Origin of the sequence: Stenotrophomonas indicatrix, assembly GCF_050573115.1 — a bacterium.
GTDB classification, from domain to species: Bacteria; Pseudomonadota; Gammaproteobacteria; order Xanthomonadales; family Xanthomonadaceae; genus Stenotrophomonas; species Stenotrophomonas lactitubi_A.
The window spans coordinates 55,812-111,386 of sequence record NZ_JBNYZT010000006.1 but is presented as its reverse complement, the minus strand read 5'-3'; the positions used below and the strand labels follow the sequence as shown (position 1 = coordinate 111,386).

Genomic DNA, 55,575 nt, shown 5'->3' with positions numbered 1-55,575 from the left:
ATCTGATGGCTGAGCGCACTGACCGTCAGGTTCATCGACGCGGCGGCGCGGGACAGGTTGCCCAGGCGTGCGGCAGCGACGAAGCCCTGCAGGGCATGCAGCGGTGGGCGGGACATAAGCCTTGAATTCCTCTCAAGTCGACCTTGCGGAAATGTCGCTTTTTGCGCCCCCATGCTGCCCGTATCGTGCATTCCACTCAAGTGGAGGCGCGATCATGAACATCTTCAGCGGTCTGTTGTTCCTGCAGGGTCACGTGACCAACGTTGCCTTGGCCCAGCGTCTGGCCAGCCCCGTTCCCGAAGCGCCAGATGCACGCCGGCCGCTGCAGCCGGCCCCCACGCCGGCCACCTCGGCCAGTGTCACCACCCGCGCTGCAGGTGCTCAGGCAACCACGGCTCCGGATCGATAACGAGCGCGCGATATGCATCGATGGCTTCGCGCAGTGCGGCCACACCGACCGGCGTGCGCAGGCTTTCCTCTTCCGGCACCTGCGCTGCGGCCCAGTCATGCAGCCGGTCCAGACGCTGGACCATCGCCGCCCGCAGCCACGGCCGCAGCGGATACGTGTGATAGCCCTGCTGCGCCAGCGCGCGCACAGCCTCGGCCAATGCGGCGTTGGCCCCGCGCACCCATTCGGTGCGCCCACCGGCCTTGTCCTGCACCGTCATCGGTGCCGGCGCACGATGCAGCTTGAAGGGCCGGCGCAACTGCAGTTCCAGGTCACGCGCATCCCGTTCTGATTCCGCCTCGACCAGCGCGCCAGCTTCCAGATCGAAGAACTCGAACCAGCGTCGATGCAGCGCGCTGATCCGTCCCAGCGGATCACGCGAGAATCCAATCTTCGCGTAGTCCTCCCAAGCACAGGGAAAGACGTAGGCGAACACGCGGCCATCAATGCGGATGTCGGAATCCATTGCTGCAGGATGACGATGCCCGCATGTGCGGCACGTGCAGGCGCAGAGCCGGCATCTGCGAGGAGCCGGTCAGCGCCGATGCAGCGCTTCCTGTATGGCGGCGGCCACATCGGTGTTGTCGATGTAGCTGCCATCGTTCAAGCGCACATGCGTGCGGTAGCCTTCGTCGATGCCGCGAACGCGTTTGCCCAGCAGCTCGGCACCGTTGCCTTTGGCCCACAGTGGCACCAGCCCGTTTGAATGGTTGCCGGTGGGGCGGAAGCTCATGCCCGGCATGCGCCCACGGCCATGGTTGCGCACCGGCTCGAAGGCTACCTGCTGCGCATCCGGGCCCATTGGCATGCTGTTGTCGTGGTCGGTGGTGACAATCAGCAGGTTGCGCTCCCAGCCACCGTGCTCCTCGATCCACGCGATGACCGCCGACACGGCATCGTTGAACTCGACGGTCTCTTCGATCAGACGGCCAAACTGCGGCTGCCCGGTGCAGGCGCCGTAGTGCCATTCACTGCCGCAGGCGCTGGTGTGCGCTGCCCAGTCGGTGGCACCGCCTTCGACCATCAGGAACAGGCCCTTGCTGGAGCGCTGCTGCAGGAACTGCAGCGCGCCACGGGTCATCGTCGCCAGGTCCGGCACGCTGTCGATCTTCTTCACTCCCGATGGTGTGCTCGCGTCTTCGCCCAGTACCTGCAGTTGGCGTGCCTGCTGCAGGGTATTGGCCACGCGCGGCACGCCGATCAGCGGCTGGTCGGAGGGCATCAGGCCCTGCGCCAGGGCGACGAACTCGGCCTTGCTGCGGATCAACCGCCACGGGCCCGATGGATTTCCGGCAATGGCCGTGCCCGCCTCAAGCTGCTGCCAATCCTGCTGCGACACCCACTCCCAGGGGTTCCCGCAGCCCTCGGTCACCAGGCTCTGCGGCCCGTCGACGCAGGCGTGTCCATTGACGCTGTAGCCGGGGCCGCCGGCACCCATCACCAGATCCATGTGGCCCTGGGCCAACATCTGGTGGGCGATCTGGTGATAGCTGTTGCGTGATTCGGCCTGCGCAGCGAAGGCAGCCGGCGTGGCGTGCGCGAACGGCACCGAGGTCACCACGCCGGTGGCCATGCCCAGGCGTCTGGCACGCAGCGTGTTGAACTCCACCGGTACACCGTCGTTGTCGACGTTGATGGCGTTGTTGTAGGTCTTCACTCCCGAGGACAGCGCTGTGCCGGCCGCCGCACTGTCGGTGGCCACCGCAGCCAGGTACTGATAGCCAGCGAAGGGCAGATCCGCCGCAGGCACGGGCGTGGCGTCCCATGCCTTCTGCGCGTCGTAGCCGAGGGTCTGCGCTGCATCGTACGTAGGCTGGCTGCTGGCGTTGAGCGGGAACGTTGTCACCGCCAGCCGTTGCGGGAAGTCGGCATAGGGGGTGCCCTCGCGGCTGCCGTATTGCCAGTAGGCGGCGGCGTCCCAGGTGCCCCAGCCGGCGCCATCGTTGATCATCACGATGACGTTGTGCGGCCGTCCCTGCGCCGGTTCCGGCTTTTCGACGCGCACGTCGTGGTGGCAACCGGTGATGGCAACCAGCGCTGTCAGGATGGCCGGCCGCAGCCAGCCTCCCAGGTTCGTTTTTTTCATCAGCAGCCCCAGCAGAAAGCGAAGTGATCCAACCCCATTTGCGACGTTATATCATTTCAATATTTCAGAAACAGTCATCCAGCGCGGGCGTGCGCCGTTACGCTGTCGCCATATGCAGTCCATGACTTCTTCCCGTTCCCCTGTTTCATCGATCACGATCGATGCCCTCTCCCTCGATATCCTCCAGCAGCAGCACGCGGAGCTGCGACGACCGCCGGCCTCGCTGACCAAGCTGATGACGGCCTACACCGCGTACGACCTGCTCGCGCAGTCGGGCGGTTCGTGGTCGGACACCATCGCCATCGATCCGCGCGACGTACACGACGTGGCCGACGATGAAACGCGGATGGGCCTGGTGCCCGGCGAAAGCATCGCTCTCGGCAGACTGCTGGAGGGCCTGATGGTGGTTTCCGGCAACGACGCCGCGCTCGCCCTGGCCCGTCACCTGGCCGGATCGCAGGCGGCGTTCGCGCAGCACATGAACGACCACGCGCGGGCGTTGGGCCTGCACGATACGCACTTCATCTCCGCGTCCGGCATCACCACCCCGGGCCATCTGTCGACCGCGCGCGACATGGCGATGCTGGCCGCCCACCTGCTTGCCCGCTACCCCGACCTGCTGGCAATCACCGCACAGCGCAGCTTCGTGCACCGCACCCTGCAGAAGGCGAACCAGAACGCCCTGCTCGGCGAAGACGGCGTGGATGGTTTGAAGACCGGCTACACCCAGGCTGCAGGCTTCTGCCTGGCGGCCACCGCCCGTCGCAGGTGTGCTCGGCAGGCTCTGCCAGTGCGTCTGATCAACGTGGTGCTGGGTGCAGATTCGCGGGCGTCGCGCGATGACCAGGTCCGCGCACAGCTTGATGCGGGATTTGCCATCGCCGCGGCGGCCGAGGCCCATCCCGTGTGACGGGCAGACCGAGCAGACATCACAGGCAATGCACTCTATAGTCCAGCGCCCGAAAGAGTACCCATCGATGGATCGACGCATCTTGTGCTGGATGCTTGCGCTGTTCTGCACGTTCTCCGCGGCACTCACCCATGCCGGTGAACTCACTCCTGCCGAGAGCGACGCGCTGCAGAAGGATGTGCGATCGCTGCTGTCCACGTTCGCCCGCGGCGATACCGATGCCATGATCGCGCGCACTCATCCCAGCGTGAAGCGGTTTGCCGGCGGCGATGCGGCCTATGCGAAGGCCGCACGCGATGCGATGAAGACACTCGACGACATGGGCGTGAAGGTCATCAGCGATGATGTCGGTGAACCGACCCGCACCTATGCTGCCGGCGACGAAGAAGTCTGCTTCGTGCCACGGACCACGGTGTTCACCGTCGACGCGCAGACGGTGAGAAGCCTCGCCTTCATGGTCGCCATCCGGCCGGTGGGCGGTACGCAGTGGCGCTACATCGATGGTGCCGCGATGCAGGCGATGCCGGAGCTGCTGCGGCAGCTGTTGCCGGACCTGCAGCCTGACGTGCCACTGCCCCCGGTCAGCGTCGAGCAACTCCAGGTCGCTCCGCGCACATGATTCAGGTGCTGCGCTTGACGATGGCGACGATCACGCGCTCCAGCTCGGCCTCGGCGGCCGCATGTTCCACCGCATCGGCCGCAACCGCTTCAGACAGGGTTTCGGCCGCACCAAGGATGGCCCAGAGGCCGCTGGCCGGTACGGCATCTCCCGCTGCGAACGGTCCCAACCACTGCGCGCACTTGTCGATGAAATCCTGCTGATAGCAACGGCGTACCGCCCGCAGTTCCGGTGATCCCGCCAGCGCGGCGAGAATGTCCTGGATCTCGCTGCCCTGCGACAGCACGCAATCGATGTAGCCCGACGCGATCGCATGCGCACGATCCTTCAGGCGTGCCTTCGCGCTGCCGATACGCTCATCGAAGACCACGGTCTGCCTCTGGTCGTAGTCGGCATACAGCGCGGCCAGCAAACCATTGCGGGTTTCGAAGTGGTCGTAGGCCAGCGGCTTGGCGACCCCAGCAGCCTCCGCCAAGCGTCCCAGCGTCAGCGCATCGGTCCCTTCTTCGCCGACCAGCGCCCATGCCACGTCCAACAGCTGGCGGGCACGCTGTTCGCGGGTCAAGCGGCGGCGGGGCTCGGGCACGGCAGGGCTGGAAGACAAGGGTGATCGTCAGGACGCAGGGGTTCCGATCTTACGTCCGATGTCCATCGCCGTCTGCAGATGCGTTTCGGCCATGCCGCTGTCGGCATCCAGCAGCAGCGTGGATGACAGCACCGGCGCTCCGCAGTAATCGAAGATGCCCTGGTCGATCTGGGTCTTCATCGCCTCGCCATAGCCACGCCGATCGATCATCTGCTGGCCAGCGCCGCCCAGCCCCACCAGATGCACCTGCAGCCGCTGCAGCTTCTTTTCCACCTTGCCATCGGCACCCTCGTCATAGGCCCAGCCCTGGCTGAAGACGCGATCGATCCAGCCCTTCAGCAGCGCCGGGAACGACCACCAGTAGAGCGGATAGACCAGCACGAGCGTGTCGGCCGCATCCAGCCGTGCGTGCTCGGCGGCCACATCGGCCGGCAGCATCGTGGTCCTGCGGAAGAAGGCGTGGTCCTGCGCGTTGAAGCGTGGATCGAAACCTTCCGCCATCAGGTCCACGGTGGTGACCGTGTTGCCGGCATCGGCGTTGACGATGGCCTCGCCGATACGCGCCGCTACGGCATGGGTAAGCGAGGCCGGTTCGGGGTGGGCCACGACGATCTGGGTATGCATGACGGCAGCTCTCGGATTCATTAGTTACCAATAGTAACTATTGGCTGCGCGTGCATCAGCATCACCGATGGGACGCTGTCGCGCGGCTCATGTGAGGCCCCTGCATGCATGGCAACCCATGCCCTCCATGCTGCGTTCACCGTACCTGCTCCGGACTGCAACGGACGCCCACGTAAGGTCACCGCTCTCCCCCAGCAAAGGTGTCGACGCATGGCCATCAAGACCGCAGAAGACCTGTTCATCCACGAACTGTCCGATATCTACAGCGCGGAGAAACAGCTGACCAAGGCTCTGCCGCGGCTGGCTCGCGCAGCCGAAAATTCCGAACTGGCCACCGCCTTCGAGACCCACCTGGAAGAAACCCAGGTCCAGATCGAACGCATCGACCGGGTTGTCGAGCTGCTGGGCATCCGCCTCAAGCGCATCAAGTGCGCGGCAATGGAAGGCCTGGTAGAGGAAGGAAAGGAAGTGATCGATACCATCGACGAAGGTCCGGTGCGCGACGCCGCCTTGATCGGTGGTGCACAGAAGGTCGAGCACTACGAGATCGCTTCCTACGGCACCATCGCCGCCCTGGCCAAGCAGCTGGGCTACAAAGAGGCGCTGCCGCTGCTGCTGGAAACGCTGGAAGAGGAAAAGGCCACCGACGAGAAACTGACCCTGCTGGCCAAGAGTGGTGGCAACGAGCGGGCCGCACAGGCCGCCTGATTCCCTGGCAGACGCATAGCCGATGCCGCCAGGGAGGGCGGCCACGGCCAACAGCAGATCACGCAGATCACAGTTGCGCCTTCGCGCCGAAAGCACACCAGGCAGCCATGGCCTTGATGCCGGAAAGCAGAAACTTTACGCACCACCGCAGCATTCGCACGACAACACACCATGCAAAGCAGCAATGAACGACCCACGCCGCTACCGCGCCTGCTCCTTGTGGAAGACCAGCTCGATCTGGCTGATCTGATGGAACAGGCCCTGACCGACGAAGGCAATGAGATCGCCCACGCCAACAGTGTTTTCGAGGCATTGGGCATGCTCGACAGCGGCCACTTCGATGGCGCCGTGCTGGACGTGGAACTTCGCGACGGCGTGGTATTTCCCGTTGCCGATCGGCTGCTCGAGCTCGGCATCCCCTACCTTTTCGCTTCGGCGGTATACGACCAGCTGGTGCCGGTCAGGCACCAGCGTGCGCCGTTCCTGGCCAAGCCGTTCCATGTGCAGGGACTGCAGCGCGCGGTACGCGAAGCGCTCGGCAGAATGCCCCCCTCGCCGGCACCGCCCCACTAGCCCGCACGCGCTTACGGCTTGAACAGCCCGTTGAGCTCGGCAGCTGACGGGGTGCCCGGCAGTGCGTCGAATGATCCGCTGCCGAGCATCTGCTCCGATGCCCTGAGGAAGCCTGCCCACGCACTGCGGGCCAGCGCACCGCCGACACTGACCCGGCGCACGCCAAGGCCAGCCGCCTGCTGCAGCGTCATCTGCCCGGGCGAACCGATCAGCAGGTTGACCGGCTTGCCACCGGCGGCATCCACCACGGCGCGGATCTGCTCTGCGCTGCGGATGCCAGGCGCATACAGGCAATCCGCACCCGCCTGCGCATAGGCGCGGATGCGGGCCAATGTATCGTCCAGATCGGGGCGCCCGACAAAGAAGTTTTCCGCGCGCCCCACCAGCATCACGTCGTGCCCGCTTTCGTCGATGGCACGGCGCGCTGCACTGAGGCGGGCCACGCTGTCTTCGATGCTGCGCAGCGGATGTTCCGTATCGCCGGTGGAATCCTCGATCGACAGGCCGGCTATACCGGTGTCGATCGCCATTGACACGCTCTCGTGCACCGCCTCCGGGCCGCTGCCGAAACCATCTTCGAAGTCGGCGTTCACCGGCAGATCGGTCGCCGCCACCATCGTCCGCAGATGGACGAGGATCTCATTGCGGCCCATCGCCCCGTCAGGCTGCCCGTGGGCCCAGGCATGGCCGGAGCTGGTGGTGGCCAGTGCCTGCGCACCCAGCCGAGCCAGTGCCACGGCACTGCCCACGTCCCATGGATTGGGCAGCAGGAAGCAACCGGATGCATGAAGTGCCCTGAAGGCAGCCCGGCGGTTCTGGATTGCGTCGGCACCCATCACGGACTCCTGGTTCATACGCCTTCCCAAGCTGCCAACAGGGCAACGGTCACTTGGCAGCGCGCTTCACGGCGCCGCCGCCCGGTGCCGCTTTCGTCTGCAACTGCAGCCCCTGCAACACCGCCTTGTCCAGCTTCGCCGCCACGCCAACACTGCGCCCGGCCAGGTTGGCCACCTGGTACTGCACCGCCACGCCCAGCACCTGGGTCGCCTCGGACAACGTCAATCCATAGGCCTGGCGCAGCCACTGCAGCATGCCCGAGGTGGCGATGCGCAGCGCATCGTCGCTGGAGCCGCCCTGGCCCAGGGTCATGATCTGCGTTGCCGATTCCACCCGCGGCGTTGCGATCGCGTGCTGCTTCAGCAGCTCGACCTTCACCTCCACATCGAGCGACGTCTCCAGCGCCCACTGCGTGGTTTCGCCATCGCCCTGGAGCGCGTGGCCATCACCCAGGTACATCAGTGCGCCAGGCTGCTGCACGGGCAGGTAGACCGTATTGCCTTCGACCACGGCGTTGAAATCCATGTTGCCGCCGAAATCGGCGGTATCGCCGGTGGAGAAGGGTGGATAGCCGAAGCCGGGCGCCAGCGCCAGGCCGCCGAGCATCGGCTTCACCGGCACTTCGAAATGCCGCAGGCCGCCACTTGCTCCCTGCGGACGGGCGACGCCCCTGCTACGGTCCAGTTGCCAGCGCACGGGCTTGCCCAGCCCGCTGGCTTCGGCGGCCACCCGCGATGTCTTCAAGCGCCCCACCAGGCCATCCAGGCTGTCGGCATGGTCGCGGTTGAGCTTCAGCGAGGTCAGCGTGATCGCCAGCGTATCGCCCGGTTCGGCACCAACCACGAAGAACGGCCCGACCTGCGGATTGCCGAACAGCGCGCGGGTGACGCCCTTCTCGTCGACGCCGCCGGAGTCCAGCGTGCGGGTCTGTACCGAGTCGCCTGGCCAGATCACCAGCACCGGCGCGCGATCGGCACTGAACGTATTGGAATAGTCGGTCGGCGTGAACACATGGCGCTGCGCGGCGGTCGAGGCCCGCGCCGGTACTTTCCAGGCACTGAAGGCGTGGACGGCGCGCGCGTCGCGGTTGTTGGTGTCCGGCTGATCGCTCTGTCCCTGCATCCGCGCGCCGTCAATGCGCCCATCGAACTGGTAGCGCTGGCCCTGGTTGTCGGTGGCGGTGAACACCATCTGTCCGGCGCTCAGGGTGCCGGTGACCGGGTCGGCATCCAGCCGACCGGCGATTCGCCCGCCCTGCACGTCCAGATGCAGGGTCTGGTAGTTCCTGTTGCCCCACAGGTCGGTGGCAACGATCCATTGTTCGGCAGCCAGCGCATTCAAAGGCAGCATTGCCAGCAGAAGTGCGGGCAATCGCAGGGAGATAGGCAAGGCGGGCATCCATGAACGCCGACATGGCGGGTAAGCGCAGTGTAGGAATGCCATGGCAACCTCCGCAGTGTCGAACGTAATGCGGCCCGGCAGCATCGTCCCAGCATGGGGGATGGTCGGCACGCGCAATTTCCACTATCTATAGAAAGCCTTCCCGCGCCCGTCCACCACGCAACCACGCGGACGAAGGCATTTTCAAACAATTGTTTTAAACGCCACTAATTTCGCCGAACTGGACAGCATCCTCAGCTTCCGCCAGACTGCCGCCCTTTCCCGTCAATCGGATCCCATGGCGAAGCTGCTGGTCCTGCATGGCCCCAACCTCAACCTGCTCGGCACCCGCGAGCCGGAGGTCTACGGCCACACCACGCTGGCGGACATCGACCAGGCGCTGGTGGCCCAGGCCGCTGCCGCAGGTCATGCGCTGGAGAGCCTGCAGTCCAACGCCGAGCACGTGCTGGTGGATCGTGTGCAGGCCGCACGCAACGACGGAACCACCTTCATCCTGATCAACCCGGCCGCCTTCACGCATACCTCGGTTGCCCTGCGCGATGCGCTGGCGGCGGTGGCGGTGCCGTTCATCGAGATCCACCTGTCCAACCCGCATACCCGCGAGCCCTTCCGCCAGCACAGCTATTTCAGCGACAAGGCGGTTGGCGTGGTGTGTGGCTTCGGAGCCGACAGCTACCGCTATGCGATGGACGCGGCATTGGCACGCGTGCAGGATGCCGCCGCGTCATGAGCCTGTCGCGCGTCCTCGCCAGCGTTGTGCTGTGGGCCGGCCTGTGCGGCGTTGCCGCCGCGTCCGACCGTGAGGCCGAAGGCATCGACTGCGCGCATCCGACCACCACGATGGAGAGCGACCTGTGCGCCTCGGACGTGGCAGCGGCCGCCGACGTCGAACTGAACACCGTCTACGCACAGGCCCGCAGGCAGCTGCGCACGCCGGCCAACGGCGGCAGCTGCAGCTACTGCGGCAACGCCGAACAGGAGCTGGTGCTGGCCCAGCGCGCGTGGATGCAGCTGCGCGACCACGACTGCCAGGCGGTGTACGCCCTCAATTCCGACGGCACCGCGCGCAATGGCGCACAGATGCGCTGCCTGATCACCCTCGCGCGCGACCGTACGCGGCAGCTGCGCGACTTCTACGAACTGCTTTGACCCGAGCGCAACGCGCTTCCCACCACACTGACATCAAAGAGCAAAGAGGCCACCATGGATCTCCGCAAAATCAAGAAGCTGATCGACCTGCTGGAAGAGTCGAACCTGGCTGAAATCGAAATCAAGGAAGGCGAAGAGTCGGTGCGCCTGTCGCGCGCTCCGGTGTCCGGCTACGGCATGATGCAGGCCCCGCCGCAGATGATGATGGCCGCCCCGGTCGCGGCCCAGCCGGCCACCCCGGCGATGCCGATGCAGTCGCCGACCGAAGCCTCCACCGGTGGCACTGCCAAGCCGGGCAACGCGCTGCCGGAAGGCCACGTGCTGCGCTCGCCGATGGTCGGCACCTTCTACGCCTCGTCCTCACCGGACAAGCCGGCGTTCGTCAGCATCGGCCAGCAGGTCAAGGCCGGCGAGACCCTGGCCATCATCGAAGCGATGAAGATGTTCAACCCGATCGAAGCCGATGCGTCGGGCACCATCGTCGCCATCCTCGGCGAGAACGGCCAGCCGGTGGAATTCGACCAGCCGCTGTTCGTGATCGGCTAAGGGGCGGCTGCCATGCTCGACAAAGTCGTCATCGCCAACCGAGGGGAAATCGCGCTGCGCATCCTGCGCGCGTGCAACACCCTGGGCATCCGCACGGTGGCCGTGCACTCCACGGTCGACCGCAACCTCAAGCACGTGGCCATGGCCGATGAATCGGTCTGCATCGGTCCGGCATCGTCGGCGGAAAGCTACCTCAACATCCCGGCGCTGATCGCTGCGGCCGAGGTCACCGACGCCCAGGCCATCCACCCGGGGTATGGCTTCCTGTCCGAGAACGCCAACTTCGCCGAGCGCGTGGAAGAGTCCGGCTTCATCTTCATCGGCCCGAAGGCAGACACCATCCGCCTGATGGGCGACAAGGTCGAAGCGATCCGCGCCATGAAGTCCGCCGGCGTGCCGTGCGTGCCCGGCTCGGGCGGCCCGCTGGGCGAAGACATCGTCGCCAACACCAAGATCGCCCGTGAGATCGGCTACCCGGTCATCATCAAGGCAGCTGGTGGCGGCGGTGGCCGCGGCATGCGCGTGGTGCACGCCGAAGCCTCGCTGAAGACCTCCATCGAGACCACCAAGAGCGAGGCCAAGGCCGCGTTCGGCAATGGCGAGGTCTACATGGAGAAGTTCCTGGAGAATCCGCGCCACGTGGAGATCCAGGTACTGGCCGACGGCCAGGGCAATGCCATCCACCTCGGCGAGCGCGACTGTTCGATGCAGCGTCGTCACCAGAAGGTGGTCGAGGAAGCGCCGGCACCGGGCATCACCACCGAGCAGCGCGAGCAGATCGGCAAGGTGTGCGTGGAAGCCTGCATCCGTATCGGTTACCGCGGCGCCGGCACCTTCGAGTTCCTGTACGAAGACGGCCGTTTCTACTTCATCGAAATGAACACCCGCATCCAGGTGGAGCATCCGGTCACCGAAATGGTCACCGGCATCGACCTGGTCGCCGAACAACTGAAGATCGCTGCCGGCCAGAAGCTGTCGATCAAGCAGAGCGATGTGGTGCTGACCGGTCATGCGATCGAGTGCCGCATCAACGCTGAAGACGCGGAAACCTTCGTGCCGAGCCCGGGCACCATCACCGGCTTCCACGCACCGGGCGGTCCCGGCGTGCGCGTCGATACCCACATCTACAGTGGCTACCGCGTGCCGTCGAACTACGACTCGATGATCGGCAAGCTGATCGTGCACGGTCCGGACCGCGAGACCGCCATTGCCCGCATGCGGGTGGCGCTGAGCGAGATGGTGGTCGATGGCATCAAGACCAACATCGCCCTGCAGCAACGCATCATGCGTGACAAGGGCTTCCAGGCCGGTGGCCAGAACATCCACTATCTGGAAAAGCGCCTTGCCGAGCGCAAGAGCAAGCCGATCGCGTTGACCTGATCGGCTGCGGTTGTTGCTGCACATGAAAAGGGCGGGGATTTCCCCGCCCTTTTCTGTTTTCTGTTTTCTGTAGAGCCGAGCCATGCTCGGCTGCTTCCCGGCAAGCCAGGCATGGCCCGGCCCTGCAGGATCCGCCTCAGTGCTTGTCGGCGACTTCGGCCGGAATCTGCGAGTTCGCCAACGGACGCACGCCGTTCGGTGAGGTCGGATCGACAATCACCATGGTCTCGCTGGAGCCATCCGGCCAGACCACCTGGAAGGTGCTGCCGGCCGGCAACGACGAGAACGGCACGCCACTCTGCGCGCGGTAAACGGCGGCAACCTGGCTGGCACCGGCACGGCGTACGTCTTCCTGTGCCTTCACCGAGGTCAGTTCCACCTTCGACAGACGCCGGTAGCGGTCCTCGTAGGTGTCGATCATCAGCAGGCCTACCGCACCGGCCGAGTACGCCACGAACAACACCACCCAGAACCAGAACTTGGCCCCATGCAGGAGTCGACGGTAGTTCATCGCCCGTCCCTCGTGCCAATCAATCGCTTGATCCATTCCTTCATTTTCCCCGCACCTTGCCGCGAAACCGCGGCGTCATACACAAAATCACGGAAGTCCTGCGTTCCATCCGGCGAACAGATCCCTCCATTCGCACAAAAACTGTTGACCAGCACGCTGTCGGCTCCACAGGGAAGACCGAGTTCGCAGGCCGCAACCCGCCATGCCAGTTCACTGAGCTGTTCGCCGGCGACCATGCCGGTGAGGGCCTTGTCGCCCGCCGCGCGCAGCCCCATGCCCGGCGCGATCGCCATATAGGCTTCCGGATCGCGCGAGGTACGTACGCGCTCGACCAGATCACGACGGTACTGCTCGTTGTCGTGCAGCGGCTCACCTTCTGCAAACAGCGCCGCTTCAGCAGCGAGGTTGCCCTGCTGGGCCGCACGACGACGTTCGCCGAGCACCAGTGCCGGCCCCAGCTTGTCACCGGGCACGAAGCCGCCGCAGCGCTGCGCCACCCGCTCGCGCGCCTCCACCATCTCCGGTGCAGCACTCAGGCCGAGGCCGGCCAGCACGTTGTTGTCCAGGCGATAGCCACCGGGATCAACCGCGTACTGCGCGCAATAGTCGTAGACCCGGCTGAGCATCCAGCGCGCCTCGTGGTTGCCCTGGTCGGCCTGCACACGCAGGCGCTGCGCGTAGGCGTACAGATCGGTGGCACCTTCGATGTCGGCGCGGATATCCAGCGGCAGGCCCGAAGGCAGCGCGGTACCACGTTCGAACGCAGCGAGTCGGCGTGCCAGCGCTTCCGGCATGACCGGTGCCAGCGCCCCCTGCGCATCGCCGGCCTGGACAGCCATCGGCACATCGACGCGCGCGTCCATGTCCCGGCTGTGGCCATTGGCCCGATAACCGGCCACGCCCAGCACGGCCACGGCCGGCAGGACGAGCAACCAGGTTTTCAGGGTCGGGGCGAAGGCCATCGGCAACGGGCGGTGGTACGGCGCACAGGAAAGCGCCGAGTTTAGCAAGGCCCGTGAGGCCTGTCTGAATCGGCTTCGTTCATCTCAGGCGATACGGAGACGCCCTGATGGTCTAGCATGGCCCCCTTTCCCGCGATTGCCCTCACCGCCATGCCGTTCCTGGAACTGACCCTGCGTTGCACCGAAGCCACCCAGCCCCGCTACGAGAATGCGCTGGAGGACGTTGGCGCGCTGGCGGTGACCCTGCTTGATGCCGAAGCCGACACCAGCAACGAGCAGGCCATCCTGGAGCCCGGCGTGGGCGAGACCCCGCTGTGGGACACCCTGGTGCTCAGCGCGCTGTTCCCGGCCGACAGCAACGCCCTGCTGCTGCTGGCCGCGCTGGAAGCCTTCGACCCGGAGCTGGACTGGAGCAACGGCAGCTTCCGCGCCGTGGAAGACCAGGACTGGGAGCGCGCGTGGCTGGACCAGTTCCAGCCGATGGACTTCGGCAGCCGCACCTGGATCGTGCCGTGGAATCATGAGCTGCCGGAGGCCGCGCAGGCTGCCGACGCCGCCATCGTGCGCCTCGACCCGGGCCTGGCCTTCGGCTCGGGCACCCACCCGACCACCGCGCTGTGCCTGCGCTGGCTGGACCAGTTGGCCGTTGATGGCCAGCTGCAGGGCCAGCGCGTACTCGATTTCGGCTGTGGCTCGGGCATCCTCGCCTTGGCCGCGCTGAAGCTCGGTGCCGCCCAGGCCATCGGCGTGGACAACGACCCGCAGGCGCTGATCGCCACCGCCGACAATGCCGAACGCAACGGCGAACAGGCCCGCATGCAGGTGTACCTGCCGCAGGACGAACCGGTTGCCACCTACCCGATCGTGGTCGCCAACATCCTGGCCTCCGCGTTGGATGCACTGGCCGAACTGCTGGCCGCCCGTGTCGCCGCCGGTGGTCGCATTGCCCTGTCGGGCATCTTGCATGGCCAGGAAGACGAACTGCTGCAGCGCTATGCGGCGTGGTTCGACGACCTGCAGGCCGCCCAGGACGGCGACTGGATGCGTATCACCGGCGTGCGCCGCGCCTGATCGTGGTTGAATGACCGCTGGATCCGAGCCCGCGCCCTGAGCATGTCCGAGCCGAACCCACCGCGCCGTCCCCTGGCCACGTTCCTGCGCACCGCGCAGGAGCGCGATGCCACGCCTGAAACCAGCGAACCGCGCGAACCGGTACCGACCGATGCAGCACCGGTGATCGACGACAACGACCCGGCAACGGATGTCGTAGCCGAAACGGAATCACCGGCCGCCGATGATCCACTCATCGAACCGGCCCTCGTTGCCACACCCGGCACCGTTGCCAGCACCGCCGATGCGCCCAGCTTCCTTGGCGTGCGACCGCGGGCGTTGCCAACCCCTCGCTGGCATTGGCTGCTGGTGGCCGCGCTGGCGCTGCTGCTGTTGCTGCAGAGCGTGCTTGCCGATCGTGCACGACTGGCCGCCGATGCCGGCACCCGGCCGTGGATCAGCGCGCTGTGCAACGTGCTGCGCTGCACGCTGCCCGCCTGGCGCGAGCCCGCTGCATTGACCATGACCAGCCGTGAAATCCGTCCGCTGCCGGCCCAGGCCGGCGTCCTGCAGATCCAGGCGAGCATCCGTAACGACGCGCGCTGGCCACAGGCATGGCCGGATCTGCGCTTGTCGCTGTCCGACGCCGATGGCCGCGTGATCGGCACCGGCGTGTTCGCACCGGCGCAGTACCTGGGAGAAAACCCGGGTGCGGCCCCGCTGGAACCGGGTCAAAGCGCGCGTATCGCCTTCCGGGTGCAGGAGCCTGCCGCATCCACGGTCGCATTCACCTTCGAGTTCCTTTGACCTGGGCCGGACCGTCCGGCCGTGGCAGGTCGGGCACGCTCGCGCTAGACTGACCGCCATCACCTCATCCGGTCCGGCGCCCCGCGTGCATGGACCAACCAGATCGGGAACCCCCTTGAACGCTGTCCTTTCTCGTCCTGACAACAGTCGTGGCGCTGCCCGGCCACCGCTGCGCGAACATGTGGCCCAGTCCGTGCGCCGTTACCTGCGCGACCTCGATGGCTGCGATGCGGACGATGTCTACGAGATCGTGCTGCGCGAGATGGAGATTCCACTGTTCGTGGAAGTGCTCAACCATTGCGAAGGCAACCAGAGCCGTGCGGCCGCGATGCTGGGCATCCACCGCGCCACCCTGCGCAAGAAGCTGAAGGAATACGGCATCAGCGCGTAAGCCGCAGCATGGGTAGTGCCGGCCGCTGGCCGGCCACCCCATGAACGATGACAACGCGTTGCAGGTGCCGGCCAGCGGCCGGCACTACCATTGCATCGGCCGGTCACCCGCCGCCGCCAGCCTTCCAGTAGTAACGCACCACATGGAAGAACACCGGCGCGGCGAAGCACACTGAATCCAGCCGATCGAGCATGCCGCCATGGCCCTCGATCATGTTGCCCCAGTCCTTGATGCCGCGGTCGCGCTTGATCGCCGACATCACCAGGCCGCCCCAGAACCCCATCAGGTTGATCAGCAGCGACAGGCCGAACGCCTGCAGCGGCGTGAACGGGGTGATCCACCAGAGTGCGGCACCCAGCGCACTGGCACAGAGCACGCCGCCGACGAAGCCTTCCACCGTCTTCGACGGCGACAGCTTCGGCGCGATCAGGTGCTTGCCCAGCAGCTTGCCCCAGATGTACTGCAGCACGTCCGACGACTGCACCACGATCACCAGGAAGGCGAACAGCAGCACGTTGCGCGCCGGATCGTAGCCCGGCACGCGCAGGTTCAGCAGCAGCGGCACATGCGAAATGCAGAACACGCAGATCATCAGGCCCCACTGCACCTTCGACGTGCGCTCCAGGTAGTGGGTGGTATCGCCGCCGATGGTGGCCAGGATCGGCAGGAACAGGAACGCATATACCGGAATCAACAGCGTGTACATGCCGTACCAGTCGATCCACACCAGGTAGTACTGCCATGGCAGCACGATGTAGAAGGCGGCCAGCAACGCGTAGTAGTCCCCTGACCGAGTTGGTGCCAGGGTGATGAATTCGCGCAGTGCGAACAGCGAGATGATCGCGAACAGTACGATCACGCCGGCGCGTCCAAAGAACAGCGCCAGGCCCACCACGATCGCCATCACCCACCACGCGCGGATGCGCGAGACCAGGTTGGCAATCACCGCGCTGGGCTTGCCGCGCTGGCGCCAGCGCAGGGTTTCTGACACCAGCGTGGCCAGCACCAGCACCGCACCCACACCGGCGAACAGCAAGCCAGTCTGCTGGCCTACGCTGCGCGCGGCCAGATCACCAGACAAATCGATCATGAAGCTCATGCGCGGCCTCCGTTCGGGGCCAGGGCCAGCAGCGCCTGGCGGCTGCGCGCCAGGAACGCCGACTTGTCCTCATCGGCCTGCAAGCGCAGCGGCGTACCGAACGTCGCCGTGCACAGCAGCGGCAGCGGCAGGAAACGCCCCTTCGGCATCACCCGCTTGAGGTTGTCGATCCACACCGGCACGAACTCCAGCTCCGGGCGTTGCCGGGCGAGGTGGTAGATGCCGCTCTTGAACGGCAGCAGCGGCTCATCGCCGATGTTGCGCGTGCCCTCCGGAAACAGGATCAACGAACAGCCCTCATCCACCGCATCACGCAGCACCTGCAGCGGATCCTGATGGCGGTTGCCCGCCTCGCGTTCCACCAGCACGCCATTGAACACCGCGTCGATCAGATAGCGACGCAGACCATCGCGCTGCCAGTACTCGGCGGCAGCGACCGGCCGCACCTGGCGCCGCAGTGCCGGCGGCATCGACGACCAGATCAGCACGAAATCACCATGACTGGCATGGTTGCCGTAGTAGACGCGGTGCTCGCTGGACGGCGCGCAGCCGACCCACAGCGCGCGTGCGCCGGTCACTACATGGATGGCCGCACTGCAGGCGCGGGCGATCAGTTCAGCGAACATCGGCACCTCCCATCAGGTCTGCGGCCACAGCACGGCCAGCAGCAGGGCAGCGAACTGCAGCAGCGTGGCGGCGTACTGGCGTATCAGCAGGCGACGCATGCCGTTCCAGCGTCCGTCCCAGCCACGCGTCGGCGCCTGTGCGTCCCGCCTGCGCAGACCGGCCGTATGCAATGCCTGGTCCACCCGTTGAGCCGCGTCTTCGCCCTGCAGGCCCTCCTGCTGCAGCAAGCGCAACAGGCTGGCATCCAACTGCACCCGCACCGCGTAATACGCCTGCAGAACGCCTGCAACCAGGCTCAACAGCAACAGGCCCGCGGCGAACATCGCCAGGCCCGGCTCGATGCCAAGCAGCAACAGGGCCACCAGCAGCAGTCCCAGCGACAACGCGGCAGGCAAACGTCCCTGTCGCAGCAGCAGATGCATCATCGGCAAATCAGGCACAGCGCTCATGCAATGGTCTCCTGCGCGGCAGCGGCCGCGATTGCCTGTTGATGAACGTCATGCAGCACGATGCTCGGCCGCGCGGCACGCACGATCGCCACCGCTTCGGCTACATCGCGCGCACGGCCGGTGCGCAGCAACCAGGTCGCCACACTGGCCGCGCTGCGCGAATAGCCCAGCGCACAGCACACCAGCACGGGGCCATGGTCGCGCAGGCGTTCGATGGCGTCCGCCGCTGCACGCAGCTGCGCCGCCGACGGCACCACCAGGTCCAGCATCGGCACGCTGGCATACGCTGCCCCTGGCGCACGACAGGAAAGCTCGGCGCAGGTGTCGACCACGCCCACCAGCGGCGCCGGCAGTGCGGCAGCCGGCAGACGACCCAGCCAGACCGCATCGATGATCGGCACGGGCTGCGGCGCGCGCCGCGTCCACAACCGCGAGTTGATCCACGCCGCACCCAGGTACGGTGCCAGCAACCAGCGCGCGGCCATCGTCAAACGGCCATCGGCGCGCTTCTGGAACACCGCCGTGCCCAGCCCGGCATAGGCCAGCGACACCAGCAGCAACGACACCACAGGCCACAGCAGCCACAGCGCGGTGCCACGCAGCATCACCACCGGCACCAGCAGCAGGCCGGCAACCAACACATACAACGCGGCCAGCCGCCATCGTTTCGGGTCACCGGCAGCCTGCCAGGCGCGCAACGGCGGCGTGCCCTGCTCCGGCCACAGCCACACGCACAACCAGCCGGCCAGCAGCCCGGTGGGAATGTCGATGAAGTGATGCTGGAAGGTGGTCAGCACCGAAATGCCGATCAGCAGCGCCCACACATGCAGCACCAGCCGCCAGACACCGTGCAGGTACTGCGCGAACTTCGCCCACAGCACGATCAGCAGCACGATGTGCAGCGAAGGCGCCTGGTTGAACGGCTTGTCGAAGCCCAGCAGCACATCGAACAACCAGCCGAACACACCGCCGATTTCCGGCCGTTCGAAGCTGAAGCGCAATGGCCACAGCAGGAAGCACGCCACCGCGATTGCCTGCGCACTGAGCAGACGCAGCGCGTGCCGGTCCAGCTCCAGCCGGCGCCGGCACAGGAAGAACGAGATCGCATAGAACAGGTCGATCGACCAGTACGGCACGATCGTCCACGGCACGAACGGAATCCGTGTTTCCCACGCGAATGACATCACCGGCAGCTCGGCGTGGCGGCCCGCCATCCAGTTGGCGAAGCCATAACTGGCGAAGAAGAACGGCCCCAGCAGGGCCAGCCACAGCAGGGCGCGCCGCCACGGGCGCGCCTCGCTGGGTGATGCGGTTGCCACCAGCGTCGCCATCACGCGATCCGGCGTGCCAGCGATACGGTGAAGATGCCGAAGTCATCGATACGCTGGGCGACCTTCTGGAAGCCGGCCAGGCGCACCAGTTCGTCCATCTCGTGCTGGGTACGGCGGCGCATCACCCACGCCGCGCCATCACGATGGCTGGTCAACGCACGCGCGATGAACTCCAGCTGCGGATGCCACGGCTGCCCGGTATAGGCCAGGTAACCGCCTACCGGCACCGTCGCGGCGATGCCCTGCAGTGAACGCAGCACGGCATCGTTGTCCGGGAACAGTTCGTACAGGCCGGATACCACTGCCAGCGTCGGCGCCGGGTCCACCGCCGCCAGCTGCGCCGGATCGAACGCATCGCCCTGTTCGAAGCGGGCGATATCGGCCGCGCCAAGGCGCTCGATCAGGGCCTTGCCCTGGGTCACGTTCAGATCGCTGAAATCGCGCAGCACGATGCGGTCGGCACGCTGCTCGCCCTGGCCGAGCGCTTCCAGCACGTAACGGCCATGTCCGGCAGCCACGTCCAGCACGCGCACCGGCGCGCCCTGCCCGCGCAGTCGCTGGGCGGCATCGCGCAGCAGTTCCTGCAGATGCTTGCCGCGCACGCGGATGCCGCGCCAACCGATCGCATCCAGATAGTTGCGGTCGACCATCCGGCCAAGCGGTCCCTTGCCCCGCGCCTCATCACGGTAGATGTAATCCAGCGTGCTGCCCGAATCGAAACCGGTCTGCAGGCCCAACGCGATGCCCTCGGACAGCGTGCCACCGAAGCGCAGTCCACCGCGCACCACGCGCCAGCGCAGGTCGGCCAGGCTGTTGCGCTCCGGCGGCCACGACAGGATCTCCGATTCTTCGAAGGTCGGGCCGTGCCGATGCGCGTCGCGCCGCGACAGTTCCTGCAGCGGTTCGGCAAAGCGCGCCTGGATGAAGCTGCGGATGCGTGCCAGTGCCGGTGCACGGTCGCGCTCGCCCAGGGTGTCGTGGAAGAAGCCCGGCAGATGCACGCGCTCCTTGATCGGGCTGGACAGGCGTTCGTAGAAACGGTCCTGCGGGCCGCGATGCACCACGAAGTCCGAACCGGACACCAGCAACTGCACCGGCACGCTGATCGCCTGCGCGTCGGCCACGATGCGGTCGGCGGCTTCGTACAGGCCCAGCAGCACGCGCACCGAGATCGGCCGGGTGATCAGCGAATCGGTGCGGTAGCTTTCCACCCGTGCCGGGTCGTGGGTCAGCCACTGCGGCTTGACGTAGCTGTTGACGAAGAAGTTGCCGCGCAGCTTCTGCATCAGCGCCAGCCCAGCGCGTGCGAACGGCACGTACAGCTTCACCTTGAAGGCCGGCGAAGCCATCACCAGCGCGCGCAACCGCGGCGCATAGTCATGCACCCAGGTGGCGGCAACCACCGCGCCTACGCTTTGTGCGATGACCACGATGTCCTCCACCGCGATGCCATGCTCGGCACCGATGTGGGCGATGAAACTGTCCAGGTCGCGTACCAGCGCCGGGAAGCCCGGTGCGTCGCCGCGCGTGCCGGGCGAGCGGCCATTGCCGCGCGCATCCCATGCAAAGAAAGCCGTGTCGGGCAGGTCCAGTTCGTCGACCAGATGGGTGACCCGGCCAGAGTGTTCATGGCCGCGATGCAGCAGCACGATGGCCTTGGCCGACGTGGTTGCCGTAGTGCTCGGCCAGTACCGGTAGAACAGCGGTACCTGGTCGAAGCTGTGGAATTCCCGTTCCTGCGCCTGACGCATGCAATCTCCGTATTGGAATGGCGTGAAGTCTTGTTGTGTTTACCGCTGCGGTGTCGCCGCGGCTTCCTTCAATCCCTGGCGTACGCGGCGGGCCATCGTCAGCACGCACAGCAGTGCAGCCAGTGCCGCGACTGCGCTGACCACTGTTGCACCGCCCCAGCCAAACGCCAGCAGCAGGCCCAGCACGCCAATCACGAACGCGCGGTCGCTCTTGCCCATCGGGCCGTCATAGCGGCGGCTCGCTCCGACCATCAAACCCAGTACGCCGGCGTACTCGCTCAGCGCGGCGGCCCAGGCCAGCAGCCACAGTGCCTCCGCGCGCACGCCCGGTACGCTGAGCAGGCTCAGGTACAGCGCCGCGTCGGCGCTCACATCGCACAACTCATTCAGATAGGCGCCCAGCCGCGATTGCTGGCCGAACTCGCGGGCCAGCATGCCGTCGACGGCGTTGAGGGCCATGCGCAGCAGCATCCACAGCGGCAGGGCCAGATACAGCAGCGGCTGGGTGGGAGCGCAGCACCACACCGCGGCGGCCACCAGCAGCGAGACCACAGCCGCCGCCACGGTCACCGTGTTGGCGGTGACGCCCATGCGGTACAGGCCGTGTACGGCCGGACGCAGCAGGTCCTGGAAACGTCCTTTCAATGCATAGATCGACACGATCTGAACCCGCTAATCCTTGGCAGTGCGGGCACAGCCTACCCTATCGACAGCCGGTTCCGACAAGGTCTGCCGCGTCCAATCCGGCGGGGCGGGCACGGCGGCAATCCCTGTCGGGCGTCGAATTTGCCCTCCGCGAGCCCCGCCACCGGCCCCCACCGCCTACAATATCGGCCCCGCTCCGCTGCCGATTGCCCTGTCCCCATGACTGCTGATCTGTTGCCCGTCCGTCGGGCCCTCCTCTCCGTTTCCGACAAGACCGGCTTGGTCGAGCTGGCCACCGCGCTGGCTGCACGCGGCGTGGAGCTGCTGTCCACTGGCGGTACCGCCAAGGCGATCCGCGATGCGGGCCTGGCCGTGAAGGACGTTGCCGAGGTCACCGGCTTCCCGGAAATGATGGATGGCCGGGTCAAGACCCTGCATCCGATGGTGCATGGCGGCCTGCTCGGCCGCTCCGGCCTGGATGATGCGGTGATGGCCGAGCACGGCATCGGCGCCATCGACCTGCTGGTGCTGAACCTGTACCCGTTCGAATCGGTCACCGCCAAGGCCGACTGCTCGCTGGCCGATGCAGTGGAGAACATCGACATCGGCGGCCCGGCGATGCTGCGCTCGGCGGCGAAGAACTTCGCCCGCGTGGCGGTCGCTACCGACCCGTCGCAGTACGCCGAACTGCTGGCCTCGCTGGACGCCAACGACGGCCAGCTGTCGGCCGGCACCCGCTTCGCGTTCTCGGTCGCCGCGTTCAACCGCGTGGCCCAGTACGACGCGGCGATCAGCAACTACCTGTCCGCAGTGACCGCCACCGACGCGGCCGTGCCGGTGCGTGCCGAGTACCCGGCGCAGATGAATTCCACCTTCGTGAAGGTGATGGATCTGCGCTACGGCGAGAACCCGCACCAGAGCGGCGCGTTCTACCGCGACCTGCATCCGGTGCCGGGCACCCTGGCCACCTTCCAGCAGCTGCAGGGCAAGGAACTGAGCTACAACAACCTGGCTGATGCCGATGCGGCGTGGGAATGCGTACGCCAGTTCGATGCACCGGCCTGCGTCATCGTCAAGCACGCCAATCCGTGCGGCGTGGCCGTTGGCGCCGGCAACGGCGATGCCTACGAGCTGGCCTACGCCACTGACCCGACCAGCGCCTTCGGCGGCATCATCGCCTTCAACAAGCCGCTGGATGCCGCTACCGCGAAGGTGATCCTCGACCGCCAGTTCGTTGAAGTGCTGATCGCCCCGGACTACGAACCGGCCGCGCTGGAATACGCGCAGAAAAAGGCCAACGTGCGCGTGCTGCGCATCCCGCACGGCGATGGCCTGAACAACTTCGACAACAAGCGCGTCGGCTCCGGCCTGCTGCTGCAGTCGTCGGACAACCGCGGCATGACCCGCGACGAACTGAAGGTGGTCAGCACGCTGGCGCCGACCGACAAGCAGTTCACCGACCTGCTGTTCGCCTGGAAGGTCGCCAAGTTCGTAAAGTCCAACGCGATCGTCTACGCCAAGGACAACCGCACCATCGGTGTGGGTGCCGGGCAGATGAGCCGTGTGTATTCCGCGCGCATCGCCGGCATCAAGGCGGCCGATGCGAACCTGGTGGTCGAGGGTTCGGTGATGGCCTCCGATGCGTTCTTCCCGTTCCGCGATGGCATCGACGCTGCAGCAGCTGCCGGCATCAAGGCGGTGATCCAGCCGGGCGGTTCGATGCGCGACGCGGAAGTCATCGCCGCCGCCGACGAGCACGGCCTGGCCATGGTGTTCACCGGCGTCCGCCACTTCCGCCACTGATTACTGGAGCGACACGGATGTCTGCAGTCTCTTTGAAACCGCTCGCCGTGCTCGCCTTCGTTGGCACGGTCCTGCTGGCCGGCTGCAAGCCGGCCGCCGAACCCGCATCTGCCCCGCAGGCAGATGCGGCAAAGGCCGCCCCCAGCGTACCGGTCACCCATGTCAGCCGCACCGCGCGGCTGCAGGCGTTCCTGACCGAGCATTACGGCAAGGACGCCAAGCTGTCGGGTGAGTGGCGCGGCACCTGGACCCAGGAAGGCGAAACCCGTCCCGTGGACTGGCAGGTCTGCGCCGAGCAGCCGGTGGTGACCGGCGACAGCTGGCAGCAGCTGCTGGCAGTGTGCGGTGCGCTGGCCGATGGCGCGCACATCGACCCGGGAACCATCGACTTCTTCGTGCTGCATCCCAAGGGCGAAGGCTTCGAAGTGGCGAGCGAACTGACCGGCGAGCGCTTCGGCAGCGGCGGTCAGCCCGGCAGCGCCAGCATCATCCGCGCTGGCAGCGATTTCTACGGCTTCCGCGTCGAAGATGGCTGGTTCGGCCAGGGCTTCTCGCTGCTCTCGCAGTCACTGATCCTGCCGGGGCCGAAGGGATTGGTCGCCACCGGCAACGTGCGCAGCCACATCGACAACGACGCCCAGTACGAATGCGAGAACGTCGACGCGGCCGCTGACCCCGACACTGCCGAGGACTGCCGCACCCGTCGCTTCAGCATCGACTTCGCGCTGCGCTTCGACGACAGCGATCGCAACGCGCGCGTCTGGCCGCTGCTGATCGAGGAAACAGGCAGCACCTGCGGTGGCAAGCAGGTACGGCAGGAACATCGTTTCACCCTGGACCCCAAGTCCTGGACCTACCCCTTCCCCGAGTCGCTGCAACGCGAAGGCTGCGAGTGAACCACGCGCGCCGCCGGGGATATCGACCTTCCCTTCCCACGCAATCTGGAATCTCGTGATGAACGTACTTGTCATCGGCTCTGGCGGCCGCGAACACGCTCTGGCATGGAAGCTGGCCCAGTCCTCCCGTGTCACTGAAGTGCTCGTGGCGCCCGGCAATGCCGGCACCGCCAACGAAGACAAGTGCCGCAACGTCGCGGTGAAGGTCACCGACATCGATGGCCTGCTCGCCCTGGCCCAGACCGAAGGCGTGGCGCTGACCGTGGTCGGCCCGGAAGTGCCGCTGGTGGCCGGCGTGGTCGACCGCTTCCGCGCCGCCGGCCTGCGCATCTTCGGGCCGACAGCTGCCGCCGCGCAGCTGGAAGGCAGCAAGGCCTACGCCAAGGATTTCCTTGCACGCCACAACATCCCCACCGCGTTCTATGCGGTGCACACCGAGGTGGACGCGGCACTGGCCTACCTGCGCGAGAAGGGCGCGCCGATCGTGGTCAAGGCCGACGGCCTGGCCGCCGGCAAGGGCGTGATCGTAGCGATGACCCTGACCGAAGCCGAAGACGCCGTGCGTGACATGCTCTCGGGCAACGCCTTCGGCGATGCCGGCGCGCGCGTGGTGATCGAAGAATTCCTCGACGGCGAGGAAGCCAGCTTTATTTCGATGGTCGACGGCGTGCATGCACTGCCGATGGCCACCTCGCAGGATCACAAGCGCGTCGGCGACGGCGACACCGGCCCGAACACCGGCGGCATGGGCGCGTACTCGCCGGCCCCGGTGGTAACGCCCGAGGTGCATGCACGTGTAATGCGCGAGGTGGTCAACCCGACCGTGCAGGGCATGATCGCCGATGGCATTCCGTTCACCGGCTTCCTCTATGCCGGGCTGATGATCGATGCCAGCGGCGCGCCGAAGGTGATCGAGTTCAACGTGCGCTTCGGCGACCCGGAAACCCAGCCGGTGATGCTGCGCCTGCAGTCGGACCTGGTGGACCTGCTGGACGCTGCGATCGATGGCCGCCTGAACCAGGTGGACGTGCAGTGGGATCCGCGTCCGTCGCTGGGCGTGGTGCTGGCGGCCAAGCCGTACCCGGAATCGCCCATCACCGGCGAGGTGATCTCCGGCCTGGATGATGTGCCGGCAACGGCCAAGGTGTTCCATGCCGGCACGACGCTGGACGCGCAGGGCCAGGTGCTCAGCGCCGGCGGCCGCGTGCTGTGCGTGGCGGCACTGGGTGACAGCGTGCGCGATGCGCAGGCGAACGCGTATGCAGGCGTGGCGAAGGTGACCTGGGCCAATGAGTTCCACCGCACCGACATCGGCTGGCGGGCGATCGCACGCGAGGGCTGAGGCCCGCGTTGAAGCCACGCATGGCGTGGCTCTAACGGAGCGCGAAGTAGATCCACGCCATGCGTGGATGAAGGCACCGCCCAAAAGAAAAGGCCCGGCAATGCCGGGCCTTTCCATTACTCAAACGCGTCACCAACTCAAGCGGTAAACAGCGCCTTCATCTTCTTCAGCGCGTTCGCTTCGACCTGGCGGATACGTTCGGCGGACACGCCGTACTCGTCTGCCAGCTCCTGCAGCGTCACCTTGCTGTCCGCATCCAGCCAGCGGCGGCGGATGATGTCGCGCGAACGCGCATCCAGTTCCGCCAGGCCTTCGCGCAGCAGCTGCATCTGGTTGTCTTCGCTGTCCTCGCGCTCGTAGGCCATCGACGGATCTTCGTCATTGGCCACCAGATACGCAGCCGGCGACGGCGGTGCATGATCGTTGTCTTCGTCGGTCGGCGCATCGAAACCGATATCGCGGCCGGACAGGCGCGATTCCATTTCCAGCACCTCGCGCTCGGAAACGTTCAGGTCCTTGGCCACCGCGGTGACTTCAGCGGCGTTCATCCAGCCCAGGCGCTTCTTCGACTTGCGCAGGTTGAAGAACAGCTTGCGCTGCGCCTTGGTCGTGGCGACCTTGACGATGCGCCAGTTCTTCAGGATGAACTCGTGCATCTCGGCACGGATCCAATGCACGGCGAAGGACACCAGGCGCACGCCCATGTCGGGGTCGAAACGCTTGACCGCCTTCATCAGGCCGATGTTGCCTTCCTGGATCAGGTCGCCCAGCGCAAGGCCGTAGCCGTTGTAGCCGCGGGCCACGTGTACCACGAAGCGCAGGTGCGAATGCACCAGCTCACGGGCAGCGTCCAGATCGTTGCCGTCGCGGAAGCGACGGGCCAGGTCCTGTTCGTTATCGACCGACAGCACCGGGATCTGGTGCACGGCACCGATATAGGCGTCCAGCGAACCGAGCGCACTGGGAATCGGCAGATTGTTTGCCACAAGGGCAGTAGAGGTGTTCTGGCTCATAGGCACCCATCTTAGCAGTCGGGGAATTGGACTGCTAAAGGAGGAAAAAGTTCCAGCATTCCACTGATGAAACACTGGTCCCAAACAGAGCACTACCGTAACGCGATTTGATGACAGTGGCGAGCGCCCTTTTCGGGATACACAATCCCTTGGAATTCAACCCACTAGCCCGGAAAACACGGCCATTCCGGGTCAAAGGGAGCTGAACAGGCGACGGTTTCGCCCTCTCAACATCCGGCAGCGTTGCCCACCGTTCAGCCCGATGGCGCCAGCGAGGCCCGCGGCGGCAGCGACCAGTCGATCGAGGCCTGCCCGCGGCGCTGCAGGTACTCGTTGGCCATCGAAAAATGACGGCAGCCGAGGAAGCCACGGTGAGCCGACAACGGCGAGGGATGCGGCGATTTCAGCACGCGGTGGCGACCGCCATCAATCACCTTGCCCTTCTGCTGTGCGTAGGCGCCCCAGAGCATGAACACCAGGCCCTCGCGCTCGCGGTTGAGCACGTCCACCACGTGGTCGGTGAAGCCCTCCCATCCACGCCCCTGATGGGCACCGGCCTTGCCCTCTTCCACCGTCAGCACCGCGTTGAGCAGCAGCACGCCGCGCTGTGCCCAGGGAATCAGGCAGCCGTGGTCAGGGCGCGGGATGGCGAGGTCACCCTCGATTTCCTTGTAGATGTTCAACAGCGACGGCGGCACCGGCACGCCCGGCTGCACCGAGAAGCTCAGACCATGGGCCTGGCCGCGGCCGTGGTACGGGTCCTGCCCGAGGATGACCACTTTCACTTGATCGAACGGGGTGGCATCGAACGCGGCGAAGATCTGCGGGCCCGGAGGGAACACCGCCGCGCCGCTGGCCTTGCGCTGCCGCAGGAAACTGGACAGCTCGCGCATCTGCGGCTGCAGCAGGTAATCGCCCACACGCTGTTTCCAGCTCGGCTCCAGCTGGATCGCCGGGGTGTCCACTACTTCATCAATCATCGTAACAAGGGTCCATCATTCAGTCGGGCCAGCCGCAGCTGGAACAGCACCTTGGTGATCAGCAGGCGCTCTTCGATCGGCTTCAGCACCAGGTCGTTGGCGCCAGCCTGCAGCAGGCCGGTCTGGTTGTGCGGATTGCCATCGCCGGTCATCACCAGCAACGGCAGGCGGCGCTTGCCGTAGCCGAAGTCCACGCGCACGCGCTGCACCACGTCGCGGCCGCTCAGCTCCCCCTTCAGGGTCACGTCGGTCAGCACCAGGTCGATGCGGTGGCGGCTGCGCCCCAGCGATTCGGCGGTCAGCAGGGTGAACGCCTCTTCGGCGCTGACCACATGCATCACGTTGAGCTGCTGGCGCTCGAGCATGCGCTTGGTCGCCTCGGCCACCACACGGCTGTCCTCGATGTAGAGGATGGTCGCGCCGGGAATGGTCTGCGGCTGCACGTAGCCGCGCACGAACGTCGCCAGGGCCTCGTGGCCCAGCGATTTGTCGAAGTAGTCGGTGACGTACTCGGTGAAGCGGCGCTGCTCCAGGTGCTGCTGGGCGTCGCCGGAGACCACGATCACCGGCACATAGGCCTGCCCGGCGGCTTCGCGCACCATCCGCGCCAGCGCCAGCCCGTCGCCATCGCGCAGGGTCAACGAGGTGGTCACCAGATCAACCGGGCCCTGCGCCAGCGCATGCTGGGCGTCTTCGATGCTGTCGCAGCCGATCACCTCCACGCCTGGCAGATCGCGCTGCAGGACGTCGGCGATCAGCTTGCGCACCAGCTTGGAACCGTCAACCACCATCACCCGCGTCGCGGGCCCTTCAAGGTGCTTCAGCGCTTGCGGTTGCATGCCGGTCTCAGGTGTCGGTCGGGCGGGTCTGGCGGAGGAAGTGACCTGTCACCAGCCACGCACCCAGCCAGCCCAGCAACAAGGTGCCCAGCAGCACCAGGCTGCCATGCAGCAGGTCCAGGCCATGCAGCACGAACGGGCTGCCGTAGCTGCGCGACAGTTCGGCCAGCGGTGCGCGCAGGGCGGCACCGGCAATACCGATCAGGCCCAGCGCAACTGCGCCGGCGCCCAGGCCATACCAGGCGCCCAGGTACAGGAACGGGCGGCGGATGAAGCCATCGCTGGCGCCGAGCAGCTGCAGTACGCCGATTTCCTCGCGGCGGGCCTGGATGTCCAGGCGCACGGTATTGCCGACCACCAGTGCGGCGCCGACGCCGAGCAGCACCGACAGCACCTGCACCAGCCGCGCGCCGAACGCGAGCCATGCATCCAGGCGCTGGCGCCACAACGCGTCATGCTGGACCAGATCCGCCCCGGGCAGGCTTTCCAGCGCGCGCGCCAGCCGCGCATCGTCCTGGCCCTGGCCGGGGGTGATCACCAGCAGCGAGGGCAGCGGGTTGTCGTTGAGTGCGTCGATGGCTTCGCCGAGACCGGCCTGGCGCAGTTCCTCCAGGCCCTGCTCCGGCGTGCGCACGGTGACGCTGGCAACATCCGGGCGATCGCGTAGTTCACCGGCCAGGCGCAGCGCACCGGGGCCGTCGACGTCGGCCTTGAGGAAGACGTTGATGTCGCGCGACTGCTGCACGCTGCCGGCAAACTGCTTGAGGTTGTCCAGCGCGATCGACAGACCCAGCGGCAGCGCCAGGGCCAGCGCCATGACCATCACGGTCAGCAGCGTTGCCCACGGTTTGCGGCAGGCACGGCCGAGGCTGAACACCACGCTGTGCACGTGATGCTGGAACCACACGCCCAGGCGCGACGGCGCAGCGGCTTCGGTATTTTCGTTCTTGGCCATGGTTACTCCGCCAGATCCTGCGGCGAGATGTCGTCCACCAGCCGGCCGTGGTCGAGGATCAGCACGCGCTTGCGCATGTGGCGCAGCAGCGGCAGGTCATGGCTGACCACCAGCACGCTGGTGCCGCGCGCGGGCAGCTCGGCGAACAAGGACATGATTTCCGCCGCCAGGGTCGGATCGAGGTTGCCGGTCGGCTCGTCGGCCACCAGCAGCTTGGGCTCGCCGACGATTGCACGGGCGATGCCGACGCGCTGCTGCTCACCGGCTGACAGCTGCGAGGGCAGCGCCTTCTCGCGATGACCCAGGCCCATGCGCTCGAGCACCGAACGCACGCGCTTGTTGATGTCGCCACGGCGGGTGCCGCGCAGGATCAGCGGCAGGGCCACGTTCTCGGCGATGGAGCGGTCCATCAGCAGGCGGTGGTCCTGGTAGACCGCGCCGACCGCGCGTCGATGCCGCGGCACATCGCCGCCGCGCACCTTCAGCAGGTTGCGCTCGTCGAACATCACCGCGCCGCGGCTGGGCCGCTCGTCGAGGTGGATCAACTTGAGCAGGGTGCTCTTGCCCGCCCCGGAATGACCGGTGACGAACAGCATTTCGCCAGGCGCAACCTCGAAGCTGACATCGGTCAGGGCTTCGTGGCCACCGGCGTACTGTTTGCTGACATTGTCGAAGCGCAGGACACTCATGCCCCGATTATGCAGGACCGGCGCGACGGCGTGGAGATGCCGGGGCGCTGGTGGGTGCCGACCGTTGGTCGGCACACCTTTCAAGGCCACCCGACCAACGGTCGGGTGCTACCGGCTTGGTCGCCCGACCAACGGTCGGGCGCTACCGGATCAGCTGCCCGACAGCATCCGGCGGATCTTGCGGCCGATACGGGTCAGGAACGAGTCGCCGGCATCGGCGCTGGTGCGCACCGGCTTGGCCACCACCTGCACCGGCTTGACCGGAGCGGCACCGTTGCTGTCGCTCGCCACACCCTCGGCACCCTCGACCGGACGGCCGTGACGACGACGACGACGCTTGCGCGGCTTGCGCTCGCCGTCCACCGCAGCTTCCGGCGCAGCTTCAGCGCGCGGCGGACGCGGGGCCTGCACGGCAGCGGCTTCAGCCGTCACCGCACCCTCGACTGCTGCGGCAGCAACCTGCTCGCCTTCCACACGCGGCTTGCGCGGGCCACGCGGACGGCGTTCGCCGCTGCGCTCGCCATCACGGCCACCACGCCCAGCGCCAGCACCGCTGCCGGAACGACCGCCACTACGGCCGCCGCCACGACGCTCTTCCTCGGCGGCACGCGCTTCGCGTGCTTCGCGGAAGATCTGGCCGACGCTTTCGTTCTCGTCGCCTTCCTCACCCGGTGCCGGGGCAGCACGCTCCGGGCGCGGCAGCGAGGTCAGGATCTCGCTGGTCACCGCTTCAACCGGGATCTTCTGTTCGATGTAGGCCTCGATGTCCGGCAGGCCCATCGCGTAGCGCTCGCAGGCAAAGCTGATGGCATCGCCTTCCTCACCCAGGCGGGCGGTACGGCCGATACGGTGCACGTAGTCTTCGGCGTCGAACGGCAGGTCGTAGTTGTAGACGTACTTGATGCCGTCGATGTGCAGGCCGCGGGCAGCCACGTCGGTCGCCACCAGGATTTCCAGCTGGCCCTTCTGGAAGCGGTTGAGCAGGCTCTCACGCTTCTTCTGCGGCACGTCGCCCGACAGCACGCCGACGCGGTAGCCCGAGCGTTCCAGCGAACGGGCCACGCGCTCGACGAACACCTTGGTGTTGACGAAGACCATGGTGCGCGCGCCTTCGCTGCGCGACAGCAGGCCCAGCAGCAGCGGGATCTTCTCTTCGTCGGCCGGGAAGTAGATGCGCTGGCGCACGCGCGCGGCGGTGATGGTCTCGGCTTCGACCACCAGCTTCTGCGGCTCGTTCATGTGTTCATAGGCCAACTCGAGCACGCGGTGGCTCAAGGTGGCGCTGAACAGCAGCGTCTGGCGGGTGGAGCGCTCCGGCATGCGGCGCAGCAGGAAGCGGATGTCCTTGATGAAGCCCAGGTCGAACATACGGTCGGCTTCGTCCAGCACGCAGATCTCGCAGGCGTGCAGCGAGACCACCTTGTGCTGCTTGACGTAGTCGATCAGGCGGCCCGGGGTGGCGATGATCACGTCCACGCCCTGCTGCAGGATCTCGCGCTGCTTGTCGTAATCCACGCCACCGTAGACCAGCGCGAAGCGCAGGCCGAGGTCGGAGCCGAACTTCACGGCGTCCTTGTGAATCTGGATCGCCAACTCGCGGGTCGGGGCCAGGATCAGCGCGCGCGGGTCTTCCGGCTTGCGATCAGCCAGCGCCGGGCGCGTCAGCAGGCGGTTCACGACAGCGACCAGGAAGGCCAGCGTCTTGCCGGTGCCGGTCTGGGCCTGGCCGGCGACGTCGCCACCGGGCAGCGCGACCGGCAGGGTCAGCGCCTGGATGGGCGTGCAGCGGGTGAATCCGGCTCCTTCAAGACCGGCCTGCAGGGCCGGATGCAGATCAAAGGAGGAAAAGGTCAAATCGGTCAGCGGTTTGTCGCTCATGTGTCCGTCTTGGTATGGCCACGCACCTGCGGGCGGCGGCACTGAAATCTGTCTGGGGCTCCGTCGCAAACTGCGGCCCCTGCGGCGGGTCGGGCTGGCCGGGACCCCTCGGGTCCGCGCGCCGCACAATGCCCCAGTTTACCGCAACCGGGCCAGCAAACCGGAATTGGGCGTCTCATGGCTTGCGGAGACGCATCTCTTCACCCCGCAGTACCGCGATTGAACAGCGTCACCGGCCCCCATGGCCTCTCCCGCCAGCATCCCCATTTCAGCCATGGACAGTGAAATCGGACACATACCGTGCTCAACCCCGATCACGATACGCTGGGTTCCAGCCAGCATCTGTCCGCGCCCTGCGATAGGGGTACACTGCCGGCCGTGAGCGTCCAGGCATCCCGCCGAACGCACCGTGGCAGTCCGCCGCGAGGCAACGACGAGGGTCACGCCACCGGGCATGGCCCAGTTCACCCACCTCCGGCCTGGCCGGGTGCAATCCAAGACGAGAAACCAAGATGAGCGACAAGGTTGTACATGTCGGCGATGCCGACTTTGATAGCGCCGTGCTGAATTCCAAGGAACCGGTCCTGGTCGATTTCTGGGCCGAATGGTGTGGCCCCTGCAAGATGATCGCCCCGGCGCTGGACGAACTGGCCGATGCCTACCAGGGCCGCGCCAAGATCGCCAAGGTCAACGTGGACAACAACCGCGCGCTGGCCGCCAAGTACCATGTGCGTTCGATTCCCTACCTGGTCGTCTTCAAGGACGGCGAGAAGGTGGGCGAGCAGATTGGTGCCGTTGGCAAGGCACAGCTGGCCGGCCTGCTGGACAAGGCCCTGGCCTGATCCTGCGGGTGACCGGCAGCCGTTTTCCACGGCTGCCGGGCGGGCGCCCCGGCGCCTGACTGAATACCGTATCCGGCGACCCTTGCGTGGCGCCGCGGGCCGATGATAGTGTCGGCACATCCGGCCGCGTTCGCGTGCCGCATCTTCTGGACGCAGTTTCTTCCAGACCCATTCCCAATGTTCGCCGCCCCAGCCGGGCGCTCGCACCTTCAAGCGAGGAATAACGCTCTTGTCCGATAACACTTCCGAAACCGGTAGCGCTGATGCGCCCGCCGAAAAGCGCGTGCGCAAAGCCCGCGTAACCAAGGCTGCCGCTCCGGCCGCCGCCGAAACCAGCGCTCCGGCGCAGCCTGCGCTGCCGCTGGCAGCCGCGCCCGAAGCGCCGGCACCCGCCGCAGCGCCTTCCGCACCGAGCGCACCCGCCTCCGAGGCCCCTGCCAGCAGTGGCGGCGGCGAAGGTGGCGAGGGCCGCGAATCCGGCCAGGCGCGGCAGAACAACCAGGGCGGTGGCCAGAACCAGAATCCCTACAACCAGGGCGGCCAGCAGGGCCAGCAGGGCCAGCAGGGCCAGGGCAACCGCCGTGACCGTTTCCGCAACCGCCGCGACCGTGATCGCAATGGCGGCGGCGGTGGTGGCGGTGGTGGCAACGGCGGTCGCTTCCGCGACGACGGCATGCCCAACGACAACGGTGAACAGCAGCCGTTCGTACCGCGTCCGCACGCCAACGTGCCCGAAGGCTTCCCGGTCTATTCGCTGAGCGACCTCAAGCGCATGCCGGCCCAGAAGCTGCTGGATATCGCCGAGCAGCTGCAGATTTCCGAAGGCGTGGCCCGTGCCCGCAAGCAGGACGTGATCTTCGCGCTGCTGAAGGTGCTGACCCGCCACGGTGACGGCGTGGCCGCCGACGGCGTGCTGGAAATCCTGCCGGACGGCTTCGGCTTCCTGCGCGCGGCCGAAGCCAGCTACCTGGCCGGTCCGGACGATACCTACATCTCGCCCAGCCAGATCCGCCGCTTCAACCTGCGTACCGGCGACCACCTGTCCGGCCGCATCCGCTTCCCGAAGGACGGCGAGCGCTACTTCGCGCTGTCGATCGTGGACACCATCAACGGTGAGCCGCTGGAAGCGTCGAAGAACAAGGTGCTGTTCGAGAACCTGACCCCCCTGTTCCCGCGTCGCCGCTTCACCCTGGAGCGCGGCAACGGTTCCTCGGAAGACATCACCGGTCGCATCCTCGACCTGATGGCACCGCAGGGCAAGGGCCAGCGTTCGCTCATCGTTTCCCAGCCGAAGGCCGGCAAGACGATGATGATGCAGCAGGTCGCCACCGCCATCACCACCAACCATCCGGACGTGCACCTGATCGTGCTGCTGATCGATGAGCGCCCGGAAGAAGTGACCGAAATGCAGCGCACCGTGCGCGGCGAAGTCATCAGTTCGACCTTCGATGAGCCGGCCGCACGCCACGTACAGGTCGCCGAAATGGTGATCGAGCGCGCCAAGCGTCTGGTCGAGCACAAGAAGGACGTGGTGATCCTGCTGGACTCGATTACCCGCCTGGCACGTGCCTACAACAACGTGGTACCGAGCTCCGGCAAGGTGCTGACCGGTGGTGTGGACGCCAACGCCCTGCACCGTCCGAAGCGCTTCTTCGGTGCCGCACGCAACGTGGAAGAAGGCGGCAGCCTGACCATCATCGCCACCGCGCTGGTCGATACCGGCTCGAAGATGGACGAGGTGATCTACGAAGAGTTCAAGGGCACCGGCAACAGCGAAGTGCACCTGAGCCGCCGCATCTCTGAAAAGCGCGTGTTCCCGGCCATCGACATCAACCGCTCGGGCACCCGACGCGAAGACCTGCTGATCGAACCGGAACTGCTGCAGAAGATCTGGATCCTGCGCAAGCTGCTGCATCCGATGGATGAAATGACGGCGATGGAATTCCTGCTCGACAAGATGAAGAACACCAAGTCCAACGACGAGTTCTTCGGTTCGATGAAGCGCTGATCGCGCGGCATTGATGCACTACGAAAAGGCCCCGCGATGCGGGGCTTTTTCTTTGGGCGGCAGCAGGACAAACGGCTTCACTTCGCGGGCCGTCGTTTTGGCGATAATCTGCGGGACAAATGCCTGACTCTCCGCCCCGACCGTGCTGGCCGGGCCGCCGATTCCCGCTGTTGCCCCATCCGGAGGATCCGGCGGGTCCAGCCCTGCCCGATCCTTCAACCGCATGCGCACACTGTCCCCCCGGCTCAACCTGGGCAAGCTGATCCTTGCCCTGGCCCTGCTCAGCGCCGTCATCGCCCTGGCCAATACGCTGCTTGCCAGCTATCGCGTGCAGCGCGACCAGTTGGTGGGAAACACCCTGGAAGCCAACCGCGTGTATGCCACCAAGCTGGCCGAGACCACGCAGAACTTCCTGCTGGCCGCGCAGCAGCAGCTGGCCTATGCCGCCAACCGGCTTGGCAACAGCGACATGGATCCGGCCCAGGCCCAGGATGAGGCCAGTCGTCTACAACTGCAGTCCAGCAGCTTCAATTCTTCGCTGGTCGTGGCCAACGATGGGCGGGTGATCGCGACCTCGCCGCAGAGCCTGCAGCTGCAGGGCGAGATCCTGCGCAGCGCTGGCAGCAAGGCTGCGCTCGAGCGGCGCGAGCCGATGATCAGCGATCCCTACCAGTCGGCCACCGGCAAGCTGCTGATCTCGATATCGCACCCGGTATTCGACCGCAGCGGCCAGTACCGCGGCTATGTCAGCGGCACCCTGTACCTGCGCCAGCGCAGTGCGCTCAACACCCTGCTGGGTACGCACTACTACCGCGATGGCTCCTACCTGTATGTGGTGGACCGCCATGGCCGCCTGATCTATCACAACAACGCCAAGGAAGTGGGCACCTACGCGTTGAACAACCCGGCGGTGAAAGAGGTGATGCGCGGCCAGCGCGGTGCACAGCAGGTGCGCAACAACCACAAGGTGGCGATGCTGGCCGGTTACGCGCCCGTCCCGGTGACCGGCTGGGGCATCGTCGCGCAGCGCCCGACAGAGGCGACGCTGCAGCCGCTGTCACGACTGATGTCGGCGGTGATCTGGAACGCCATTCCGTTGGGTGTGCTGTCGTTGCTGATCACCTGGTGGTTCGCACGCCGCATCTCGCTGCCTTTGTGGCAGTTGGCGCGCAACGTGCAGGACGGCGAGGACACCGGCAATGCGATCAGCCACGTCAATGGCATCCGCGCCTGGTACTTCGAAGTTGCGCAGCTGAAACAGGCCGTGCTGTACAGCTTCAATGCGCTGCAGGACCGGATCGGCACGCTCAACCGCGCCAGCCGCACCGATCCGCTGACCGGTCTGCTCAACCGTCGCGGGCTGCAGCAGGCGCTCGACGCGCTGCAGGCGCAGGGCCTGCCGTTTGCGATCCTGGCGCTGGACATCGACCGCTTCAAATCGATCAACGACAGCCACGGTCACGACGTCGGTGATGCGGCCATCGTGCATATCGCCGAACAGATGCGCCGCCATTCGCGCGAGACCGACGTGCTGTGCCGCGCGGGTGGCGAGGAGTTCCTGGTGCTGCTGCCGGGCGTTGGCGTCGAAGCGGCCCGGCAGACCGGCGAGCGCTTGCGCCAGGCCATCGCCGACGAGCCTTTCGCGCTGGTGGGTACCATCACCGTGTCCTTGGGCGTGGCCCACTTCCCCAGTTTCCATACGGATCCGGAACAGGCATTGCGCCTGGCCGACAAGGCCCTGTACCTGGCCAAGGAACAGGGCCGCAACCGGGTCGTGGTGTACCCGCACGCCGATTGAGCACACCGATTCAGGCGGGGTGCGCCGGGTCTGTCCCGGCGCATCCCGCAATGACGCATCAGCCCAGCGGGGTGAGCAGGCGTGGGCCTTCCTGCGCGCGACCGACCATGTACACACCGCCTTCGGGCAGCAGGTCGGTGCCGGCCACCCGGGTTTCCTCGCCGGTCTTCCACGGCGCCCGCTGGCGCGGGCCCGGAATGTAGGCGGCCCAGCGGCCGTAGCGCTCGCGCGAATCCTGGAAGGCGAATCGCACCGGTACGCGCACGGTCCAGAAGTCGCGATCCTTCGCCTCGCCAGTGGTGGGCGGGGTGAACGTCCAACGCTTCGCGTTCCTGACGCTGGCCTTGGCCAGGATATCGCGCAGCTGGCTCATCGTGCGCTCGGGGCCGACCACAGTCAGGTTGGTCTGCTCGGCGATCACCTCAGCCACCGTGCCATCACGGCCGACCTTGACCATCAACATGACCGTGCCCTCGCCCTGCATGGTCACCGCCTGCGGTGGGTAGTCCGGTCCACGCAGTCTGTTGCTGGTCACCTTGTCGGTGCTGGCCTCACGCTCGCCACCCAGCTTGCTGAAATTGGCGTCGACCAGGCGGACACGCATGCTGCCTTCGACCGGGTTGTCGGCCATCAGACGCAGGCGTACCGCCGTGCGTGCCTGCATCGGCTTGCCCTCGACCAGCACCGGCTCGAAACGCCAGCCCTGCACGGCGTTGTCCACGAAACCGGCAATACCCGCATCGACTTTTTCGCGATGGTCGAGCTGGAACATTTCAACCTGGCCGTCACGGCCGATGTCGATGACGCCGCTGAGGGTCATGCTGGCCTCGGCCTGCTTGCGAACCTCGCGCGCGGTCTGCGCGTCGGCGGTATCGACCAGGGCAGTACCGCCACCCACGGCAAGGGCCAACGCCAGGAAAAGAGAAGAACGCATCACAGGCACTCCTTGTGCATGAAAACGATGAAGTCTGACGCCTGGGCTGACGAACCCCGAGGGCGGTTGGCCGGCATCACTGCTCGGCAAGCGGGGTCAACAGACGCAGCCCGCGGGTGGCGCTGTCGACCATGTAGACGCCGCCGGCCGGCAGCAGGTCGCTGCCCGCCTGCTGGGCATCGTCCTGGCGCCATGGCGCGGACTGGCGCGGACCGGGGATGAAGGGTTTCCACGTGCCGTAGGTCTCCGATCGCGATTTGAGGTCCCTGGAGATGGAATAGCTGACCGGCACGCGAATCGTCCAATCCGCGCGATCCTTGTCCTCACCGGTGGTCGGCGGCGCGAAGGTCCATTTTCGGGCGGCGGTGATGCTCGCCTTGGCAAAAAGGTCGCGCAGCTGCTGCATCGTCCGCTCCGGCGCCACCACGCCCATGTTCACCTGCTCGGCAACCACATCGGCCACCGTGCCATCGCGCGCCACCTTGACCAGCAACAGCACATCACCTTGGGCACCGCCACGGAACGCGGCCTCGGGGTAGCGCGGCGGCGACATGCGGTTGCGGGTGACCGTATCGGTCGCCGTGTCGTTGTACTTGCTGAAGTCCACGCTGCTCATTCGGATCTGCATGCCGCCATCGCCGGACGGTTTACCCAGCAACCGCACGCGCAACGGTGCGTGCACCGGAACGGGCGCGCCATCGCGCAGCGTGGGTTGGAAGCGCCAGCTGCGGATGGTGCCATCGACAAAGGATGCGATGGACGGAGTGAGCACTTCGCGCTGATCCAGCACCAGGTTGCTGACCGAACCATCGGCAGCGACATCGATGTTGCCGGTCAAGACCATGCTGGCTTCGGCAGTGGCACGTACCGCACGCGTGGTCTGCGCGGCGGCATCGGTGCTGAGCAGGGAGCCCACCGTGCCGATTGCAAGCGCGAAGGCGAGAAACAGGGGAGAACGCTTCATTGCCCGATCCTTGGTGATGAAAGTGCCGAGATTACCCGAGTTCCGCGCCGTCGGTGCAGCGGATCACGCCAGCCGCTGCGCAGCCGAATACGGCGGCGTGTCTGGATAGTCGCCCGCCGCAAAGCGCGCCTGCAGTCCCTGCCACCAGGCGGGGTCGAACAGATGCCGATAGTGCTCACGTACCGCCGCCAGCTCCTGCGCCGGCAAGCCCATGAACGGCCCGAACCGCTCCGGGAACACGTCGCGTGGACCGACATGGAACCAGGGCTCATCGGCCATCGCTTCCTCCGGTGAGCTTGGCGTAGGCCAGGCGCGGAACACGCAGTCGCTGACCAGGCACAACTCGTCGTAGTCGTAGAACACGGCACGGCCGTGGCGCGACACGCCGAAGTTCTTCGGCAGCATGTCGCCGGGGAAGATGTTGTTGCGCGCCATGTCGGTGATCGCCTGCGCGTAGTCGAGCACGGCTGCACGCACGGCTTCGCCCGCCTGCTCGCGCAGATAGAGGTTCAGTGGCCGGAAGCGGCGCTGCACGTAGCACAACGCGATCTCCACTTCGTCGCCATCCACACGCACGCTCTGCGCGCACTGCTGCAGCAGTTCGTCCAGCAACGCAGGGGCAAAGCGTTCGCGCGGGAAACGCAGGTGCCGGTAGGGCTGTGCGTCAAGCAGGCGACCGACGCGATCGAGGTTGAACACCAGCGCGTACTTTTCCTCCACCTGCTGCCGCGACATCGCCTTGGGCCAGGCGAAGCGGTCGCGGATCAGCTTGAACACCAGCGGATAGCTGGGCAGGGTGAACACCGCCATGACCATGCCCGGCGTGCCTTCGGCATGCGCCAGGCGCTCGTTCGGGTGTTCATTGAAGTGGCGGAAGAACGTCCGGTAGCGCTCGGTCTTGCCCTGCTTGGCGCGTCCGAGAACGGTGTAGATCTCGTCGATCGGCTTGCCCGGCAGCAGGCTGCGCAGGAACACCACGGCATCGCCAACGGTGCCCAGGTCGGCCTGGAAATAGCTGCGTGACACGCCGAACAGGTGGGCCACATCGCGACGCCGGGTCAGCACGGCATCGGCACGCAGGCCTTGGTCATCGTTGACCAGCGCGATCACGCACGGCGAGAAACGGTGTTCGCCGAACACGCGGCCGACCAGATAGGCGCGACGCTCGCGGTAGAACACGGTATCGAGCAGTTCGATGCTGCGCACTGGCGTGTCGCCCCAGTGCGCCAGATCGTCCTGCAGGCGCACGGCGATGGCGGCGGCACAGCGCAGCTGGTGCGCATACGGAACGTCGAAGCGGTAGTCGGCCAGCACCCGTTGCAGCGCCTCCACCGGCCGCGTTGGCGAGACCGCATAGGTATGCCGCGCTACCGGATGGGTGATCGCATCGGAGGGCTCGACATCAAAGGCGATGAACTCCACTTCCGGGTCCACGCCGCGGATGGCGAACAGGCGTCGCGACAAGGTGTTGTAGAAGGTCTTGTACAGCTCGGCATCGATCAGGCCCTGCAGCAGGGCGCTGTAGTGCACGTGCACCTGCAGCCACAGCGCGCGTTCACTGATGGCGTCACCGGCCAAGCGCCGCAGCGCGTCCATCTGCTCGGCGATGCACTGGTCGTACAGGGCAATGCGCTCCACTGCATCGTGGCGTGCCGCCGCCCAGTCGCCCTGCTGGAAACGCACGCGGGCGCGCGCCGTGATCGCGGCGAAACGCGCGTGGTAATCCGCGAAGCCATCACGGATGGCATCAGCGATGCGCGGCGCAAGTTCAGCGGGAATGACAGCGGGCGGCATGTACGGCTCACGACGGAGAACCGATGCCACCATACGCTGGCGTGGGGTGGCTTGTGTAGAGCCGAAGGCCGCTGCTCCTGCGGCAGCCTTCGGCTCTACAGCAATCCGCCCGGCTCAGATCGCCAGTTCGGCCTCCACGTCCTGCACCTTGCGCCGCGCCAGGGCGAGGTTGGACTTGGTCCGGTCCAGCACGATGTAGAAGAACAGACCCTTCTTTTTCGCCACCGGGCGCATGATGTGATACGCCTTTCCGAGCGAGATCAGGATGTCCTCGATGCCATCGTTGAGGTTGAGCGAGGCGGCGGTTTTCATCTTCGCGCGGATCACTTCGGTATTGCCGGCGGCAGCCACTTCCATGTCCATGCCCGAACCGGCCTCGCCCAGCAGCATGCCGCTCTCGTAGTCGACCAGCGCCACGGCCTGCGCGCCATCGATGCCCATCAGTGCAGTCAACGAATCATTCAATCCAGCCACGTTGCACCCCTCTCAATGTTGGTTCGAGCCCCTCGTTCCCCTGCGGCCGGGCTCACGATCCGCTGAGTTCGGCCAGGATCGCCTGGCCACATTCCCTGCTCTGCCACAGCACCTGGCCGATCACGCTGCGCTGGTCGCAGGCCGCCATCAGCAGCAGCGGTGCGCGTCCCTCGGCCTGGATGGCCAGCATCAGCACCTTGCCGCCGGCAGCCTCCAGCATCAGCGTCTGCAGATCGCCCAGTGCCAGCTCGCGCCCCACCGCTGCGGCCAGGGCCAGCATCGCGCTGGTCATCGCCGCCAGTCGCTCGCCGCGGCCTTCCGCACCGGCGCTGACCAGGGCAAAGCCATCGACGCTGGCCAGCACCACGGTCCGCACCCCTTCCACCCGCTGCTGCAGGTCCTGCAGCAGCGGCTGCAGGCGCTCGCGCTGCTGTGCGTCCGGCAACGGCGCGCCTTGTCCATCAGCCATGCGCGGCCACCAGTGCATGCGCTTCCATTTCGCTCATCAGTACGTCCATCAGCAGCAGTCCTTGTTCGCGATCACGGGCATCCACGGCCAGCAACGGCAGTGGCTGGCCATCGAGCCGGGCGCGATCGGCCCAGTCATCCAGTGCCGCTGCAGGCACCTGGTCAAGATGGGTCACCGCCACCACCAGGGCCAATGCCGGACCGAACGGGCGCAGCACCTGAAGGTAGGCGTCCAGCTCAGCGGCCACTCCTGCCCGGCGCGCGTCCAGCAGCAGCACGGCACCGCGCGCGCCCTGCAGCAGGATCGGCCACAGGAAATCGAAGCGCTGCTGGCCGGGCGTGCCGTAGAGACGCAGGCGCTCGCCGTTGGGCAGGTCGATATCGGCGTAGTCCAGCGCCACCGTGGTCGACGCCTTGTCCGCACCCGCGCGGTCGCTGTTGGCAACATCGGTGTCGACCACCGCACCAGCGGCGATGCTGCGTACCAATGTCGATTTGCCGCTACCCATGCCGCCGAGCACCACCACTTTGTGCTCACGCATCGCGGTCACTCCCGCGCAGCGTGCGCCACAGACGTGCGAGCAGGCCGGTGTCGGCCGTGCTGGCACGCGCGCCCGACAGCGGTGCGGCAGGCGCGACCTGCAGCTGTGCATAACCGCACAGGTAGGCGGCGTGGATGAAATCGCGCACGGCGGCCGCGGGAAGATCCAGCAGCATCGCGCATTCGTCCACCGTGCAGGCACGCTTGAGCAGCAATGAGCACAGACGGAAGCCATCGTGATCGTGGCCGAGCACGCGGAAATCCGGCCAGCGCAGCAGCTTCACCGACGTCCCTCGCAGGCGCTCATCCAGCGCCTGCCAGTGGCGGCTGCGCTGCGCCCATTGCCACAGCAGCGGGCGCAGCGGCAGTCGCGTACGATCACCCGCCAGTGCCCGCAGCTGTGCCGGCTGCAAGGCGTCCAGATACAGATGCTCGAAGCCCTGTGCCAGCCGTTCCACCAGCACCGTAGCCGGCTCGTGCAGCAGCACTGCCTGGTCCTGTTCCAGATCCAGCAGCAACAGCGGCTCTGCGCCCTCACCCAGCAGCGCCTGGCCCTGCCGCAAGGGCAAGCGCTCGCGCAGCAGGCGGGTAATCGCGTGCGCGCCGTCCGCCAAGCGGATCGCTGTCGCTGCGGTGCCGGCCTGCATGCCGCGCAGTGCCCGTCCTATCGCGCCATCATCCAATACGTCCTGGCCGCCATCGCCCTCGCGCAGTTGGCCGCCAAGATCTTCGATCCAGCAGTGCAGCCGCGGGCGCTGCTGGCGCATGCGCAGTGCCGCGTTGCGCAGGGCTGGCGTATCGCGGATCACCAGTAGGTCGCAGTCGTCGAGGTCCTGGCTGCGGCGTATCTGCCCGTCGGGCAACGCCGAGGCCAGCCGCAGCCGTTGCAGCAGGGCCTGTTCGCCCTGGATATCGGTTCCCACTACGAGCACGCGTGCCATCCGTGTTCCCCGTGCGACCACCTCCCCGGCGGTCTCGCATCGCCAAGGCTAGGCCATGGCTTGCCGCCATCGTCGTGATCGACTGCTCATATTGACGGCAGTGGTAAACACGCACGCGTCCGTTCTGCGACGGCCATCGTGGGCAAGTTTCATGCCGTGTTGACGGCATTCCGACAGATGACGGATTTCACGGTTCTGGACTTGAGTAGCTTCACGTCATGCGTGGATGCGCGGCTTCGGGGCAGAGCCCTCTGCGGTGCAGAGGGATCCGACCCCAGGCTCGCAGAAAAAGAAACCCGCGCCGAAGCGCGGGTTTCGAGGTCACAACCGGGCAGCGATGGATCAGCCGCGCAGCTGCTCCAGCGCGGCGTTGAAGGTCGCGCTCGGACGCATCGCGGCAGCGGCCTTGGCAACGTCCGGACGGTAGTAGCCGCCGATGTCCACGGCCTTGCCCTGCGCGGCGATCAGCTCGTCGACGATCTTCTGCTCGTTGTCGGCCAGCACCTTCGCCAGCGGAGCGAAGCGCGCCTGCAGTGCGGCATCTTCGTTCTGCGCGGCCAGGGCCTGCGCCCAGTACAGGGCGATGTAGAAGTGGCTGCCACGGTTGTCGATGCCACCCAGCTTGCGCGACGGCGACTTGTCGTTGTCCAGGAACTGGCCGTTGGCCTCGTCCAGTGCCTTGGCCAGCACGCGGGCAGCGGCGTTGTCGTAACGGTTGCCCAGGTGTTCCAGCGACGCGGCCAGGGCCAGGAATTCACCCAGCGAGTCCCAACGCAGGTAGTCCTCTTCGACGAACTGCTGCACGTGCTTCGGGGCCGAGCCACCGGCGCCGGTCTCGAACAGGCCGCCACCGGCCATCAGCGGCACGATCGACAGCATCTTGGCGCTGGTGCCCAGCTCCATGATCGGGAACAGGTCGGTGAGGTAATCGCGCAGCACGTTGCCGGTCACCGAAATGGTGTCCTCGCCCTTGCGGATGCGGGCCAGCGAGAACGCGGTCGCTTCCACCGGCGGCAGGATGCGGATGTCCAGGCCGTTGGTGTCATGGTCCTTCAGGTACGTCTCGACCTTGGCGATGACCTGTGCGTCGTGGGCACGGGCGGCGTCCAGCCAGAACACGGCCGGGGTGCTGCTCAGGCGGGCGCGTTCGACGGCCAGCTTGACCCAGTCCTGGATCGGCGCGTCCTTGGTCTGGCACATGCGCCAGATGTCGCCGGCTTCCACGGCGTGTTCGAACACCACGTTGCCGGTGTCGTCGGTGACCTTGACCACGCCGTCGGCAGCGATCTGGAAGGTCTTGTCGTGCGAGCCGTACTCTTCAGCCTTCTGCGCCATCAGGCCGACGTTGGGCACCGAGCCCATGGTGGCCGGGTTGAAGGCACCATTGCTGCGGCAGTCGTCGATGACGGCCTGGTACACGCCGGCATAGCAGCGGTCTGGAATGACCGCCTTGGTGTCCTGCAGCTTGCCTTCGGCGTTCCACATCTTGCCGGAGTCGCGGATCATCGCCGGCATCGAGGCGTCGACGATCACGTCGCTCGGCACGTGCAGGTTGGTGATGCCCTTGTCCGAGTTGACCATGGCCACGCCCGGTCGCTGTGCGTACTCGGCGGCCAGGTCGGCCTCGATGGCGGTGCGGGTGGCTTCGGGCAGCGACGGCAGGCGTGCGGCCAGGTCACCGATGCCGTTGTTGGCATCGAAACCGGCCTGCTTGAGCACGTCGGCGTGCTTGGCGAGCACGTCCTTGTAGAACTCATTGACCGCCACGCCGAACATGATCGGGTCGGAGACCTTCATCATGGTCGCCTTCAGGTGCAGCGAGAACAGCACGCCCTGCGCCTTGGCATCGGCGATCTGCTCGCCGATGAAAGCGGCCAGTGCCTTGCGGCTCATCACCGCGGCGTCGACGATCTCGCCGGCCTTGACCGCGGTCTTTTCCTTCAGCACGACGGTGCTGCCGTCCTTGCCGTGGAAGGTGATCTTCAGCGAACCGGCGTTGGCCAGCGTGGCCGACTTCTCGCTGCCGTAGAAATCACCGGCGGCCATGTGCGCGACGTGCGACTTCGAATCGGACGCCCAGGCACCCATGCGGTGCGGATGCTTGCGGGCGTAGTTCTTCACCGACAGCGGCGCGCGCCGATCGGAGTTGCCTTCGCGCAGCACCGGATTCACCGCACTGCCCTTGACCTTGTCGTAGCGCGCCTTGTAGTCGCGCTGCTGGTCGTCGGCCGGGGTTTCCGGGTAATCCGGCAGCGGATAACCCTGGTCCTGCAGTTCCTTGATGGCCGCCTTCAGCTGCGGCACCGAGGCGGAGATGTTCGGCAGCTTGATGATGTTGGCGTCGGGGGTGGTCGCCAGCTGGCCCAGCTCGGCCAGGTCATCGTTGACCTTCTGCGCATCGCTCAGCAGTTCCGGGAACAGCGACAGGATGCGGCCGGACAGCGAGATGTCACGGGTTTCCACCGCGATGCCGGCGGTGGCGGTATAGGCGTCGACGATCGGCAGCAGCGACTGGGTGGCCAGGAACGGTGCTTCGTCGGTCAGCGTATAGAGGATCTTGGACATGGGGGACTTGGACTCTGTAGCAGTGCTCAGGGGAAGGCCGGCGCCAGCGCCGGGCCACGTGCAACCGTGTCGCTTTCCCCCGCCGCCGTCAGGGTGGGCGCGCGCCGGGGAAACCCCTGCATTGTCGCGTTTTCAGCCGCGCGGGGCAAAGCCGCGCCATACGCGGCGGTACTGCACCACGGCAACGCTGTGATCCATCCACGCACGGCGTGGATGGAGATGCCGCGTGCCGGGCTTAGGTAGATCCACGCCATGCGTGGATAGGGCCTTCGCGCAAAAGCCACAAACAAAAAAGGACGCAGCCTCGCGGCTGCGTCCATCGTGAGTCCAACCGGGAGAGAGTCGGCAGGACTTACTTGACCTCGAACTCCTGCGGCGTTCCGGCCGCCTTACCATCAACCATGACTTCGGCGCGGTACTTGCCGGCCGGCCAGCCATTGGCATTCTTGAAGGTGATGTTGGTGGTCTCGGCACCGCTGGTGTTCAGGGTCGCGTTCTGCTCACCGGCCACCTGGCCATCCTGGTAAGTCAGCTTGGCGCCGACGGCGACATTGTTGGCCGCGCCATCGGTCTTCACCGAAACGATGACCTCATCCTTCGGCGCGAACAGGGCGGCAGTGGTCACCGACTTGTCAGCGGCGGCAGACTTGCCGACGGTGACGGCCGACACAGCAACGGCGGATGCGGCCATCGGCGGCGGCGCGCCGGTCATCGGCGCGGGCGCTTCGGCCGGCGTCGTCGCTGCCGGAGCCGCGTTGGTGTCTGCGGTTTCTTCCTTCTTCTTGCAGCCCACCAGGGCGACACTGCCCAGCAGTGCGGCCAGCAGGGCATTCTGAAGCGGGGTCGTCTTGATCATTCGGGGTTCCTCACAGGGATTGTCGGACGGCGATTGGATCGCCGGCATTACTTCGGCGGCAGTTTCAGGGTCTGGCCCGGGAAGATCTTGTCCGGGTCGTCGAGCACATCGCGGTTGGCTTCGAAGATCTTCTTCCAGGCGTTGGCATCGCCCAGGTGCTGCTTGGCGATCTTCGACAGCGAATCACCCTTCTGCACGGTGTAGGTGCCACCGCTGACCACCTCGGCGGTACTGTCCACCGAGGCGCTGACGCCGGAAAAGTCCGCCTTGGGGACCTGCTGGGCGGTACTGTCGACGCTGCCACTGACGCCGGAGAAATCGGCTTTCTTCTCGGTACTCATCCACACACTCCCGTCTGTATGACTACATGGCTGGCACGGTGTCATAGAGGTTGTTAAATGGGGATGGTGCCGATGTGAAGCCGCCCCCCGGGGCGGCTGAACAATCGAGGCGGAACGCCGCCGCTGGGCTCGCCGAGCATGGCCCGGCGCTACCCGCCACAGGGCGGTCCGACGGTAGTGCCGGCCGCTGGCGGGCTTGGCCTGGACGCGGGTTCCACGCGGTTGCCGGCCAGCGGCCGGCACTACCCGTAACCGCCTGCGGCGGTTACTGGCGCAGCTCGCGATAGGTCGCGGCCGGGGCGGCGATGCCGGGGCTGGCGCGCCACGGGTTGATGTCCAGGCCACCGCGGCGGGTATAGCGGGCTTCGACTTCCAGCCACTGCGGCCGGCAGCGCGCCGACACTTCGCTGAAGATGCGCTCCACGCACTGCTCGTGGAACTCGGCGTGCTCGCGGTAGCTGACCAGGTAGCGCAGCAGGCCGGCACGATCGATCTGCGGGCCGCGATAGCGCAGGCTGACGGTGGCCCAGTCCGGCTGACCGGTGACCGGGCAGTTGGACTTCAGCAGGGCCGAGACCAGTGTCTCCTCCACCAGCGCATCGGCGTTGGCCGACAGGTAGTCCGCCTGCGGCGGGCCGTAGCAGTCGATATCCACATCAAGGCCATCGATCAACTCGCCCAGCGGCGACTCGCGCAGCGGCGGCAGCCCGAAGGTGACCTGGACCGAGGCCCCGGCGCAGGCAGACAGATCGGCAACGAGGCGCTCGCGCAGCGCGTCGGCGCTGTCCAGGCGGGTGCTGTTGAGCGAGTTCAGGTACAGCTTGAACGACTTCGACTCGATCAGCCGCGGCGAGGTGCACGGCACCTGCACGGTGGCGACGGCGACCTGCGGTTTGCCACGCGGGTCGAGCCAGCTCAGCTCGAAGGCGTGCCAGCGGTCGTGGCCGACGAAAGGCAGCGCGGCCTCGTCGAGGCCGATCTCGGCGCGGGCGCCGATGCGGGGGATGGGAAACAGCAGGCCGGGATCGTACTGCGACGGGTAACTGACCTCGCGACCGAGGCTGGAATCCTGTGGGGTGTTCATGGTGCCTATTGTATCGCGCGTGGAGCGGGCCTTCGGCCGGGTCGGCCAACGGCGGAGCCCCTCCGTGGTGGGTGGGTTGGTCGCGTACAGCCGGGATTCTGGGGTTGGCCGGGCGGGGAGGCTGGGCAGGGGGCGCTGCAAGTACGTCCATGTAAGCTCGGTCGCCGCATCCATGCGGCTCACGCCCCTGCCCAGCCTCCCCGCCCGGCCTCTGACAGTTTCCTGCGCGCGGCCGGCACCACGGGAAAGATCAGGAAAATCAAAATCAAAAGCCGATGCTTCAGACGTTCATGACGTCCGCCGTGTCGACCAAGGTCGACACCTACCAAAGCAGGATGTCGTTCTGACAGCAGCAGGAAACTGTCGAAGGCGGGGTGGGTCCGGTGGCAGGGGCGTGAGCGCCATGGATGGCGCGACCGAGGCTACAGGGACGTACTTGCGCCGTCCCCTGCCACCGGACCCACCCCGCCATCCCACGGAATGCCAGCCTTTGCTGTTGCTCCGGCTGTTGCCGTTGCCTCGGCGGGTGCAGGGCTGCAAGCCCTGCCGGAAACCCTCAACCAGCCGGGGTGCCGGCACCATGCAGGTAATCCAGGCTCACCTGCAGCAGCGCGCGGAATCCGACATCCAGCGCCTTCTCATCCAGCAGGAACTTCGGCGAATGATTGGCCGGCGCCGTCGCCGGGTCGATGCCAACGCTGGTGGAGCCGACGAAGAAGAACATGCCCGGTACCTCCTTGGCGTACAGCGAGAAATCCTCCGCGCCCATCTGCAGCGGCGGCTCGTACACGTTGTCCTTGCCCACCACCGCCTGCAGGCTCGGCAGCATCTTCGCGGTCAACGCCGGGTCGTTCACCGTGGCCGGGTTGCCTTCCGATTCGTAGATGTCGGTCACCGCCTTGGCGCCATGCGCGGCAGCCGTGTGATCGGCCACGTTGCGCAGGTCGGCGAAGATCTGCTGGCGCATGCCTTCATCGAAGGTGCGGATGGTGCCGACCATCTCCACTTCATCGGGAATGATGTTGTAGCGGATGCCGCCGTTGATCGCGCCGAAGGTCAGCACCGCCGGCTGCTTGGAGAGATTGGCACGGCGGCTGACGATGGTCTGTGCGGTGCCGATCAGATCGGCAGTGGCCACAATCGGGTCGACGCCGTTCCACGGTGCCGAGCCATGCGTCTGCCGGCCGATCACCTTGATGCCGAAACGATCGGACGCGGCCATCAGCGGGCCACCGCGCACCGCGATCTGCCCTGCCTGCACACTGGAAAACACATGCAGGCCGAACACTGCTTCGGGCTTGAAGTCAGCAAACAAGCCTTCCTTCAGCATCAGCGCAGCACCGCCCTCTTCCGGCGGCGGCGCGCCTTCCTCGGAGGGCTGGAAGATCAGCATCACCTGGCCCGGCAGGTCCTTCTTCATTGCCACCAGCGCTTCGGCCACGCCCAGCAGGGTGGCGGTGTGCGCGTCATGGCCACAGGCGTGCATCACGCCTACGGTCTGCCCGCGGTACTGCGCGGTGGCCTTGGAGGCGAACGGCAGGCCGGTCTGCTCGGTCACCGGCAGTGCATCCATGTCCGCGCGCAGGGCGATCTTCGGGCCGGGCTTGCCGCCTTCGATGATCGCCACCACGCCGTGGTGGGCAATGCCGGTCTTCGGCTTCAGGCCCATCGCACGCAGGCGCTTGGCGACCTCGGCGGAGGTGCGCTCCTCGCGGTTGGACAGTTCCGGGTGCTGATGGAAATCGCGTCGCCATTCAACCACTTTGGCCTGCAGGCGCTGCGCGGCAGCGGTCACTTCCGGGCGCTGGGCGTCCTCGGCGTGGGCAAGGGCCGGCAAGGCCAGCAGCAGGGCGGACAGCAGCAACGAACGGCGCATCTCGATCTCCACGGAAGGGGTCTGCACCTGAATGTAGGGCAACCTCGCCGTTACGGGAACCTCCACCGTCGCACATCGGTCTGAGCGCCCGTCCCATCCGTCATGCAGGAAACCCGGTGGGCCACAGGTATGCTTTGCGCATTGCCACCCGGGGTGCCACCCCGTCCAGCCCTCTTGGAGTCTTGAATGTCACGTGTTTGGAAGATCGTGCTGCTGGTCGTGGCGGTACTGGTGCTGGCCGTGGTCGGCCTGCGCGTACTCGGTGGCGGCAAGGACAAGGCCGCGGGGCAGGAAGCAGGCGCCCGCGAGGGCGGTGAAGATCCCGATGCCGGCCCGGTGCCGGTAACCGTGGTCGATGCCGTACGCCAGGACGTGCCGGTGTATGCCAGCGCGCTGGGCACGGTGACCGCGATGAACACCGTTACAGTCAGCCCGCAGGTGGGCGGCCAGCTGATGAGCCTCAATTTCCGCGAAGGCCAGGAAGTGAAGAAGGGCGACGTGCTGGCGGTGATCGACCCGCGCACCGCCCAGGCCAGCTACGACCAGGCCGTCGCCTCCAAGCGCCAGAACGAAGCCCTGCTGGCGACCGCGCGCTCGAACTACCAGCGCTCGAACGCGCCGGAGTACCGCCAGTTCGTGGCCAAGACCGATCTGGATACACAACGAAACCAGGTGGCACAGTACGAAAGCGCAGTTGCGGCCAATGAAGCGAGCATGCGCTCGGCGCAGGTGCAGCTGCAGTACACCCGGGTCACCGCACCGATCACCGGTATCGCCGGCATCCGCGCGGTCGACGCCGGCAATGTGGTCAACGCCGGCACCGCACTGGTCACCCTGACCCAGATCCATCCGATCCACGTGCTGTTCAACCTGCCCGAGCGCCAGCTCGGCGACGTGCGCCAGGCGCAGGCTGCCGGCAGCGTGCCGGTCGCCGCGCTGGACCGCGCCGATTCGCACGTACTCAGCGGCGACGGCAAGCTGGATGTGGTCGACAACCTGATCAGCGCCGACAGCGGCACCTTCAAGGCGCGCGCGGTGTTCGACAACACCGACAACGGCCTGTGGCCGGGCCAGTTCGTCAATGTGCGCATGCAGTTGCGCACCATCGGCGGCGGCGTGGTGATCCCGACCCAGGCGGTGCTGCGTGGCCCGGACGGCGAGTACGTCTACGTCGTGCAGGGCGACAACACGGTGAAGATGCAGACCGTGCGCAGTGGCGTGGAAGTGGGCGACAGCCAGGTGCAGGTCGCCGAAGGCCTGAAAGGCGGCGAGCGGGTGGTCAGCGAAGGCCAGTTCCGCCTGAAGCCGGGCAGCAAGGTGACCGCGCTGAAGCCGGGCGAAACGCCGGCCGCACCGACCGAGGCCGAACTGAAGGCCGCCGAACAGAAGAGTGGCGGCGGCCGCCGCGGTGGTGGCCCGCGCTGAGCGCAGGCCCCTGCTCTTCCCCGCGCCGGCGATCCCGCCGGCGCTGCCATTGATGTGCCAGCAAGGATCAGTCCGTGGGCTTTTCGACGATCTTCATCCGCCGCCCGATTGCCACCTCGCTGCTGATGGCGGGCTTGTTGCTTCTGGGCATCCTCGGTTACCGCAAGCTGCCGGTGTCGGCGCTGCCGGAAATCGATGCGCCCAGCCTGGTGGTGACTACCCAGTACCCCGGTGCCAACGCCACCACCATGGCCTCGCTGGTGACCACGCCGCTGGAGCGCCAGTTCGGGCAGATCTCCGGGCTGGAACTGATGACCTCCGATTCCTCGGCGGGGTTGTCCACGATCATCCTGCAGTTCTCGATGGATCGCGACATCGACATCGCCGCACAGGACGTGCAGGCGGCGATCCGCCAGGCCACCCTGCCCTCGTCGCTGCCGTACCAGCCGGTCTACAACCGGGTGAATCCGGCCGACGCGGCCATCGTCACCCTCAAGCTGACCTCCGATACAAGGCCGCTGCGCGACGTCAACAACTACGCGGACTCGATCCTCGCCCAGCGCCTGTCGCAGGTGCAGGGCGTGGGCCTGGTGTCGATCGCCGGCAACGTGCGTCCGGCCGTGCGCATCCAGGTCAATCCAGCGCAGCTGTCCAACATGGGCCTGACCCTGGAAGAGCTGCGCAGCGCGCTCACCCAGGCCAACGTCAACGCGCCGAAGGGCTCGTTGAACGGCAAGACCCAGTCCTACAGCATCGGCACCAACGACCAGCTGGCCAGCGCCGCCGAGTACCGCGACACCATCATCAGCTACAAGAACGGCCGCCCGGTGCGACTGTCCGACGTGGCCGAAGTGATCGATGGCGTGGAGAACGACCAGCTGGCCGCATGGGCCGATGGCAAGCCGGCGGTGCTGCTGGAGGTGCGCCGCCAGCCGGGCGCCAACATCGTGCAGACCGTCGAGCGCATCCGCGCGCTGCTGCCGCAGCTGCAGGGCGTGCTGCCGGCCGACGTGCACCTGGAAGTGTTCTCCGACCGCACCGAGACCATCCGCGCGTCGGTGCATGAAGTGCAGTTCACCCTGATCCTGACCATCGGCCTGGTGGTGGCGGTGATCTTCGTGTTCCTGCGCCGGTTCTGGGCCACGATCATTCCCTCGGTGGCGGTGCCGTTGTCGCTGGCCGGCACCTTCGCGGTGATGGCCTTTACCGGCATGTCGCTGGACAACCTCTCGCTGATGGCGCTGGTGGTGGCCACCGGATTCGTGGTCGACGATGCGATCGTGATGATCGAGAACATCGTGCGCTACATCGAGCAAGGCAAGAGCGGCAAGGAAGCGGCCGAGATCGGTGCACGCCAGATCGGCTTCACCGTGCTGTCGCTGACGGTTTCACTGGTGGCGGTGTTCCTGCCGCTGCTGCTGATGCCCGGCGTCACCGGCCGCCTGTTCCACGAATTCGCCTGGGTGCTGAGCATCGCCGTGGTGCTGTCGATGCTGATCTCGCTGACGCTCACCCCGATGATGTGCGCCTACCTGCTCAAGCCCGATGCGCTGCCCGAGGGCGAGGACGCGCACGAGCGTGCCGCCGCGGCAGGCAAGCAGAACCTGTGGACGCGCACCGTCGGCCTGTACGAGCGCAGCCTGGACTGGGTGCTGGAACACCAGCCCATCACCTTGGCCGTGGCTGCTGCCGCGCTGGTGCTGACCGTGCTGCTGTACGTGCTGATCCCCAAGGGCCTGTTGCCCGAACAGGACACCGGCCTGATCACCGCCGTGGTCCAGGCCGACCAGAACATTGCGTTCCCGCAGATGGAGCAGCGCACCAAGCAGGTGGCCGAGGCGCTGCGCAAGGACCCGGACGTGACCGGCGTGTCAGCCTTCATCGGCGCCGGCAGCATGAATCCCACGCTCAACCAGGGCCAGTTGTCGATCGTGCTGAAAGAGCGCGGCGATCGTGATGGACTGGATGCGATCCTGCCCCGCCTGCAGAAGTCCGTCGCCGGCATCCCTGGCGTGGCGCTGTACCTGAAGCCGGTGCAGGACGTGACCCTGGACACCCGCGTGGCCGCCACCGAGTACCAGTACTCGCTGTCGGACGTGGACAGTGCCGAAGTGGCACTGCAGGCCAACCGCATGACCGAAGCGCTGCGCCAGCGTCCGGAACTGGCCGACGTCGACAACAACCTGTCCAACCAGGGCCGTGCGCTTGAACTGAACATCGACCGCGACAAAGCCAGCGTGCTCGGCGTGCCGATGCAGACCATCGACGACACGCTCTACGATGCGTTCGGCCAGCGCCAGATCTCGACCATCTTCACCGAGCTCAACCAGTACCGCGTGGTGCTGGAAGTGGCACCGGAATTCCGCACCAGCACCGCGCTGATGGAACAGCTCGCCGTTGCCTCCAATGGCGCCGGCGCACTGACCGGCACCAACGCCACCAGCTTCGGCCAGGTCACCTCGTCCAACTCGTCCACCGCCACCGGCATCGGCGCCCAGAACACCGGCATCACCGTTGGTGCGGGCAGCATCATCCCGTTGTCGGCGTTGGCTGAAGCCAAGGTCTCCAGCGCGCCGTTGCTGGTCAGCCACCAGCAGCAGCTGCCTGCGGTGACGGTGTCGTTCAACGTCGCCCCGGGCTATTCGCTGTCCGATGCGGTCAAGGCCATCGAAGAGACCAAGGCCAGCCTGGACATGCCGGCGCATGTGCATGCGCAGTTCATCGGCAAGGCCGCCGAATTCACCGGCAGCCAGACCGACGTGGTGTGGCTGCTGCTGGCCTCGCTGGTGGTGATCTACATCGTGCTGGGCGTGCTGTATGAGAGCTACATCCACCCGATCACGATCATCTCGACCCTGCCACCGGCCGGCGTCGGTGCGCTGCTGGCACTGATGGTCTGTGGCCTGAGCCTGTCGGTGGATGGCATCGTCGGCATCGTGCTGCTGATCGGCATCGTCAAGAAGAACGGCATCATGATGGTCGACTTCGCCATCGAAGCGCGGCGCACCGGCGCCAACGCGCGCGAGGCCATCCGCCGCGCCTGCCTGCTGCGCTTCCGCCCGATCATGATGACCACCGCGGCGGCCATGCTCGGTGCGTTGCCGCTGGCGCTGGGCACCGGCATCGGCTCGGAACTGCGTCGCCCACTGGGTATCGCCATCGTCGGCGGCCTGCTGCTGTCGCAGCTGGTGACGCTGTACACCACGCCGGTGATCTACCTGTACATGGAGCGCTTCTCGGAATGGCTTGCACGTCGCCGTGAACAGCGCGCGCTGCGCGATGGCACGGTGCAGGAGCCGCAGGCATGACCCTGGCCCCGCACCTCCGGCGGGCCGCACGATGAACCTGTCCGGCCCCTTCATCCGCCGCCCGATCGGCACTGCCCTGCTGGCCATCGGCTTGTTCATGATCGGCGTGATCTGTTACCTGCGGCTCGGCGTGTCGGCACTGCCGAACATCGAGATTCCGGTGATCTTCGTGCACGCCAGCCAGTCCGGTGCGGACGCGGCAACCATGGCCTCCACGGTGACTGCGCCGCTGGAGCGCCACCTCGGCCAGCTGCCGGGCATCGACCGCATGCGCTCGTCGAGCTCGGAAGGCAGCTCGCTGGTGTTCATGATCTTCCAGAGCGACCGCGACATCGATTCAGCCGCACTGGACGTACAGACGGCGATCAATTCGGCGCAGGCCGACCTGCCCTCGGGCATGGGCTCGCCGATGTACCAGAAGGCGAACCCGAACGACGACCCGGTGATCGCCATCGCGCTGACGTCGCAGACGCAGTCCGCCGATGAGCTGTACAACGTCGCCGATTCGCTGCTGGCCCAGCGCATCCGCCAGATCGGCGGCGTCGCGTCGGTGGATATCGCCGGTGCCTCGACGCCAGCGGTGCGCGTGGACGTCAACCTGCGCCTGATGAACGCGCTGGGACTTACCGCCGACGACCTGCGCAATGCCGTGCGCGCGGCCAACGTGACCTCGCCCACCGGCTTCCTCAGCGATGGCAACACCACCACGGCGATCATCGCCAACGATTCGGTCGCACGCGCCGCCGACTTCGCCGATCTGGTGGTCAAGACCCAGGGCGATGGCCGGGTGATCCGACTGAAGGACATCGCCAACGTCTACGACGGCCAGCAGGACGCCTACCAGGCCGCGTGGTTCGACCACAAACCGGCCGTGGTGATGTATGTGTTCACCCGCGCCGGCGCCAACATCGTCGAGACCGTTGACCGGGTGAAAGCGCAGATTCCCGCGTTGCGCGATTACCTGCAGCCGGGCACCACGATGACGCCCTACTTCGACCGCACCCCGACCATCCGTTCGTCGCTGCATGAAGTGCAGATCACACTGTTGATCAGCCTGGCGATGGTGGTGCTGACGATGGCGCTGTTCCTGCGCCGGTTGGCGCCGACGCTGATCGCTGCGGTCACCGTACCGCTGTCACTGGCCGGAGCCGCGCTGGTGATGTACGTGATGGGCTTCACCCTGAACAACCTGAGCCTGCTGGCGCTGGTGATCGCGATCGGCTTCGTGGTAGACGATGCGATCGTGGTGATCGAGAACATCATGCGCCACCTCGACGAGGGCATGCCGCGGATGCAGGCCGCCTTCGCCGGTGCGCGCGAAATCGGCTTCACCATCGTCTCGATCACCGCCTCGCTGGTGGCGGTGTTCATCCCGCTGCTGTTCGCCAGCGGCATGATGGGCGCGTTCTTCCGCGAATTCACCGTGACCCTGGTGGCGGCGATCGTGGTGTCGATGGTCGTTTCGCTGACG

53 protein-coding genes (2 of these 53 running past the window's edge) are annotated in these 55,575 nt (G+C 66.4%); 20 read left to right on the top strand and 33 right to left on the bottom strand.

All coding sequences use genetic code 11. From position 1 onward, the window contains the following. The 3 genes from ACQ5SA_RS14995 to ACQ5SA_RS14985 all read right to left on the bottom strand — a co-directional run. On the bottom strand, nucleotides 1-116 hold the 5' end (the start) of the coding sequence (locus ACQ5SA_RS14995) for a LysR substrate-binding domain-containing protein (protein WP_499314724.1). The gene continues 787 nt to the left of window position 1, outside the view; the window shows 116 of its 903 coding nt (coding positions 1-116); it begins with the start codon at nucleotides 114-116; its stop codon lies off the left edge, out of view. 243 nt (nucleotides 117-359) lie between these two features. After that, nucleotides 360-914 (bottom strand): GIY-YIG nuclease family protein, encoded by a 555-nt coding sequence (locus ACQ5SA_RS14990; protein ID WP_499314722.1) that lies wholly within the window; start codon nucleotides 912-914, stop codon nucleotides 360-362. A gap of 69 nt (nucleotides 915-983) precedes the next feature. Then, nucleotides 984-2,534, bottom strand: coding sequence for an alkaline phosphatase (locus ACQ5SA_RS14985; protein WP_499314720.1), 1,551 nt, complete (start codon nucleotides 2,532-2,534; stop codon nucleotides 984-986). Between the two features lie 121 nt (nucleotides 2,535-2,655). Between ACQ5SA_RS14985 and ACQ5SA_RS14980 the strand changes: the two genes are divergently transcribed. Both ACQ5SA_RS14980 and ACQ5SA_RS14975 read left to right on the top strand, forming a co-directional pair. Next, nucleotides 2,656-3,444, top strand: coding sequence for a D-alanyl-D-alanine carboxypeptidase family protein (locus ACQ5SA_RS14980; RefSeq protein ID WP_499314718.1), 789 nt, complete (start codon nucleotides 2,656-2,658; stop codon nucleotides 3,442-3,444). 67 nt (nucleotides 3,445-3,511) lie between these two features. Beyond that, nucleotides 3,512-4,063, top strand: a complete 552-nt coding sequence (locus tag ACQ5SA_RS14975; protein ID WP_499314717.1) for a hypothetical protein — start codon at nucleotides 3,512-3,514, stop codon at nucleotides 4,061-4,063. Between the two features lies 1 nt (nucleotide 4,064). Here ACQ5SA_RS14975 and ACQ5SA_RS14970 read toward each other — a convergent pair whose 3' ends face one another. Both ACQ5SA_RS14970 and ACQ5SA_RS14965 read right to left on the bottom strand, forming a co-directional pair. Beyond that, nucleotides 4,065-4,628 (bottom strand): TetR/AcrR family transcriptional regulator, encoded by a 564-nt coding sequence (locus ACQ5SA_RS14970; RefSeq protein WP_499314918.1) that lies wholly within the window; start codon nucleotides 4,626-4,628, stop codon nucleotides 4,065-4,067. Nucleotides 4,629-4,676: 48 nt separating this feature from the next. Continuing rightward, nucleotides 4,677-5,273, bottom strand: a complete 597-nt coding sequence (locus tag ACQ5SA_RS14965; RefSeq protein ID WP_499314715.1) for an NAD(P)H-dependent oxidoreductase — start codon at nucleotides 5,271-5,273, stop codon at nucleotides 4,677-4,679. Nucleotides 5,274-5,483: 210 nt separating this feature from the next. On the opposite strand from ACQ5SA_RS14965, the gene ACQ5SA_RS14960 reads away from it, so the two are divergent. Further along, nucleotides 5,484-5,981, top strand: coding sequence for a YciE/YciF ferroxidase family protein (locus ACQ5SA_RS14960; RefSeq protein ID WP_499314713.1), 498 nt, complete (start codon nucleotides 5,484-5,486; stop codon nucleotides 5,979-5,981). Between the two features lie 171 nt (nucleotides 5,982-6,152). After that, a complete protein-coding gene (locus ACQ5SA_RS14955; RefSeq protein ID WP_230109898.1) occupies nucleotides 6,153-6,554 on the top strand; it encodes a response regulator in 402 nt (133 codons plus the stop codon). 11 nt (nucleotides 6,555-6,565) lie between these two features. Here ACQ5SA_RS14955 and ACQ5SA_RS14950 read toward each other — a convergent pair whose 3' ends face one another. Further along, nucleotides 6,566-7,393, bottom strand: coding sequence for an isocitrate lyase/PEP mutase family protein (locus ACQ5SA_RS14950; protein WP_499314917.1), 828 nt, complete (start codon nucleotides 7,391-7,393; stop codon nucleotides 6,566-6,568). 46 nt (nucleotides 7,394-7,439) lie between these two features. Then, the gene (locus tag ACQ5SA_RS14945; RefSeq protein ID WP_499314711.1) at nucleotides 7,440-8,780 is read right to left on the bottom strand and encodes an acetamidase/formamidase family protein; all 1,341 of its coding nucleotides are present in this window, start codon (nucleotides 8,778-8,780) and stop codon (nucleotides 7,440-7,442) included. A 289-nt stretch (nucleotides 8,781-9,069) separates the two neighbouring features. On the opposite strand from ACQ5SA_RS14945, the gene aroQ reads away from it, so the two are divergent. From aroQ to accC, 4 genes are read left to right on the top strand one after another with little or no spacing between them, the layout of a single operon-like run. Further along, nucleotides 9,070-9,522, top strand: a complete 453-nt coding sequence (aroQ, locus tag ACQ5SA_RS14940) for a type II 3-dehydroquinate dehydratase (RefSeq protein WP_499314709.1) — start codon at nucleotides 9,070-9,072, stop codon at nucleotides 9,520-9,522. Next, on the top strand, nucleotides 9,519-9,941 hold the full coding sequence (locus ACQ5SA_RS14935) for a lysozyme inhibitor LprI family protein (RefSeq protein WP_499314708.1): 423 nt from the start codon (nucleotides 9,519-9,521) through the stop codon (nucleotides 9,939-9,941). Before aroQ ends, ACQ5SA_RS14935 begins: the two co-directional genes overlap by 4 nt. A gap of 54 nt (nucleotides 9,942-9,995) precedes the next feature. Next, nucleotides 9,996-10,487 carry an acetyl-CoA carboxylase biotin carboxyl carrier protein gene (gene accB, locus ACQ5SA_RS14930; RefSeq protein ID WP_100553780.1) on the top strand — a complete coding sequence of 164 codons (492 nt, stop codon included), beginning with the start codon at nucleotides 9,996-9,998 and terminating at the stop codon, nucleotides 10,485-10,487. Between the two features lie 12 nt (nucleotides 10,488-10,499). Then, entirely contained in the window at nucleotides 10,500-11,867 is a 1,368-nt protein-coding gene (gene accC, locus ACQ5SA_RS14925; protein ID WP_089237274.1) for an acetyl-CoA carboxylase biotin carboxylase subunit, read from the top strand. Between the two features lie 136 nt (nucleotides 11,868-12,003). On the opposite strand, the gene ACQ5SA_RS14920 is transcribed toward accC, so the two are convergent. Both ACQ5SA_RS14920 and ACQ5SA_RS14915 read right to left on the bottom strand, forming a co-directional pair. After that, on the bottom strand, nucleotides 12,004-12,378 hold the full coding sequence (locus ACQ5SA_RS14920) for a hypothetical protein (protein WP_499314706.1): 375 nt from the start codon (nucleotides 12,376-12,378) through the stop codon (nucleotides 12,004-12,006). After that, nucleotides 12,375-13,340, bottom strand: coding sequence for a hypothetical protein (locus ACQ5SA_RS14915; RefSeq protein ID WP_499314705.1), 966 nt, complete (start codon nucleotides 13,338-13,340; stop codon nucleotides 12,375-12,377). The genes ACQ5SA_RS14920 and ACQ5SA_RS14915 overlap by 4 nt, the downstream gene beginning before the upstream one ends. A 150-nt stretch (nucleotides 13,341-13,490) precedes the next feature. Between ACQ5SA_RS14915 and prmA the strand changes: the two genes are divergently transcribed. From prmA to fis, 3 genes are all read left to right on the top strand, one after another. Further along, entirely contained in the window at nucleotides 13,491-14,411 is a 921-nt protein-coding gene (gene prmA / locus ACQ5SA_RS14910) for a 50S ribosomal protein L11 methyltransferase (protein WP_499314916.1), read from the top strand. A 42-nt stretch (nucleotides 14,412-14,453) separates the two neighbouring features. Next, nucleotides 14,454-15,197 (top strand): DUF3426 domain-containing protein, encoded by a 744-nt coding sequence (locus ACQ5SA_RS14905; RefSeq protein WP_230109902.1) that lies wholly within the window; start codon nucleotides 14,454-14,456, stop codon nucleotides 15,195-15,197. Nucleotides 15,198-15,312: 115 nt separating this feature from the next. Continuing rightward, complete coding sequence (gene fis / locus ACQ5SA_RS14900; protein WP_006397198.1) at nucleotides 15,313-15,588, top strand: DNA-binding transcriptional regulator Fis; 276 nt, start codon at nucleotides 15,313-15,315, stop codon at nucleotides 15,586-15,588. Nucleotides 15,589-15,691: 103 nt separating this feature from the next. Here fis and ACQ5SA_RS14895 read toward each other — a convergent pair whose 3' ends face one another. Genes ACQ5SA_RS14895 through ACQ5SA_RS14870 form a run of 6 tightly spaced genes read right to left on the bottom strand, consistent with a single transcriptional unit; the run spans nucleotide 15,692 to nucleotide 21,505 of the window. Further along, nucleotides 15,692-16,687: a phosphatidate cytidylyltransferase gene (locus ACQ5SA_RS14895; RefSeq protein ID WP_108267950.1), complete on the bottom strand. Its 996-nt coding sequence runs from the start codon at nucleotides 16,685-16,687 to the stop codon at nucleotides 15,692-15,694. Then, on the bottom strand, nucleotides 16,684-17,313 hold the full coding sequence (locus ACQ5SA_RS14890; RefSeq protein WP_499314704.1) for a lysophospholipid acyltransferase family protein: 630 nt from the start codon (nucleotides 17,311-17,313) through the stop codon (nucleotides 16,684-16,686). Before ACQ5SA_RS14890 ends, ACQ5SA_RS14895 begins: the two co-directional genes overlap by 4 nt. A 12-nt stretch (nucleotides 17,314-17,325) precedes the next feature. Beyond that, nucleotides 17,326-17,763, bottom strand: coding sequence for a hypothetical protein (locus ACQ5SA_RS14885; protein ID WP_499314703.1), 438 nt, complete (start codon nucleotides 17,761-17,763; stop codon nucleotides 17,326-17,328). Further along, nucleotides 17,760-19,094, bottom strand: a complete 1,335-nt coding sequence (locus ACQ5SA_RS14880; RefSeq protein WP_499314702.1) for a phosphatase PAP2/dual specificity phosphatase family protein — start codon at nucleotides 19,092-19,094, stop codon at nucleotides 17,760-17,762. The genes ACQ5SA_RS14885 and ACQ5SA_RS14880 overlap by 4 nt, the downstream gene beginning before the upstream one ends. Further along, nucleotides 19,094-20,845, bottom strand: a complete 1,752-nt coding sequence (locus ACQ5SA_RS14875; RefSeq protein ID WP_499314701.1) for a bifunctional alpha/beta hydrolase/class I SAM-dependent methyltransferase — start codon at nucleotides 20,843-20,845, stop codon at nucleotides 19,094-19,096. The genes ACQ5SA_RS14880 and ACQ5SA_RS14875 overlap by 1 nt, the downstream gene beginning before the upstream one ends. A gap of 39 nt (nucleotides 20,846-20,884) precedes the next feature. Then, nucleotides 20,885-21,505: a CDP-alcohol phosphatidyltransferase family protein gene (locus tag ACQ5SA_RS14870; protein ID WP_499314700.1), complete on the bottom strand. Its 621-nt coding sequence runs from the start codon at nucleotides 21,503-21,505 to the stop codon at nucleotides 20,885-20,887. 204 nt (nucleotides 21,506-21,709) lie between these two features. On the opposite strand from ACQ5SA_RS14870, the gene purH reads away from it, so the two are divergent. The 3 genes from purH to purD are packed head-to-tail and all read left to right on the top strand — an operon-like array spanning nucleotide 21,710 to nucleotide 25,531. After that, nucleotides 21,710-23,293, top strand: coding sequence for a bifunctional phosphoribosylaminoimidazolecarboxamide formyltransferase/IMP cyclohydrolase (purH, locus tag ACQ5SA_RS14865; protein WP_499314699.1), 1,584 nt, complete (start codon nucleotides 21,710-21,712; stop codon nucleotides 23,291-23,293). Between the two features lie 17 nt (nucleotides 23,294-23,310). Next, nucleotides 23,311-24,189: a hypothetical protein gene (locus tag ACQ5SA_RS14860; protein ID WP_499314698.1), complete on the top strand. Its 879-nt coding sequence runs from the start codon at nucleotides 23,311-23,313 to the stop codon at nucleotides 24,187-24,189. A 58-nt stretch (nucleotides 24,190-24,247) separates the two neighbouring features. Beyond that, a complete protein-coding gene (gene purD, locus ACQ5SA_RS14855) occupies nucleotides 24,248-25,531 on the top strand; it encodes a phosphoribosylamine--glycine ligase (RefSeq protein ID WP_499314697.1) in 1,284 nt (427 codons plus the stop codon). 137 nt (nucleotides 25,532-25,668) lie between these two features. On the opposite strand, the gene rpoH is transcribed toward purD, so the two are convergent. The 6 genes from rpoH to rhlB all read right to left on the bottom strand — a co-directional run bounded on the left by rpoH (nucleotide 25,669) and on the right by rhlB (nucleotide 31,885). Further along, entirely contained in the window at nucleotides 25,669-26,544 is an 876-nt protein-coding gene (rpoH, locus tag ACQ5SA_RS14850; protein ID WP_100462199.1) for an RNA polymerase sigma factor RpoH, read from the bottom strand. A gap of 254 nt (nucleotides 26,545-26,798) precedes the next feature. Beyond that, nucleotides 26,799-27,524 carry a uracil-DNA glycosylase gene (ung, locus tag ACQ5SA_RS14845; RefSeq protein WP_230109918.1) on the bottom strand — a complete coding sequence of 242 codons (726 nt, stop codon included), beginning with the start codon at nucleotides 27,522-27,524 and terminating at the stop codon, nucleotides 26,799-26,801. After that, on the bottom strand, nucleotides 27,521-28,363 hold the full coding sequence (locus ACQ5SA_RS14840) for a response regulator (protein WP_089237300.1): 843 nt from the start codon (nucleotides 28,361-28,363) through the stop codon (nucleotides 27,521-27,523). The genes ung and ACQ5SA_RS14840 overlap by 4 nt, the downstream gene beginning before the upstream one ends. Before the next feature lie 7 nt (nucleotides 28,364-28,370). Then, a complete protein-coding gene (gene ftsX / locus ACQ5SA_RS14835) occupies nucleotides 28,371-29,318 on the bottom strand; it encodes a permease-like cell division protein FtsX (RefSeq protein ID WP_089237302.1) in 948 nt (315 codons plus the stop codon). A gap of 2 nt (nucleotides 29,319-29,320) precedes the next feature. Further along, a complete protein-coding gene (gene ftsE, locus ACQ5SA_RS14830; RefSeq protein ID WP_025878609.1) occupies nucleotides 29,321-30,007 on the bottom strand; it encodes a cell division ATP-binding protein FtsE in 687 nt (228 codons plus the stop codon). 150 nt (nucleotides 30,008-30,157) lie between these two features. Beyond that, on the bottom strand, nucleotides 30,158-31,885 hold the full coding sequence (gene rhlB, locus ACQ5SA_RS14825) for an ATP-dependent RNA helicase RhlB (protein WP_499314696.1): 1,728 nt from the start codon (nucleotides 31,883-31,885) through the stop codon (nucleotides 30,158-30,160). Between the two features lie 512 nt (nucleotides 31,886-32,397). On the opposite strand from rhlB, the gene trxA reads away from it, so the two are divergent. From trxA to ACQ5SA_RS14810, 3 genes are all read left to right on the top strand, one after another. Next, the gene (gene trxA / locus ACQ5SA_RS14820) at nucleotides 32,398-32,727 is read left to right on the top strand and encodes a thioredoxin (RefSeq protein WP_025878607.1); all 330 of its coding nucleotides are present in this window, start codon (nucleotides 32,398-32,400) and stop codon (nucleotides 32,725-32,727) included. A 229-nt stretch (nucleotides 32,728-32,956) separates the two neighbouring features. Further along, complete coding sequence (gene rho, locus ACQ5SA_RS14815; protein WP_499314695.1) at nucleotides 32,957-34,735, top strand: transcription termination factor Rho; 1,779 nt, start codon at nucleotides 32,957-32,959, stop codon at nucleotides 34,733-34,735. Between the two features lie 223 nt (nucleotides 34,736-34,958). Beyond that, nucleotides 34,959-36,533: a sensor domain-containing diguanylate cyclase gene (locus ACQ5SA_RS14810; RefSeq protein WP_499314694.1), complete on the top strand. Its 1,575-nt coding sequence runs from the start codon at nucleotides 34,959-34,961 to the stop codon at nucleotides 36,531-36,533. A gap of 58 nt (nucleotides 36,534-36,591) precedes the next feature. Here the strand turns inward: ACQ5SA_RS14810 and ACQ5SA_RS14805 are convergent, their stop codons facing one another. From ACQ5SA_RS14805 to ACQ5SA_RS14750, 12 genes are all read right to left on the bottom strand, one after another. Beyond that, nucleotides 36,592-37,467 (bottom strand): energy transducer TonB, encoded by an 876-nt coding sequence (locus ACQ5SA_RS14805; protein ID WP_499314692.1) that lies wholly within the window; start codon nucleotides 37,465-37,467, stop codon nucleotides 36,592-36,594. Between the two features lie 76 nt (nucleotides 37,468-37,543). Next, complete coding sequence (locus tag ACQ5SA_RS14800; RefSeq protein ID WP_499314690.1) at nucleotides 37,544-38,431, bottom strand: energy transducer TonB; 888 nt, start codon at nucleotides 38,429-38,431, stop codon at nucleotides 37,544-37,546. Between the two features lie 63 nt (nucleotides 38,432-38,494). Then, nucleotides 38,495-40,225 carry a bifunctional isocitrate dehydrogenase kinase/phosphatase gene (gene aceK, locus ACQ5SA_RS14795; RefSeq protein WP_499314688.1) on the bottom strand — a complete coding sequence of 577 codons (1,731 nt, stop codon included), beginning with the start codon at nucleotides 40,223-40,225 and terminating at the stop codon, nucleotides 38,495-38,497. 114 nt (nucleotides 40,226-40,339) lie between these two features. Then, nucleotides 40,340-40,699 carry a hypothetical protein gene (locus tag ACQ5SA_RS14790; RefSeq protein ID WP_025878601.1) on the bottom strand — a complete coding sequence of 120 codons (360 nt, stop codon included), beginning with the start codon at nucleotides 40,697-40,699 and terminating at the stop codon, nucleotides 40,340-40,342. 52 nt (nucleotides 40,700-40,751) lie between these two features. Next, nucleotides 40,752-41,168: a roadblock/LC7 domain-containing protein gene (locus ACQ5SA_RS14785; RefSeq protein ID WP_032976421.1), complete on the bottom strand. Its 417-nt coding sequence runs from the start codon at nucleotides 41,166-41,168 to the stop codon at nucleotides 40,752-40,754. Next, nucleotides 41,161-41,709 (bottom strand): GTP-binding protein, encoded by a 549-nt coding sequence (locus ACQ5SA_RS14780; RefSeq protein ID WP_089237316.1) that lies wholly within the window; start codon nucleotides 41,707-41,709, stop codon nucleotides 41,161-41,163. Before ACQ5SA_RS14780 ends, ACQ5SA_RS14785 begins: the two co-directional genes overlap by 8 nt. Further along, nucleotides 41,702-42,649: a hypothetical protein gene (locus tag ACQ5SA_RS14775; RefSeq protein ID WP_499314686.1), complete on the bottom strand. Its 948-nt coding sequence runs from the start codon at nucleotides 42,647-42,649 to the stop codon at nucleotides 41,702-41,704. The genes ACQ5SA_RS14780 and ACQ5SA_RS14775 overlap by 8 nt, the downstream gene beginning before the upstream one ends. Nucleotides 42,650-42,991: 342 nt before the next feature. Then, nucleotides 42,992-45,214 carry an NADP-dependent isocitrate dehydrogenase gene (locus tag ACQ5SA_RS14770; RefSeq protein ID WP_499314684.1) on the bottom strand — a complete coding sequence of 741 codons (2,223 nt, stop codon included), beginning with the start codon at nucleotides 45,212-45,214 and terminating at the stop codon, nucleotides 42,992-42,994. Between the two features lie 352 nt (nucleotides 45,215-45,566). Beyond that, the gene (locus ACQ5SA_RS14765) at nucleotides 45,567-46,070 is read right to left on the bottom strand and encodes a hypothetical protein (protein WP_230109930.1); all 504 of its coding nucleotides are present in this window, start codon (nucleotides 46,068-46,070) and stop codon (nucleotides 45,567-45,569) included. A 47-nt stretch (nucleotides 46,071-46,117) separates the two neighbouring features. Next, entirely contained in the window at nucleotides 46,118-46,411 is a 294-nt protein-coding gene (locus ACQ5SA_RS14760; RefSeq protein ID WP_025878595.1) for a LysM peptidoglycan-binding domain-containing protein, read from the bottom strand. Between the two features lie 265 nt (nucleotides 46,412-46,676). Then, on the bottom strand, nucleotides 46,677-47,495 hold the full coding sequence (gene queF, locus ACQ5SA_RS14755; RefSeq protein WP_499314682.1) for an NADPH-dependent 7-cyano-7-deazaguanine reductase QueF: 819 nt from the start codon (nucleotides 47,493-47,495) through the stop codon (nucleotides 46,677-46,679). Nucleotides 47,496-48,051: 556 nt separating this feature from the next. Further along, nucleotides 48,052-49,371, bottom strand: a complete 1,320-nt coding sequence (locus ACQ5SA_RS14750) for a M20 family metallopeptidase (RefSeq protein WP_025874644.1) — start codon at nucleotides 49,369-49,371, stop codon at nucleotides 48,052-48,054. 186 nt (nucleotides 49,372-49,557) lie between these two features. On the opposite strand from ACQ5SA_RS14750, the gene ACQ5SA_RS14745 reads away from it, so the two are divergent. The 3 genes from ACQ5SA_RS14745 to ACQ5SA_RS14735 form a co-directional block, all read left to right on the top strand. Beyond that, a complete protein-coding gene (locus tag ACQ5SA_RS14745) occupies nucleotides 49,558-50,796 on the top strand; it encodes an efflux RND transporter periplasmic adaptor subunit (protein WP_089237326.1) in 1,239 nt (412 codons plus the stop codon). A gap of 74 nt (nucleotides 50,797-50,870) precedes the next feature. Beyond that, nucleotides 50,871-54,104 (top strand): efflux RND transporter permease subunit, encoded by a 3,234-nt coding sequence (locus ACQ5SA_RS14740; protein ID WP_499314680.1) that lies wholly within the window; start codon nucleotides 50,871-50,873, stop codon nucleotides 54,102-54,104. Between the two features lie 31 nt (nucleotides 54,105-54,135). Continuing rightward, nucleotides 54,136-55,575, top strand: the beginning of a protein-coding gene (locus ACQ5SA_RS14735; protein ID WP_499314678.1) for an efflux RND transporter permease subunit. 1,683 nt of this gene lie beyond the right edge of the window; only the first 1,440 of its 3,123 coding nucleotides appear in the window; the start codon lies at nucleotides 54,136-54,138; its stop codon lies beyond the right edge, outside the window.

Bases quoted from the DNA above. Each gene is read 5' to 3' on its own strand.
- queF (WP_499314682.1), bottom strand. From the start codon at position 47,495: ATGAACACCCCACAGGATTCCAGCCTCGGTCGCGAGGTCAGTTACCCG.
- ACQ5SA_RS14760 (WP_025878595.1), bottom strand. From the start codon at position 46,411: ATGAGTACCGAGAAGAAAGCCGATTTCTCCGGCGTCAGTGGCAGCGTC.
- ACQ5SA_RS14960 (WP_499314713.1), top strand. From the start codon at position 5,484: ATGGCCATCAAGACCGCAGAAGACCTGTTCATCCACGAACTGTCCGAT.
- trxA (WP_025878607.1), top strand. From the start codon at position 32,398: ATGAGCGACAAGGTTGTACATGTCGGCGATGCCGACTTTGATAGCGCC.
- ACQ5SA_RS14965 (WP_499314715.1), bottom strand. From the start codon at position 5,273: ATGCATACCCAGATCGTCGTGGCCCACCCCGAACCGGCCTCGCTTACC.
- ACQ5SA_RS14885 (WP_499314703.1), bottom strand. From the start codon at position 17,763: ATGAGCGCTGTGCCTGATTTGCCGATGATGCATCTGCTGCTGCGACAG.
- ACQ5SA_RS14895 (WP_108267950.1), bottom strand. From the start codon at position 16,687: ATGAGCTTCATGATCGATTTGTCTGGTGATCTGGCCGCGCGCAGCGTA.
- aroQ (WP_499314709.1), top strand. From the start codon at position 9,070: ATGGCGAAGCTGCTGGTCCTGCATGGCCCCAACCTCAACCTGCTCGGC.
- ACQ5SA_RS14890 (WP_499314704.1), bottom strand. From the start codon at position 17,313: ATGTTCGCTGAACTGATCGCCCGCGCCTGCAGTGCGGCCATCCATGTA.
- ACQ5SA_RS14955 (WP_230109898.1), top strand. From the start codon at position 6,153: ATGCAAAGCAGCAATGAACGACCCACGCCGCTACCGCGCCTGCTCCTT.
- accB (WP_100553780.1), top strand. From the start codon at position 9,996: ATGGATCTCCGCAAAATCAAGAAGCTGATCGACCTGCTGGAAGAGTCG.
- purD (WP_499314697.1), top strand. From the start codon at position 24,248: ATGAACGTACTTGTCATCGGCTCTGGCGGCCGCGAACACGCTCTGGCA.
- ACQ5SA_RS14750 (WP_025874644.1), bottom strand. From the start codon at position 49,371: ATGCGCCGTTCGTTGCTGCTGTCCGCCCTGCTGCTGGCCTTGCCGGCC.
- ftsX (WP_089237302.1), bottom strand. From the start codon at position 29,318: ATGGCCAAGAACGAAAATACCGAAGCCGCTGCGCCGTCGCGCCTGGGC.
- ACQ5SA_RS14775 (WP_499314686.1), bottom strand. From the start codon at position 42,649: ATGGCACGCGTGCTCGTAGTGGGAACCGATATCCAGGGCGAACAGGCC.
- ACQ5SA_RS14765 (WP_230109930.1), bottom strand. From the start codon at position 46,070: ATGATCAAGACGACCCCGCTTCAGAATGCCCTGCTGGCCGCACTGCTG.
- ACQ5SA_RS14935 (WP_499314708.1), top strand. From the start codon at position 9,519: ATGAGCCTGTCGCGCGTCCTCGCCAGCGTTGTGCTGTGGGCCGGCCTG.
- ACQ5SA_RS14920 (WP_499314706.1), bottom strand. From the start codon at position 12,378: ATGAACTACCGTCGACTCCTGCATGGGGCCAAGTTCTGGTTCTGGGTG.
- accC (WP_089237274.1), top strand. From the start codon at position 10,500: ATGCTCGACAAAGTCGTCATCGCCAACCGAGGGGAAATCGCGCTGCGC.
- ACQ5SA_RS14805 (WP_499314692.1), bottom strand. From the start codon at position 37,467: ATGCGTTCTTCTCTTTTCCTGGCGTTGGCCCTTGCCGTGGGTGGCGGT.
- ACQ5SA_RS14915 (WP_499314705.1), bottom strand. From the start codon at position 13,340: ATGGCCTTCGCCCCGACCCTGAAAACCTGGTTGCTCGTCCTGCCGGCC.
- purH (WP_499314699.1), top strand. From the start codon at position 21,710: ATGACTGCTGATCTGTTGCCCGTCCGTCGGGCCCTCCTCTCCGTTTCC.
- ACQ5SA_RS14980 (WP_499314718.1), top strand. From the start codon at position 2,656: ATGACTTCTTCCCGTTCCCCTGTTTCATCGATCACGATCGATGCCCTC.
- ACQ5SA_RS14880 (WP_499314702.1), bottom strand. From the start codon at position 19,094: ATGGCGACGCTGGTGGCAACCGCATCACCCAGCGAGGCGCGCCCGTGG.
- prmA (WP_499314916.1), top strand. From the start codon at position 13,491: ATGCCGTTCCTGGAACTGACCCTGCGTTGCACCGAAGCCACCCAGCCC.
- rpoH (WP_100462199.1), bottom strand. From the start codon at position 26,544: ATGAGCCAGAACACCTCTACTGCCCTTGTGGCAAACAATCTGCCGATT.
- ACQ5SA_RS14860 (WP_499314698.1), top strand. From the start codon at position 23,311: ATGTCTGCAGTCTCTTTGAAACCGCTCGCCGTGCTCGCCTTCGTTGGC.
- ftsE (WP_025878609.1), bottom strand. From the start codon at position 30,007: ATGAGTGTCCTGCGCTTCGACAATGTCAGCAAACAGTACGCCGGTGGC.
- ACQ5SA_RS14985 (WP_499314720.1), bottom strand. From the start codon at position 2,534: ATGAAAAAAACGAACCTGGGAGGCTGGCTGCGGCCGGCCATCCTGACA.
- ACQ5SA_RS14780 (WP_089237316.1), bottom strand. From the start codon at position 41,709: ATGCGTGAGCACAAAGTGGTGGTGCTCGGCGGCATGGGTAGCGGCAAA.
- ACQ5SA_RS14785 (WP_032976421.1), bottom strand. From the start codon at position 41,168: ATGGCTGATGGACAAGGCGCGCCGTTGCCGGACGCACAGCAGCGCGAG.
- ACQ5SA_RS14905 (WP_230109902.1), top strand. From the start codon at position 14,454: ATGTCCGAGCCGAACCCACCGCGCCGTCCCCTGGCCACGTTCCTGCGC.
- ACQ5SA_RS14975 (WP_499314717.1), top strand. From the start codon at position 3,512: ATGGATCGACGCATCTTGTGCTGGATGCTTGCGCTGTTCTGCACGTTC.
- rhlB (WP_499314696.1), bottom strand. From the start codon at position 31,885: ATGAGCGACAAACCGCTGACCGATTTGACCTTTTCCTCCTTTGATCTG.
- ACQ5SA_RS14800 (WP_499314690.1), bottom strand. From the start codon at position 38,431: ATGAAGCGTTCTCCCCTGTTTCTCGCCTTCGCGCTTGCAATCGGCACG.
- ACQ5SA_RS14810 (WP_499314694.1), top strand. From the start codon at position 34,959: ATGCGCACACTGTCCCCCCGGCTCAACCTGGGCAAGCTGATCCTTGCC.
- ACQ5SA_RS14770 (WP_499314684.1), bottom strand. From the start codon at position 45,214: ATGTCCAAGATCCTCTATACGCTGACCGACGAAGCACCGTTCCTGGCC.
- ung (WP_230109918.1), bottom strand. From the start codon at position 27,524: ATGATTGATGAAGTAGTGGACACCCCGGCGATCCAGCTGGAGCCGAGC.
- ACQ5SA_RS14840 (WP_089237300.1), bottom strand. From the start codon at position 28,363: ATGCAACCGCAAGCGCTGAAGCACCTTGAAGGGCCCGCGACGCGGGTG.
- aceK (WP_499314688.1), bottom strand. From the start codon at position 40,225: ATGCCGCCCGCTGTCATTCCCGCTGAACTTGCGCCGCGCATCGCTGAT.
- ACQ5SA_RS14875 (WP_499314701.1), bottom strand. From the start codon at position 20,845: ATGCGTCAGGCGCAGGAACGGGAATTCCACAGCTTCGACCAGGTACCG.
- ACQ5SA_RS14745 (WP_089237326.1), top strand. From the start codon at position 49,558: ATGTCACGTGTTTGGAAGATCGTGCTGCTGGTCGTGGCGGTACTGGTG.
- ACQ5SA_RS14990 (WP_499314722.1), bottom strand. From the start codon at position 914: ATGGATTCCGACATCCGCATTGATGGCCGCGTGTTCGCCTACGTCTTT.